Source organism: Nonomuraea sp. NPDC049486, from assembly GCF_040676925.1.
Lineage (GTDB): Bacteria > Actinomycetota > Actinomycetes > Streptosporangiales > Streptosporangiaceae > Nonomuraea > Nonomuraea ferruginea.
The window spans coordinates 340563-398233 of record NZ_JBFAPV010000009.1 but is presented as its reverse complement, the minus strand read 5'-3'; the positions used below and the strand labels follow the sequence as shown (position 1 = coordinate 398233).

Below are 57671 nucleotides of genomic sequence, written 5' to 3'. Positions count from 1 at the left end.
GATCTACGCCGGTGGCGTCAAGGCTGTGAACGGGCTCAACCTTGAGATCAAGGATGGCGAGTTCATGGTGCTGGTCGGCCCCTCCGGTTGCGGCAAGTCGACCGCCCTCCGGATGATCGCCGGCCTCGAGGACATCAGCGGCGGCGAGATCGCCATCGGCGACAAGGTGGTCAACCACCTGCCGCCGAAGGACCGCGACATCGCGATGGTCTTCCAGAACTACGCGCTCTACCCGCACATGACGGTCGAGGAGAACCTCGCCTTCGGCCTCAAGCTGCGCAAGATGCCCAAGGCCGAGATCCAGCAGCGGGTCCAGGACGCGGCCAAGATGCTCGGCCTCGAGACCTACCTCAAGCGCAAGCCGGCCGCCCTGTCCGGTGGTCAGCGCCAGCGTGTCGCCATGGGCCGCGCCATCGTCCGCGAGCCGCAGGCCTTCCTCATGGACGAGCCGCTGTCCAACCTCGACGCCAAGCTCCGCGTCTCCATGCGCGCCTCGCTCAACCAGATGCACGAGCGCCTCGGCGTCACCACCGTCTACGTCACCCACGACCAGGTCGAGGCCATGACCCTCGGCGACCGCGTCTGCGTGCTCCGCGACGGTCTGCTCCAGCAGGTCGACACCCCGCAGAACCTCTTCGACAAGCCGGTCAACCTGTTCGTCGCCGGGTTCATGGGCTCGCCGTCGATGAACTTCGTCAACGCCGAGCTGGTCCGCGACGGCGGCGCCGCCGTGGCCTTCGCCGGCTACAAGCTGCCGATCCCCGAGTCCACGTTCACCGAGAAGCCCGGCCTCGACCAGTACATCGGCAAGAAGCTCATCCTCGGCATCCGCCCGTCCGACTTCGAGGACGCCGCCTCCGCCGGCGCCCACGCCGACAACGGCTGGGCGACGCTGTCCGCCAAGGCGGAGGTCACCGAGGAGCTCGGCTCCGAGATCAACGTGCTGTTCCTGATCGACGCCCCGCCGGTGGAGCACAAGGACACCGTGGCCGCGGCCGACACCGGCGACGACGAGGAGGCCACGCTGCCGCTGGCCGGCGACAAGTCTCTGTGGACCGCCCGGGTCAACGCCCGCAGCCACGTGCGCCACGGCCAGACCATCGACCTGGTCGTCGACACGCACAACCTGCACTTCTTCGACCCGGCCTCCGGCCTGGCCGTCGGCCACCCGGCCAACGTCGGCCGCTGACCGCAGCCGTACTCCGGCTACCGATTCCCGGCCGCGGGCCCGCCCGCGGCCGTCCGGGCCCTCATCGCGACCCCCTCCCGCGAAGAGGGCCCGACCCGTTTCCCGGGGCGTCCGTCAGCGGCGGCCGATGCGGGCGGAGACCTCCGCGACCAGGCGGCGCGGTACGAACCTGCCGACCGCGACGACCGCCTTGTAGCGCAGGCTCGGCACCGAGACCCACTTGCCCAGCGCCAGATCGCGCAGCGCCTCGGCGACGAGCTTGTCGGCGTCCAGCCACATGAACCCCGGCATGCCGGACATGTCGATCGAAGCGCGCTGGTGGAACTCCGTCCGCACGAAACCCGGGCAGAGCGCCATGACCTTGACGCCGGGCTCGCTGATCTCGGCCGCGGCGGACTCGCTGAAATTGGCCACCCAGGCCTTGGACGCGCTGTAGGTGCCGCGGGTGAAGAAGCCCGCCACCGAACCGACGTTGACCACCGCGCCCTTGCCGCGCTTGCGCATCCCCGGCAGCGCCGCCAGGGTCAGCCGCAGCACCGCCTCGCAGTGGACTTTGAGCATCCGCAGTTCGTCCTCCACCGGCGTGTCGAGGAAGTCGTGCCGCTGCGCGAACCCGGCGTTGTTGACCAGCAGATCGACCCCGGCACGGCAGCGCGCCTCCACCAGGGCCAGGCCGTCGTCGGTCGCCAGGTCGGCGGGCAGGACCTCGACCGCGACCCCGTACCTCAGCTCCAGCTGAGCGGCGGCCTCGCCGAGCCGCCGCTCGTCGCGCGCCACCAGGACCAGGGTGAAACCGTCGGCTGCCAGCCGGCGGGCGAAGGCGGCGCCGATGCCGGCCGTGGCGCCGGTGATCAATGCGGTAGGCATGCCAAGAACCCTAACGCGGCGGGGGTGCGCGATCGCTGGAGCCGATCGTTCCGGTTCGTTCGCGGCGGACCGGCGGCGACCGGAGAATGAACATCGACAACCTTTTTCGGGAACCCCCTCGGGCTGGGCGCCGTCATGCGTGCCTTACGGCCCGCTCAGCCCGCCGTAGCTCCGGAAAACGGAGTGGGGAGGGTGCATGTCCGGGTCGCGGAGCCTGACCGGGTTCGGGCTGCTCGCCATGGAGAAGCGGGAGGCCACGTACCCTCCGCACCACGTGGGTAGTGGCGCCGGGTCGCGAAGAGCGCGCGGGGACGGCGCGGCGGTGGCGAAGAGCGCGGTTGGGACGGCGTGGTGGTGAACTACAGGCTGGAACGGCGTGGTGGTGGCAAACTGCGGGTTGGGGCGGGTGGTGGCGTTGGGCGGTGGTGAGGGGGGTTGGGGCGTGCGAGGATGGGCGGCGTGCGCCTCGCTGTGGCCGTGCTCGCCGTCGTCCTGACCGCCTGCTCCGCCGCGCCGCCGGAAGGGGCCCCCGTCCCGCCGTCCGCGTCCGTTCCGGCCGGCACTGAGGCGGTGAGTCCGTCCGCGTCCGTTCCGGCCGACGCTGAGGCGGCGAGTCCGTCCGCGTCCGTTCCGGCCGACGCTGAGGCGGCGAGTCCGTCCGGTTCGCCCGCGGAGAGTACGCCCGCGCAGGGCGGGCTGCGGTTCACGCGGATCGCCGAGCTGGAGCGGCCGGTGGCGTTCGCCGTCCGGAGCGGGGATCGGCGGCTGTACGTGGCCGAGCAGGGCGGCAGGTTGCGCACCACCGACGGTGACACGGTCGTCGACCTGTCCGGAGAGGTGAGCGGCGGCAACGAGCAGGGCCTGCTCGGCGTCGCCTTCCACCCGTCCGGCCGCTGGCTCTACCTCGACTGGACCGACAAGGCCGGCACCACCCACGTCACCGAATGGGCCTACGACGGCGCCCGCGCCACCCGCAGGCGTGACGTGCTGACGCAGGAGCAGCCGTTCGCCAACCACAACGGCGGCCAGCTCGCCTTCGGCCCCGACGGCTACCTCTACATCGCGCTCGGCGACGGCGGCGGCGGTGGCGACCCGGAGGGCAACGGCCAGGACCTGGGCACGCTGCTGGGCAAGATCCTGCGCATCGACCCGCGCGACGGGAAACCCTACGCGGTGCCGGAGGACAACCCGTTCGTCGGCAAGGAGGGCGCGCGGACCGAGATCTGGGCCTACGGGCTGCGCAACCCGTGGCGGTTCGGCTTCGACCGGGCCAACGGCGACCTGTGGATCGGCGACGTCGGCCAGAACGCGTGGGAGGAGGTCGACTACCAGCCGGCCGGCTCCGAAGGCGGCGAGAACTACGGCTGGAACCTGCGTGAGGGCAGGGAGCGCTTCCGCCAGGGCCCGGCCGGGAAGCTGACCGACCCGGTGATCGTCTACCCGCTGAACGAGGGCGGCAACTGCTCGGTGATCGCCGGGTTCGTCTACCACGGCGCGAAGATCCCGTGGCTGCGGGGCCAGTTCCTCTACGGCGACTTCTGCGCGGGGTGGATCAGGGCGGCGCCCGTCGACGAGCCGGCACGCGACCGGCGCGTGGGCGAGGTGGAGCAGCTGTCCTCGTTCGGCGAGGACCACGACGGCGAGCTGTACGCGCTCAGCCTGGCCGGCCCCGTCTACCGGATCGATCCCGCCTGACCAGCTCGATCAGGTCCTCGACCTGCTTGCCGAGCCGGGTCCCCCGCGTCCAGCCCGCGTAGTGGGTGAGGAAGACGACGAGCTCCCGCAGCTCGGCCTCGTCCAGGTCGCCCGTGCGCAGCGCCGCGTCGAGCTGCAGCTCCACCTGGTCGTCGATGCCCTGCCCGACGAGCAGGCCGAGCAGGAGCAGGCGGCGTTCTCTGAGGGTGAGCGTCTCCCGCGACCAGAGGTCGGCGAAGGCGCGCTCCGCCGTCATCCCGTACGAGTCGACGATCTCCGTGGCCGGTCCGGCCGGTTCTGTCATCGTGCGCTCCGGTCGCGTGAGGGGGGTGGCTTCATCTTCGGCCACCCACCGCGCGATGACCAAGAGGCCCGGCCGGAAGTCAGACCTGGACGACAGGAAGACCTGTTGATCTGTAACAAGTGAGACCAACGCACGGCCAAGTTTTGGTCAAGATTTCTCATGCCGCGCACGGCTCAGTCGGGAGAAAACGGGCACAACAACTGCGGTGCCTCGTCATGCGGAGGTAATCCCTGGTGAAGACGACGCGGGCGTGGATCGCGCTCATCGCCGCGGCGGCGACCATGTCCGCTTGCGGGCAGCCCGAGTTCCACTACGTGCGCGACCGGGACGGCACCACCTACTTCAAGGTGCCGTCCTCCTTCTCCCGGCTCGACGCGTCCCCGCTCGAACGGCTGCTGTCGGACGACCACCCGAGCTCGGCGGCGGCGCAGTTGCGCAGGCAACAGGTCTGGTCGACGGCCTACGACCAGGCGGCCCGTCCCGCCGTGGAGCACCTGTTCGGCTCGCGGGACCCGTTCGTGTACGTGACCGTGCGCAAGCTGACCGACGGGCAGCGCAACGAGATCTCGCTCAACCGGATGCGCGACTTCCTCCTGCCGGTGACCGAGCAGACGCGCACGGCGTACCTGATGTCCGTGCTGCGGGCGGGGCGGGCGCCGGCGTTCAGCCACTTCGAGCCGCTCATGGACAGGGAGCTCACCCTCGGCGACGGGGCCAGGGGGGTCCGGGTCCGCTACAACTACCGGATCGGCGGCGAGATCCAGACGTTCGACCAGACGGTCATCCTCGACGGCCAGGGAACGAGCCTGTCGGTGATGTTCCTCGCGTGCGAGGCGACCTGCTTCACCCGGCGCGCCGCCGAGTTCGACCAGATCGCGGGTTCCTTCAACCTGCTCAGGCTGCCCGGATGAGGGAGCACCCCGTGAAGACCACGCCCCACGCAGGGCTGCGCGCCCCCGGAAGCGGGCCCGCCGACCCGGACGCCGCCACGGCTGAGAGGCGGCGGCTCTGGGACCGGAGCAGGGTCCTGGCCGGCCTGACGGCCGTCTATCTGGTGCTCGCCCTGAAGGTGATGGCGGATCACCCGGGCATCGTGCCGTTCTCCGACGCGGTCCGGGTGGTGGCCAGGGACCATCAGTGGATCTTCTGGCTGCTCGGCGCGGAGGCGGCACGGCAGCTCCACCTCCTGGCCGCCGAGCGCCTGCCGGGCTACCGGCGGTTCTGGCGCCGGCGGGTCTTCGGCGGGTGGGAGCGCTGGTCGCACCGGCGTCTCGACGACTGGACCAGGTTCCGCGTGGCCCGCCTGGCGAAGATCGCTGTCTGGGTGGCGCTGCTGGCCCTGGTGCTCGCGGCGGTGCTCGGCACCAGCCCGGCGGTCGCGCTGTTCGAGGCTCCGGCGCTGCTGTCCCGGGCGCTGCCGCTCGTGGTCCAGATCGCCGTTCCGCTCGTCGTGATCATCGTCGTGTTCGCCGGTCTGCTCTGGTTCCTGTCCCGGGGCGGCGTCGAGACGTACTTCCCCGGCGACGTCACGACCCGCTTCGCCGACGTGTGGGGGCAGGACCACGTGGTCGAGCGGATCAGGCAGAGCCTTGTCCTCCTGGAGAGACCCGGGGAGATCGAGCGGCGCGGGGGGTACGTGCCGGGCGGTCTGCTGCTGTGGGGGCCGCCGGGCACCGGCAAGACGCTGATTGCCGAGGCCGTCGCGGGGGAGACCGGCAAGCCGTACGTGGTCGTGGACTCGGGCGCGTTCACCGGCACGTTCGCGGGCGTCGGCGTCCTGAAGGTCAGGACGCTCTTCAGGAAGCTGCGCAGGCTCGCGCTCCGCTACGGAGGCGTGGTCATCCTCTTCGACGACGCCGACGCGCTGGGCGGGCGCGGCCGGCCGGGACCGCCCGCCGAGGGCGGCGGCCTCTCCGGCTGCCACGGACCGGACTACCTGTCGGAGGAGAGCCGCTCGGTGCTCGCCTTCCCCGGCGAGCCCCTCGGCGGAGGCGGCGGCGATGCCCGCACGCAGCGGGCGCTGCTCACCGAGCTGTCCGGGCTGAAGGAGCCGCGCGGGCTCTTCAACCGGACGGTCAGGCGGCTGCTCGGGATGCGGCCCAAGCCGCCGCCCCCGTACCGCGTCCTCGTCATCCTGGCCACCGAGCGGCCGGACGCGCTGGACCGGGCGCTGCTGGGGCCCGGGCGCGTCGACCGCGTCCACCGGGTCGGCCACCCGTCCAGGGCCGGGCGGCTCCGCACCTACCAGGGGTACTTCGCCGAGGTGGCGCACGAGCTGACCGCGGAACAGATCGGCAGGCTCGCCGCCATCACCCCGTACGCGACCGGCGCCACCATCAAGGACCTGGTCAACGAGTCGCTGATCAGCGCCGTGCGCGACGGGCGGGAGACCATCACCTGGCCGGACGTGCTGAGCGCCAGGCGGCAGCGGCTCGGCCCGGACGAGCACGTCGAGCGCGAGCGCCACGCCGTGGCCGTGCACGAGGCCTGTCACGCGGTGGTCGCGTACGTGACGCGCTCCCACCAGGAGATCGGCCTCGCCACCATCGAGAAGGGCGCCGGCGACCTCGGCCCGTCGAACGGGTCCACCCGCTGGAAGTCGGAGTACGAGGCGGACATCATGGTCTCGCTCGCCTCCCTGGCGGGGGAGCGGATGTTCTTCGGCGAGGACAGCTCGTCGGGCGTCCGCGACGACCTGCACGCGGCGACCTGCCTGAGCGCGCTCATGGAGTCGTCCTGGGGGATGGGCTCGGGCGTCACCTCGCTGCCCGCCCTCCGGGAGCTGGGGATCACCGGCGGGCGACCCGGCGTGCTGGGGGAGCGGGTCGAGGACAACCTGGCGCGGCTGCTGGCCAAGACCGGGGACCTGCTCGCGGAGCACCGCCGCGACGTGCTGTGCCTGGCGCACGCCCTGGAGACGCACCGGACGCTGGACGGCGACGACGTGGTGGCGATCCTCCGGCGGCGTCGGGGGCCGGTCGTCGACGGCACGATGTACGCCTCCGACGAGTTCTACCGGGACCTGGAGGAGTACCACGCGGAGGCCGCCCTCGCACACCGCGAACACCGCCCGGTGGCGCGCGACCTGCCCGGCGCGGCGGAGACCATCACCCCCGTCCCACCAGGCGACGGCTCCACGGTGCCGGCCCCGGAAACGGCGACCCCCCTCGCCTTCGCGGCCCCCGGCACGGATCCCGACTGGATCGGCGCCCCCGGCACGGCCCCGGCCTGGCCGGGAGCCCCTGGGACGGCCCCCGCCTGGCCGGGAGCCCTTGGGACGGCCCCCGCCTGGCCCGGCGCCTCCGGCGGCGACACCCCCGGGTCGGATCCCGCCTGGCCCGGCGCCTCCGGCGGCGACACTTCCGGGTCGGATCCGGCCTGGCCCGCGGCGCACGCCGGGGTCGGTGCGTCGCCTCCGGATGCTGGCTGGTCCGGCGCGTCTCCTGTGGTGAGGGGTCCGGCGCCCCTCCCTCTGGCGGCGGGTGAGGGTGACGAGGGGCGGCCCGAGATCGTGCCGTGGGGTTCGGAGCAGCCGCCGCCACCGCCGAGGGCAGTGCCGCTGATCGTGGACGACACGGTCGAGCAGCCGCCGCCGCGGGGTCGTACCGGACGGTTGTGGGTGGTCGCGGCCAGCCTGTTCATGCTCGTCGGGCTGGCGATCATCCTCGCGCTCGCGCTGACCGGCGTGCTGACCGCAGGCCCAGCCTCGGGGACGGAGGCCGGCGCGGCCGCCGCCCCCGCCCCCGCGCCGGGCATCGCCTCGCCGTGGCTGCTGATCGCGCTCTTCGTGGTGGTGGTCGCGGTGGTCGTCGGCGTCGGGCTCACCACCGTGGCCGTCAAAGGCGTCCGGGTGGCCCAGGCCAAGGCGGAACGGGACCGGGACGAGGCGCACGCCCGCGCCCAGCTCCTGGCGGCGGCGCTGGACCCGGACACCGCGATGCGGCTGCTCGGCTACGACGGGAACGGACGGCGCGAGCTCGGCCAGGAATACCGCCTCACGACGGGTGACAAGAAGCGACGGCCTTAACACGGCGTTCACATAAGGGCAAAAACCGGGAAACGGCGGTCCATAAGACTCGGCGTGGCTGATGAACATGGGAAAGGGACCCGCTGTGAGCTACAAGGCTGAGTACATCTGGATCGACGGCACCGAGCCCACCGCTCTGCTGCGCTCGAAGACCAAGATCCTCGCCGACGGGGCCGAGCCTCCGGTCTGGGGCTTCGACGGCTCCAGCACCAACCAGGCGAAGGGCTTCAAGTCGGACCTCGTGCTCCGCCCCGTGCTCACCTGCCCCGACCCGATCCGCGGCGGCGACCACGTGCTCGTGCTGTGCGAGGTCGAGGAGGTCAGCGGCGACCCGCACAAGAGCAACACCCGCGCCCAGCTCCGCCCGGTGGCCGAGCAGTTCGCCGAGCAGGACTCGTGGTTCGGCATCGAGCAGGAGTACACGTTCTTCAAGGGCAGCCGCCCGCTCGGCTTCCCCGAGGGCGGCTTCCCCGCCCCGCAGGGCCACTACTACTGCGGCGTCGGCGCCGAGGCCGTGTTCGGCCGTGAGATCGTCGAACTCCACCTCGACCGCTGCCTCGCCGCCGGGCTGAAGGTGTCCGGCATCAACGCCGAGGTCATGCCCGGCCAGTGGGAGTTCCAGATCGGCCCCGCCGGTCCGCTGGAGGTCGGCGACCACCTGTGGATCGCCCGCTGGCTGCTCTACCGCACCGCCGAGGAGTTCGGCGTGGAGGCCACGCTCGACGCCAAGCCCGCCCGCGGCGACTGGAACGGCGCCGGCGCGCACACCAACTTCTCCACCAAGGCCATGCGCGAGGGCTACGACGCGATCATCACCGCCTGCGAGGCCCTCGGCGACGGCGACAAGCCGATGGAGCACGTCAGGCACTACGGCGCCGACATCGAGAGCCGCCTGACCGGCGCGCACGAGACCGCCCCGTGGAACAGGTACACCTACGGCGTCTCCGACCGCGGCGCGTCCGTCCGCATCCCGTGGCAGGTCGAGGTCGACAAGAAGGGCTACATCGAGGACCGCCGCCCGAACGCCAACGTCGACCCGTACGTGGTCGCCCGCCTCCTGGTCGACACCTGCTGCACCGCCCTGGAGAAGGCCGGCCAGGTCTGACCCGGGTTCGAGGAGGGGAGAGAACGCGGGCACCCCTGAGGCCCGCGTTCTCCTCTTCAGCGCAGCCGGGACTGGTAGACGCGCCGCGCCTCCTCCAGCACCTCCAGGCCGTCCTCGTCGACCCGGTCCCTGATCTGCTTCTCCAGCAGGTCGAGCCAGCGCAGGCAGAACGTCACGTCCTCCTCCCTGGCCACCCGCCGGTGGCACACGTCCAGGTGGACCGGGCTGGTGTGGGCGAGCACCCGCCCGCGGCCCTCGGCGACCGCGACGACGTACGTCGGCCACACCACGGACAGGCGCGCGGCCAGCTCGCCGGGCGGCCCCGACGCCAGCTCGCCGTCGGCCGTCAGCAGCCGCACCCGCTCCGCCCCGTCGCCTAGCACCCGCGCCGACACCCGGACCGTCTCGCCCGGCGCGAGGTCGAGTGTGTCGCCCGGGCCCCGGCCGTCCACCTCCAGCTCCAGGAACGGGCCGGTGGTGACGAACGTGCGGCCCCGCCGCACCGCCTCCGCGTACGCGCCGGCGGTCAGCCGCCCCTCGACGTGCGCGTACGTGCGTTCGCGCCCGATCGGGCCCAGCCGGTGCGTGCGGCCGCCCGTCGCCGCGACCCGGTTGCCCGCGCCGATCAGCCGGCGGTACGCGCAGGGCGAGCCGATCACCGACGGGAAGCCGTCGACCAGCCCCAGCGCCGCGTCCACCACGGCCAGCCGCGCGTCGAACCCCGGATCGCCGCCGCTCATCAGCTGGTCGGCCGTCTCCGCCGGCCCGCAGCAGGAGTTCGCGTAACACACCAGCGTGCCCCGGCGGTGCAGCTCGCTCAGCGCGACGGTGGACAGCGGCCACGAGTCCAGGCCCAGCACCTGGTGGACCAGGTCCACCCGGGCCAGGTGCGCGCCGTCCGACCACGGCAGGTCGCGGCCCGACCACCGCGCCAGCGTGTCGCCGTCGCCGGGCGGCACGTTGACGACGTGCAGGTCCTCGCCGTGCTGGGCGGAGGCCACCCACCGGGGCGGCCGGTTCAGCGGCACGTGCAGGTCGGCGCCGTACCAGCCGCGCGCCGCCGCGTCGTACAGGCGGGGCGGGGCCAGCTCCACCAGCGTCTCTCCTTCGCCCGGCAGCAGCGTGGTCTCCGCGCACCCGTGCTCCACGCCTCGCGCCGCCCGGACCTGGACCGGCTCGCGGGGCACCGGCAGGACGAGATCGTCGCCGTGGAAGTACGGCAGGCCGTCGAGATCGCGCGCCGGGGGCGTGCCGGGCGGGCACCAGCCGCGCCCGTCGAGGGTGCGGACGCTCCAGCGGCATGGGACGCCGGCCCGCAGGCGGAGGACCGGCTGACCAGGTAACGGTCTCGGATAGTCACGCATCGGCTTCTCCCCGTGATCGAAGGCGCCGTCATCGTGACACGGCCATCACCCGCCGGGAAGGGCCCCCTTCTCGGCGGGGTGGCTTCTTTTACACCCGGTATGAAGGAACTAGAGCCGGAACCCGTGATCGGGAGTAATCTCCGCCACGTCCATCTGCGCCTTCTGCAGGCGGCCGGAGTGATCCCAGTTCATCGACTGCCAGCGGGTGAACTGGTCGAGCACCCACATCCCCGACTGGCGGCTGCCGTTGCCCGACTTGCCGTTGCCGCCGAACGGCAGGTGCGCCTCGGCCCCGGAGGTGGAGTTGTTGATGCTGACCATGCCCGCCGAGACGCCCTCGCGGAAGGCGAACGCGTGCTTCGGGTTCGTCGTGTAGATCGAGCTGGACAGGCCGTATCCCGGCCGGTTGGCCAGCTCGACCGCCTCGGCCATGGTCGAGAACGTGGTGACGCCGACGATCGGGCCGAACGTCTCCTCCAGGAAGATCCGGTCGTCCGGCCGGACCCCGTCGACCACCACCGGGTGGTAGTAGAGCCCGCCCTCGCCGGTGAAGCCGTCGCGCGGGTTGTCCTCGGTGATCCGCCCCGTCGGGCCCGAGACGACCCGGTGGTGGGGCTGGATCCAAGTCAGGTACTCCTCGTACCGGTCGGCGAACTTCCGGTCGAGCAGCGGGCCCGCCAGCACGTCCTCGCGCGGGTCGCCGACGCGGGCCGCCTTCAGCGCCCGTACGAAACGGTCGGTGAAGTCCTGGTGGACGCTCTCGTGCACGATGGCCGTGCCCAGGCTCGTGCAGCGCTGGCCGGCCGTGCCGAACCCGGCGAACAGCGCGCCCTCCACCGCCAGGTCCAGGTCGGCGTCCGGCATGATCACCATCGGGTTCTTGCCGCCCAGCTCCAGGCAGGGCGACTGCAGGTGACGTCCCGCCAGCTCGCCGATCTTCCTGCCGACCTCGCTCGAACCGGTGAACCCGATCTTGTCGACCGTGCTCTCGGTGAGCGCCCGCTCCAGGCCCTCGAAGGTCTGCGCGCCGTCGGCGAAGACCACGTTCAGCACGCCGTCGGGGAGCCCGGCGGCCGCGAACAGCCGGTACATCGCGTGCGCCGACGCGGCGGCGTACTCGGCCGGCTTCCACACCACCGCGTTGCCGCACAGCAGGGCCGGCACCAGGTACCACGACGGGACCGCCACCGGGAAGTTGCCCGCCGTGATCACCGTGGCCACGCCGACCGGGTTGCGGAAGGTGAACAGATTCTTGTCCGGCATCTCCGACGGGACCGTCTGGCCGTACAGCCTGCGCCCCTCGCCCAGGAAGAAGTCGCACGTGTCGACGATCTCCCGCACCTCGCCGAGCGCCTCCGCGTACGGCTTGCCGATCTCCTCGGTCACCAGCGCGGCCAGGCTCTCCGCGTTGGCCTCCACCAGCCGGCCGATCGACGCGATCACCCGGCCGCGCACCGGAGCCGGCACCTTCGCCCACTCCCGCTGGGCGTCCTTGGCGGTACGGCAGGCGGCGGCGAACGTGCCGGCGTCGGCCAGCCCCACCCGGGCCACCGCCTCGTCGAGCCGCGCGGGGTTGGCAGACGTGTACGTGTCCGAGCCGGCGGCATCTTTGCCACCCACGACGGAAACAATCTGACGGGTCACGGGTGCCCTCCTCGTAGCTTCTCCGGACAGACAATCATCTCCCCGGAAAATCCCCAACCCACGAGGGACAACCTCCCAAGCGCGGTGTCACCGGTGTGCCGGTTCTGCACCGCCGCGACGGGCGCGATCGCCTGAGCTTCGGCGAACTGCGCGGCGTCAACGTCGCTGACGCCCAGGTGCCGGAGCAGCCCTTCCGCGCGGAGCTCGGCCACTACCGCGAACCGTTCGGCGATCGACTCGCCCATCCCGCCGACCCGCAGATATGCCAGCTCGAGCCGGTCCAGGCCGAGAGAGCGCAGATCCGCCTCGACCGGGCCGCGCAACTGATCAGGCGTCGCCTGCTCGCTCGGCACACCGTTGGGTCCGCGCAGCGGCCCGACCTTCGTGGCGATCACCAGGTCGTCACGGTAGGGGGTCAAGGCCGTACGGATCAGTTCGTTGGCCCGCACCGCGCCCCGGCCGTAGAAGCCCGCCGTGTCGATGTGGTTCACGCCCAGTTCCACGGCGCGACGCAGTGAACAGCCTGCCCGAGCATCTGAGGCAATCGGCTGTTGCGCGAACAGCAGCAGCCGACAAGGCTCGCCGAGCCCGGTGTCTCGTCCTCGGCTGCCGTGAGAGTGCTCTCGCGCAAGCTTGAGGAAGAGCAGAGCATTGGAGGTGGCTCAAGGGGAGAACCTGGAACTGCGCCGCCGCCTTGAGCTTCCTGCGCCGTCGCTGCCGGGATCCGTTGTTCAAATACTCCGGTCGAGCCAGTTCAGTACGTTGGCGTAGGCAGCAGGAGCGCGACGGTGCAGGTTGATCGCGTGGCCGACGTCGTCCAGCACCACGGCATCCACTCGGGGCGCGGCCGGGTAGAGCGGCCGTTCGTCCGCCGCGAGAGCAGCCGGCGAGGTGCAGTCGTTGGCGTCGGCGGCGCAGACCAGCCGGTCCCGGTTGCCGACGACGAACAGCACCGGCACGCGAATCGCCTCTGTCACGCCGGGTGCGCCGGCATCGCCGAGCGAGAAGATCTCGCTCATCGTATTCGTTTCTTTCCTGGCGCTGTCGCGCGCGATGACCTGAGGGTCGGCGCCCGGCACGTAATACATGACCGCGGGCCGCTGCTCGTCCTTGACCGTCACGTAGCCGTCGTCACCCGGAGGAACCTGCGCGGCCAACCGTGGAACCTCGCTCACCGGCTGGCCGTACCGTCCGGCAAGCTCCGCACCGCTCGGCGACACACGGTGCGCGTTGCCCGTCAGGATCAGCGCGTCCGCGGCCTGGAAGCGCGACGCGGCGAACTTCGCCACTTCAGAGCCGAAAGAGTGCCCGACGAGCACCACATCGGCGAACGCCCGAGGGCCCACCTTGCCCGTCCGCAGCGCCGCCACCACCTGTGCGATGGTCAGCGCGTTGGACTGCAACGTCACCTCCTTGCTCGCCGGGTGTGAACTGCGCCCGACTCCGATGCGGTCCAGGTTGAACGTCGCGTAACCGGTCTGGTTCGCCCGCTTGACGTAGGAGTACCGGTGGGCGCGGAAGGGGAAATCCCAGTAGACATGGCTGTAGTTCAGGCCATGGATCAGGACCTGGACCGTTGAGGCGGCACGGCCCGCAGGCGTGCACAGTCGCCCCCAGATGTGATGGCTCCGTGGCTGCCCAGCGGCGATCGACACGGGTACGGTGACGTCCCGGCAGCGCGCGGTGGGCGTGGACGTGTCGGCGCCGGCTGGGGCAGCGGTCACCAGACCAGCCAGCAGGCCGGCCGCGGTGGCCGCGAGAAGGATGCGGTGGAGCACAAGGGTCCCTTTCGTGGGAAGAGGGGTCACGGTCGCAGGACCGTCTTTCCGGTGGTGGCGCGCGATTGCAGAGCGAGGTGCGCGGCGGCGGCGTCCGCCAGGGCGAACCGCCGGCCGATCACAGGGATGAGTCGCTTGCTGATCAGCGCTTCCATGGCGCTGAGCTCCAACGCCCGGGTGCCTCCTGGGCGCTGAAGGATTCGGGCCCCGACGGCGGAGGCGGCGCTGATCCCTCGGGCGAACAGGTCGTGGGCCGACAACTCGGTCAGGGATCCCGAAGCGGAACCGAACATCACCAGGCGTCCGGCCACCTCGAGCAGTTCCAGCGCGTCCCGGCCGATCTGGCTCCCGACTCCGTCGAGGACCAGCGTCACCGGCCTGCCCGCCAACGCCTCGCGCACAGCGTCGGGCCAGCCGGGCCGGTTGTAGTCGATGGCGTAGTCGGCGCCCAGCCCGCGGATGAGCGCCACCTTGTCGGGGCCGCCCGCGACGCCGACGACCGTCGCGCCGACGGCCAACGCTGCCTGGAGCAGCAGGGTTCCGATTCCTCCGGCGGCTGCGGTGACCAGGACGACGTCGCCGGCGACCGGGCTCGCGAGTTCGAGGATCGCCATGGTCGTCCGGCCGGTGCCGATCATGGCCACGGCGGAGTCGGCGTCGACGTCGTCAGGCAGGACGTGGAGGGCCGCCGACGGGGCCAGCGCGAGCTCGGCGTACCCGCCACTGGCCAAGCCGAGGTCGGCGACGACGCGTCGGCCGATGAGGTGCGCGTCCGCGCCGGTGCCTATCTCGTCGACGAGTCCGGCGACCTCCCGGCCCGGGGTCATGGGCAGGCGGGGCGCGACCCGCGGCCCGCCTCCTCCTTGGCGGATCACCGTGTCCAGGAGGTGAACACCGGCCGACTCGACCCGGATCCGCACCTCGCCGTCGGCGGGATGGGGATCGGGCACCTCCTCCAACCGGAGTTCCCCGGGGCCGCCGAACGCGTGCTGCCTGATCGCTCGCATCGTGCTCAGCCCTCGCCGCGCAGGTTGTGCTTGACCAGCCAGGCGAGCAGCGAGGCGGCGATGGCCTCGGGCTGATCCTCGGGGGTGTGATGGCCGGCGGGCCCGTGCATCACGATCTCCAGGGCGGACACGTGGGCGGCGCACCAGTCGATGGTCTCCTTACCCGTCATCGTGCCCGGTCCGGGCTCGAAGGTGAGCAGGAGCTTGGGCACCTCCGCGCTGTCGGCCAGCCACTCGTCGTAGGCGGCGACCCTGGCCACGACGTCGGCCGGCTCCCCCTCCAGGGGCATCGCCCGCGGCCACTGCAGCAGCGGCAGCCGGCTCTGCCTGGTCGGGTAGGGGCGGCGGTAGACCTCGTGGTCCTCCTCGCTCAGCCCGCCGGCGATGGTGGCAGGAAGCGCCTTTTCGATGAACGCGTTCTGGTCCAGGACCATGGCCTCGCCCACACCGGGCGTGCGCATGGACTCGAACAGCGGGCGGGCACCGGTGGGGAAGTCTGCCCAGGACATCGGCCTGATGATCGTCTCAGTGAACGCGATGCCCCGGACCCGTCCGGGATTGCGGGCGGCCCAGTCGAAGGCCAGGGCGCCGCCCCAGTCGTGACCGACCAGCACGACCTGATCGAGACCGAGCGCGTCGAACCACGCGTCGAGGTAGCGGGCGTGATCGTGGAAGGTGTAGGCGATGTCGGGCTTGCCCGACTCGCCCATGCCGATGAGGTCGGGTGCCAGGCACCGGCCGTACTGGCTGACGGTGGGCAAGATGTGCCGCCACAGGTAGGACGAGGTGGGGTTGCCGTGCAGGAAGACCATCGGCGTCCCCGCGCCGGCCTCCCGGTAGAAGATCGTGGAATCAAGAACATGGGCAGCGGGCATGGCAGGTCTCTCTGCGAAGATGGCATACTAGACAGGTACCTGACCATACTAGAACTAGACAGGTGGCTGTCAATATGAGCCGAGATCCGTCCGCCAAGCGCCTGCGGCTCGCCCTCCTCCTGCGCCTCCTCCACCGCGAATACGCCCATGACATCGAGGCGTCCCTCGCAGAGGCGGGCTTCGGCGACATTCGCTCGGGGGATGCCAAGGTCTTCCCGTTCGTCCCGCCCGAGGGAATAGCGATACGCGAGCTCGCCGTCCAGGCCGGCGTGCGCAAGCAGACCATGGCACAGTCGGTCGACCAGCTCGAACGTGCCGGTTATCTGGAACGCCGCACGAATCCCCGCGATGGCCGGTCACGGTTGATCGTCCTCACGGAACGGGGAAGGGCGGTACGGCCGCTGGCGGCGGGCATGGGAGACAGGATCGAACAGCGGTGGGCCGAACTGACCAGTCCCGAGGAGTTCGAGACCCTCCGCGGCCTCCTGCACCGCCTGCTGGACCGCATCGGCCAGGCGGACCCCGACGCGGCCGCCCGCTTGACGTCGCTCGGCGACAGTCATCTCGACTGACCCCCAACCGTGCACGGTACGGCGGGTGTCGTGCGGGCGCAGGGTGCGCGCTGATGTCTGCCCTCGTCAGCGATTTGTTGCTCACGCCTCGGCCAGGAGTTTCAGATCACGTCCGCGTGGCGAGTACAGATACGACATCGTCCACGTACGCCTTGATGTGGCCCGTGAGGTGAGCAGCAGGTGGGGCGGCTCTGTTCGCGCACGCCATGGTCTGGCCGGACCGGCTCCGAACCGCCCCTGTGAGCTCCGGCGGCTGAGCCGGTACGGGCTCGGGTGCTTCAGGTGCAGGTGATGGCGATCGGCGTAGTGGCGACGCGCTGGGAGAAGTCGGGCGCCCCGCCGTCCAGGTTGGCGAAGCCGTAACCCATGACGTGGTAGTTCCCCGGCACGCAGGACACCATGTTGAGCTTGTAGACGTAGGCGAGGTTGTACTGGTAGATCTCGGCGTAGTTCAGGAAGGTGCCGTCCCGGTACAGGGAGAGGTAGCCGCCGATGAACGAGACCTTCTGGTTGCACGAGACCTCGACGTAGGCGTACACGTTCGTCGTGTACAACTGGGTCGGGTTGGTGATGGTGATGGTGCAGCTCAGGGCCGAGGCGCTGGCCGCGTTCGCCGCCTGGGCGGGTGACACGCCGAGCGCCAGGGCGGCTGCCGCGCCGAGTGCGAGGGCGCGCCTTGCATGGTGAGGTTTCAAGAAGTCATCTCTCCCTACTGCCGCTGGGGCGGGGGGTTCTTGGGCGAGAGTCACACGACGACCGCGGGTCCGGACAGGCCCATTTCGGGTGGTGACCGGCGCCCTGGTGGTCGTATCGCGGCTTCCGGGCGGCCCGTATCCGCCCGGCGACCTCGCCCGGCGGATCAACCGGCCGGTCGCGGGCCTCGTGACGGGGAGCGACGGTGTCGTCGCGGTCGCGTCCGCGCGGCGGTGCGGGTGAAACTTTCAGCACCGGCTCTGGCCCGCCGGTTCGCCACGGGCGTGCGCCGGTCGCGCTAGCGTGCTGCTTATGATCATCCGTACCTGGAGAGGCTGGACGCGGGCGGCCGACGCGGCCGACTACGAGGCCTACCTGATGCGCACCGGATACGCCGAGTACACCGCCACCCCCGGCAACAAGGGCGCCTACTTCACCCGCCGCGACGCCGGGGACCGCACCGAGTTCTTCCTGATCACCATGTGGGACTCGTGGGAGGCGGTGAAGGCGTTCGCCGGTGAGGACCCGTCCGTGGCCGTCTTCTACCCCGAGGACGAGCGTTTCCTGGTCGACAAGGAGCTGACCGTGGACCACTACGACATGTTCGCCGGCACGTAGGACGCATGCATGATCACCGAGGCCCCGGCGTTCACCGCTCCTTCCGCAGCCAGCGGGTGATGCCCAGCGTCTCCAGGAACGGCAGGTCGTGGCTGACCACGATGAGCGCCCCCCGGTAGGCCGACAGCGCCTGGGAGAGCTGGCGGACGCTGGACATGTCGAGGTTGTTCGTGGGCTCGTCCAGGAGGAGCAGGTGCGGCGGGGGCTCGGCCGACAGCAGCGCCGCGAGCACCGCGCGGAACCGTTCGCCGCCCGACAGCGTGCCCGCCGCCCGCTCCGCCCGCTCGCCCCTGAACAGGAAGCGCGCCAGCCGCGCCCGCACCTCGTTCACCGGCGCTGACGGCGCGAAGCGGCGGACGTTGCCGAGCACGCTCAGCGAGTCGTCCAGCAGGTCGAGCCGCTGCGGCAGATAGCCGGTCGGGACCGGGTGGTCGCCGTCCGCGACGCTCCGCAGCAGGGTCGTCTTGCCGGACCCGTTCGGGCCGACCAGGGCGATCCGCTCGGGGCCGCGGACGACCAGCTCCGCGATCGGCTCGCCGTCCTCCTCAGGCCCGCCGCGCAGCTCGTACAGGCCCGTCAGGTCCGGCAGGGTGAGCACCGTGCGGCCGGCCGGGACCGCCGTCTCCGGCAGGGTGACCCTGATCTCGTCGTCCTCGCGCAGCGCCTGCTCGGCCTCGGTGAGGCGGTCGCGGGCCTGGTCCAGCTTCTCCGCGTGCATCGTGCGGTGCTTGCCCGCCGAGACCTGCGCCGCCCGCTTGCGGCCGCCCATGACGATCTTGGGCTCGCGTTTGGTCGCGTTCATCTTGTTGCCGTACCGGGCCCTCCTGTCCAGCTTGGTCTGCGCCTCCTCCAGCTCGCGTCTCTGCCGCCGGACGTCGCCCTCGGCCGCGCGGACCGTGCGCTCGGCGGCCTCCTGCTCGGTCTCCAGCGCCTCCTCGTACGCGGTGAGGTTGCCGCCGAACATCCGTACGGCGCCGTCCCGCAGGTCGGCCACCTGGTCCACGAGGTCGAGCAGGGCACGGTCGTGGCTGACGACCACCAGCACCCCGGACCAGGAGCGGACGGCGGCGTAGAGCCGGCGGCGCGCGTCCAGGTCCAGGTTGTTGGTGGGCTCGTCGAGCAGCAGCACCTCGGGGCGGCGTACGAGGAGCGCGGCCAGCCCGGTCATGACCACCTCGCCGCCGGACAGCGTGGCGGCGGTGCGGTCCAGGTCCAGGTGGCCGAGGCCGAGCCGGTCGAGTTCGGCGCGGGCGCGCTCCTCGACGTCCCAGTCGTCGCCGATCACGGTGAAGTGCTCGGCGGCGACGTCCCCGTTCTCGATGGCGTGCAGGGCGGCCCGCTGCGCGGTGATGCCGAGCAGGTCGGCGACCGTGCTACCGGTGGCCAGCGGGAGGTTCTGCGGGAGGTAACCGATCTCGCCGGCCACGCTGATCGTGCCCGAGGACGGGCGCAGTTCGCCGGCGATCAGCCGGAGGAGGGTCGACTTGCCCGACCCGTTGACGCCCATCAGGCCGGTGCGGCCGGGGCCGAAGGCGACGTCGAGGTCCGACAGGACGGGCGTGCCGTCGGTCCACTCGAACGAGATGGCGTCACAGACGATGGAAAAAGACATAAGGGCGGCTCCCTGACGTGTCTAGAAATTTCGGGACACGTGGAGACACCGCGCGCGCAGACCGGGAAGACCGGAAAGGAGATGGCCGAAAGAGAGGCGATCGTCTGAGGTCGGGCATGCGCACAGCGAAATGGCGCGGCGTCTCGGCCTCAGATCTCCAACAGGATCACCTCAGGGGTCGGCGACAAGGACGCCGAAACCATACCCGCTGGACCCTCCGAGATCAAGGGGTGGAGCCATCTCCACCCCCGTCGTGCACCTGAATCCATTCACGGGGCGGGCCGCGATCCCTAGCGTCGTCAGCGAGGGCTTCGACGAGACGGGGGACCGGTCATGAGCGAGATCACGCGGCGGCTGTTCATCGGGGCCGGGGCTGCGGCCGGGGGCGTGGCGGCGGCCGGCGGGGTCGCGCCGCCCGCCCGGGAGGCACCGCTGTCAGGACCCGTCGTGGTGCGGCCGGGGGACCCGCGCTACGAGTACCTGGCGGTCCGCAGGACCAACCTGCGCTTCCGGCACGAGCCCGAGTACTTCCACCTGGCCGGCTCCACCGAGCAGGTCGTCAAGGCGGTGCAGGAGGCGGTGCGGGCCGGCCGCAGGATCGCCGTGCGCAGCGGCGGCCACTGCTACGAGAACTTCGTCGGCGACGGCACCGAGGTCGTCATCGACCTGTGTGAGATGTCCGGCGTGTACTTCGACGCCAGGCGCGGCGCGTTCGTCATCGAGGCCGGAGCCACGCTGATGGACGCGTACCGGACGCTCTACCTGGGCTGGGGCGTCACCATCCCCGGCGGCCAATGCGGGGGCGTGGCCGCCGGGGGGCACATCGCGGGCGGCGGGTACGGGCCGCTGTCCCGCCGCGACGGGCTGACCGTCGACCACCTGCACGCCGTCGAGGTCGTGGTCGTCGACAGGGACGGCCGCGCCCGCGCCGTCGTCGCCACCCGGGACCCCGGCGATCCGCACCACGACCTGTGGTGGGCGCACACCGGCGGCGGCGGAGGCAACTTCGGCGTCGTCACCCGCTACTGGATGCGCGACCCGCGCGCCCGCGGGAACGACCCGGCCGAGTTGCTGCCCAGGCCGCCCCGTACCGTCCTGTCCGGAGTGGCGATCTGGTCGTGGCAGGGGATGGACCGCGCCTCGTTCCGCAGGCTGCTGCGCAACTACGCCGACTGGCACGTCCGCAACAGCGAGCCCGGCAGCCCGAACCTGTCGCTGTGGGGCTCCCTGATGATCCCCGGCAGGCAGGCGGGCGACGACCCGGGCGGGATGATCATGCCCACCCAGATCGACGGCGACCTGCCCGGCGCCGAGAAGCTGCTGCGCGACCACTTCGCGTTCGTCGCCGACGGGGTCGCGCCGCCGCAGTACGTCCCGCCGCTGATCCGCCAGCCCTGGTACGAGGCCGTACGGGAGCTCTCCCTCGGCGCGGACGCCGAACGGGGCCGGTACAAGGGCAAGTCGGCCTACCTGCGGGAGCGGTTCACCGACGAGCAGGCCGACGTGGCCTACGACCATCTCGGCGAACCGGGCGAGATCTCCTCCCAGGGCATGCTCTGGCTGCTGTCGTACGGCGGGAAGGTCAACACCGTGCCGCCGGAGGCCACCGCCACCGCGGAACGCCGGTCGGTGCTCAAGGCGCTGCACCTCGTCACCTGGGAGGAGGGCCAGGACGGCGACGCCCGCGTGGCGTGGGTGCGCGGCCTGCACAGGGACACGTTCGCGCGCACCGGCGGTGTCCCGGTCCCCGGCGGCAACTGCGGCGGCGCCTACATCAACTACCCCGACAGCGACCACGCCGACCCGGCCTGGAACACCTCCGGCGTCCCCTGGTCCACGATCTACTACGACGGGAACTACGCCCGCCTCCAGCGGGTCAAGCGCCGCTACGACCCCCGCGACGTCTTCCGCCACGCCCTTTCGGTGCGGCCGTAGCCGGCGGCGGGTCAGCCGCCGCCCCGGCGCTTGGCCCGGGCGCCGCAGTTGCCGTAGCCGTCGGAGCCGCCGGTGGCCCGGTCGTCGAAGAACACGTGCCGGCCGGTCTTGCCGGTCCGCGTCGTCCCCTCGAAGGCGACGCACTTGTCCTTGGCGTAGGCCTTCACCGGTCCCGCGTAGTACTTGTAGTCACTCTTGTCCTGGTAGGTCCGGTCGGGGGTCTCGACCCAGAGGGTGGCGGTGGTCCAGGTGGGCACTCCCACGTGCCTCGACTTGATGGTGACGACGCAGTTCTCTCCCGTACGCGCGCTGTAGAGCAGGTGGACGTGGGCCCAGACGACGCCCTCGCGGTCGGTCACCGGCCGGGTGCCGTTCGCCACCTTCCCGAAGCCGGGACCGCACACCTGCTCGGGGGTGTGCCCGCCGTGCGCGGCGGCCGGTGAGGCGGTCAGGGCGGTGGCGAGCAGGGCCGCCGAGACGAGTCCTGCCGTGGTTCTGCTCATCATGAGATGTCCTCCCGAGTCGTGGACGGTGATCACGAGAGTGCGGGGCGGAGCGATTGTCCGGAACCGTCCGGCGTGAAGTGCGGACAACGAGTTGTCCGTGGACAAACCGGTTCTCGTCAGATGATCATCGGAGAGGGGGTGGGAAGGGGGCGGTCGCGATGGAACGCAGGGCGGGCAGACCCCAGGGCCGGCCGAGAGGAAGCACGGAGCAGGCCAACGCGCTGGCGGAGTTCCTGCTCGGGCTCACCGGCGGGACGACTCTCCGCGAGCTGGCCGGGCGTTACCACGTGAGCAAGACGCTCTGGGGTGAGTACCGTTCCGGTGAGAAGATCATCCCGCTGGAGTTGCTGCGGCGGCTGGTACGCGACCGCACTCCAGACGAGCGCACCCGCCGGACGCGCCTGGAGACCGCCGAGCGCCTGCACGCGGCAGCCCTCGCCACAACTCCCCAGCCCTCCACCGCCCTCACAGAACCGCCCCCCGCCTCTCCCTCGTCCGTCGAGGCGGCCCTGTCCGCCGGCCATCCCACGTCTGCCGAGCCAGCCCTGCCCGCCGGCCCTCCCACATCCGCCGAACTGGCTCCGCCCCCCGCCTCACCCGCGCCCGTCGAACCGATCGGTCCCGCGGCGGGTGGGGTGCCGGTGGGACGGCGTAGGCGGCGTCCTCTGCTGTTCATCGGCGTCGCCGGGATCGTGGTGCTCGCCGTGCTCGTCGCCCTGGCCGGGTGGGAGCCGCCGAGCGCGCCCGGCGTCCCGGCGAGCGGCGTCGTGACGGCCCAGCCTGCCTCGGGCGCCGGGGTGTTCTCCGTCGGGCCGGGCGGCCGGGGCGTCTTCCGGTGGGACGGCGGCGAGGAGTGGACGAAGATCGGGGACGCCGCGAAACGCCTCTGGGCCGGTCCCGCCGGCCTGTTCGCGACGGGCATGGACGACCGGCTCTACGTGTACGGCGGCAGTCCCGGCGTCTGGTCACCCATCAGCGAGCCGGGCGCCGACTTCGCCGTAGCCGGTCCACGGTTGCACCGGCTGGCCGCGGACCGCCAGTCCGTCCACGTCTGGGACGGGAAGGGCACCTCCTGGACCTGGATCGGCGCGCCGGCGACACGCCTGTACGGCGGCACGCGAGGCCTGTTCGCCGTCGCCCCAGGCACCGGCTGGATCTGGTTCTACCGGGACAGACCCGGCCACTGGGACTTCGCCGGCACCGAGGGCGCCTCGTTCGCGGTCACCGGCCAGGGCCTGTACGGCCTCACCCCGGATCGCGGCGCGGTGAACCGCTGGACCGAGGGGGAGCCGCCGGCGTCACGGCGGCGATGGGTCCACGCGGCGGGCCCCGCGGGCGAGCTGTACGGAGGCGCCGCGGGCCTGTTCTCCACCGACCCGCCGGGCGCGAGGCTGCGCGTCCTGCCGGAGCCGGGACCGGGGGCCTGGCAGGACATCGGCCCGGCAGGCGCGGAGACGCGGGTGGGCGGCCGGGCGGTGTACGTCCTGGCCCGGGATCGTTCGCGGATCCTCCGCTGGACCCGCGACACCGGCGCCTGGCAGCGCATAGGCGGACCCGCCCAGACCCTGGCGGTCTGGGAGGACCCGGAAGGTCAGGCCGAACCTCACAGGGCGGGTTAACCGGGGGTTCACCGGTCACCCGTACGTTGACGGGCCATGAGCTGGAAGTACAGGGCCAACGCGACGCTAGAAGGACTGACCGGTTACACGATCACCCGCGCCGGGAGGCGGCGGGCGGCCAAGGCGCCCGAGCCGAGGCCCGCGCCCAGGCCGGCGCCGGAGACGCAGCGGCTGCCCGACGACGTGGTGCGCGAGCCGGTGGACCCGGCGCACGACCGGCTGCTCCGCGAGCCCGTCTTCCTGCTGTCGTCGGTCCGGTCCGGCTCGACCCTGCTGCGGGTGATCCTGAACTCCCACAGCCGGATCCACTCGCCCATCGAGACGCACTTCCGCCGCATGACCGTGGCGTTCGGCACCGACCCCGTACGGCAGGCGATGCGTCTGCTCGGCCACACGCACGCGGACGTCGAGCACCTCGTCTGGGACCGGCTGCTGCACCGGGAGCTGTCGCGCAGCGGCAAGCCGATCCTGGTGGAGAAGACGCCGAGCAACGTGTTCGTGTGGAAGCGCCTCAGGACGTGCTGGCCGGACGCCAGGTTCATCTTCCTGCTGCGGCACCCGATGTCGATCGTGCAGTCCTGGCACGAGGCCGACCCCGTCAAGCGGCCCATGGCGGAGGCCGTGCCGCGGACTCTCGCGTACATGAACCACCTCCAGGAGGCCCGCACCCAGGTGGAGGGCCACACCCTGCGCTACGAGGACCTGGTAGCAGAGCCGGAAGGGACGCTGAAGGACCTCTGCGCCTTCCTCGGCGTGTCCTGGGAGCCCGGAATGCTCAACTATGGAGACAAGGATCACGGGACGTTCCAGAAAGGGGTGGGCGACTGGCGCGACAAGATCAAGAGCGGTACGGTCGTCGCTGGCCGCCCGTTGCCCCCAAACGACGAGCTGCCTCCCGAGCTCGAGGAGATCTGCAGGCTCTGGGACTACTGCTGACGAGCGCGGCCCTTTCGTTATCCGGCTCCGGCAGAGTTCGCTTGCCGTTCTCCCGTGGTTCGCACCCCGATCTCACACTGCACCAAAGGTGTCCTGCATGATCCCCGCTCCCTCACGTCGCACCCTCCTGGCGGGTGCGCTGGCCGGCCTGTCCGTCCCCGCCGCCGCGTCGCCGGCGCAGGCCGCGCTCGTCTCCCGGCCCAACTTCCTGGTCATCCTCGCCGACGACCTGGGGTGGGGTGAGATCGGCATCAACGGGCAGAAGAAGATCGTCACGCCGAACATCGACCGGCTGGCGGCCGACGGGGTGCGGTTCGAGGCCGCCTACGCGGGGGCGCCGCTGTGCGCGCCGTCGCGCTGCTCCCTGCTCACCGGTCTGCACGCCGGCCACTCCACCGTACGGGAGAACCCGGAGGGCGGCCCCCAGCGCGCGCTGCGGGAGGGCGACCTGACCTTCGCCGAGCTGCTCCAGCTGGCCGGCTACCGCACGGCGTGCATCGGCAAGTGGGGGTTCGGCCCCGAGCTGCCCGGCCAGCCGTCGCATCCGAACGAGCGCGGCTTCGACGAGTTCTTCGGCTACATCAGTCACCGCCACGCCCACCAGTACTTCCCCAGCTACCTGTGGCGCAACGGCGGCAAGGTGGCGATCACCGGGAAGAAGTACGCGCCCGACCTGTTCCTGCGGCAGGCCGTCGACTTCATCAAGAAGCCGTCCGACCGGCCGTTCCTGCTCTTCTTCCCGACGAACCTGCCGCACTCGCCGAGCGAGGTCCCCGGCAACGCCGGCCGCTACAAGGACAAGCCGTGGAGCCGCGCCAACCGGCGCCACGCCGCCCAGGTCACGCTGCTCGACTCGTACGTGGGCGAGCTCGTGGGCGCGCTGCGCGAGGCCGGGGTCGCCGACGACACGATCGTGCTGTTCATGAGCGACAACGGCCCGCACCGCGAGAAGGGCGTGACGCCCCGGCTGTTCGACTCCAACGGCCCGTTCCGCGCCGACAAGCGCGATCTGTACGAGGGCGGCATCCGGGTGCCGCTGATCGCCTGGTCGCCGAAGATGCGCTCCCGGGTGGAGACGCGGCCGGTGGCCTACTGGGACCTGATGCCGACGCTGGCCGACCTGGCAGAGGTGCCGGTGCCCGACGGGATCGACGGCCGCTCGTTCCGCGGCATGCTCAGCGGCGGCTCCGGGCCCGACCACGACCACCTGATCTGGAACCGGCCGCGCAAGGCGCAGGCGATCCGCCGCGGCCGCTGGAAGGCGATCAGGTTCGCGCCCGGCGTCGAGGGCGCGGGCCCCGACGGCAGGATTGAGCTGTACGACCTCGACGAAGACCTCGGAGAGCGGAAGGACCTGGCCGCCATCAGGCCGGACGTGGTCTCCGAGCTGATGGACCTGCTCGACCGGTCGATCGGCCCCGACCCGCGCCGCCCGTACGGGCTCAGGGTGACGGCCTCGGGCGACCGCGTCACCGTGACGCTCGTCAACGGCTCGGCCGTCACGTGGCGCAAGGTGCGGCTCGGGCTGACCCTGCCGCGCGGGGGCAAGGTGACGGCCCGCAGGGAGGTGGCCGAGCTGCTGCCGGGCGAGGAGACCAGCGCGACCTTCCGGGTTCCCGGGCGCGGCCTGGTCACCGGGTCGGCGGCCTTCCGCTCGGGGAAGAAGCGGCACACGTTCCGCAGGACCTACCGCCACCAGCGCAGCCTTGTGTGAAATATCGCATCATTCGGCAGCCCGTGATGTGAAGCGTGTACAAAGAGGGCTATGCCAGAGCGGGCGGACGATCTCTCCGCGGTGATCTCGGCGGTGCTGACGGGCACCCGCCTGCTCGTCGGCATCGCCGCCCGCTCGCTCGGCGCGGTGGCGGACCGGGTCACGCTGTCGCAGTTCAGGATGCTGGTGGTGCTGGCCACCCAGGGGGAGACCAAGCTCGTCACGATGGCCGACCTGCTGAACGTCAACCCCTCCACGGCCATGCGGATGGCCGACCGGCTGGCCGCCGCCGACCTGATCGTGCGCGAGGTCAACCCGCTCAACCGCAGGGAGAGCCTGATGCGGCTCACCCCGGAAGGCCTGCACGTCGTGGACGAGGTGACCGCCCGCCGCCGCGCCGAGATCGGCACGATCGTGGCGCGCATGTCGCCGGAGCAGTGCCGCGCGCTGGTCGCGGCCATGAACGCCTTCAACACGGCGGCCGGTGAGCCTCCCGGGGAGGGCCCGCACCCGCTGGGCTGGCCCGAGGGCTAGGACGTGATCGGTTTGGGCAGGGCGGCGATCGCCTCCTGGACCGTGCCGTACGACCTGAACCGCTTGGTCAGGCCCGTGACGTCGAGCACCCGCTGGACCCGGGGATGGAGCTCGCAGAGGACCAGGACGCCGCCGGACGCCTCGGCCCCGCTCGCCGCCGCGATCAGGACGCTGAGCCCCGACGAGTCGCAGAACTCGACGCCTTTCATGTCGACGACGACCTTCGCGGGCTCGGTGCTCGCGATGGCCTCGGCCATGCAGCGGCCGCACTCGGCGGCCGTAGCGATGTCGAGCTCACCCGACAGGCTGAGGACGGCGGCGCCGCCGTTGGGGGTGATGATCCAGGAGAAGCCGGGCTGCATGTCTCCGCCCTCCTAAAGTGTGACATTTCACCCTTGAGCTCACCATTGCACAATGCAATGAATCCAGGCAGTACCCAAGAAACAACGCCAACATGCGCCGAGTCCCGTTAATCTCGCCGCTGCGCGTCAACGATGTGACTCAGCGCTACTGGAGCGTACGTCCTGCAAGCCACGATTGCCAGCCCCGGCATCGTACGGGCACATTGAGCGCATGGATCCGGTCAACCTGCGCGAGTACGAGCAAGCGGCCAAGGACAGATTAGACCCCGATCTCTACGACTATTTCGCCGGCGGAGCCCAGGACGAGGTGACGCTGCGTGCCAACGAGGCGGCGTTCCGGCGGCTGATGCTGGTGCCCCGGGTGCTGACCGGCGCCGGCGAGCCCGCGCTGGACGTCACGATCCTGGGGCGGACGGCGTCGATGCCGGTGCTGGTGGCGCCCACCGCCTTCCACCGGCTGGCGCACCCGGAAGGGGAGCTGGCCACCGGGCGGGCGGTCGCCGCGGCCGGGGGCATCATGATCACCGCGATGCTGTCGACGGTGGCGATGGAGGAGGTGGCGGCCACCGGCGCCGAGCTCTGGTTCCAGTTCTACCTGCAGCCGGACCCCGGCTACACCGAGCACCTGGTGCGGCGGGCGGAGGCGGCGGGATGCCGGGCGCTGGTGATCACCGTCGACTCACCGGCGCTGCGGACAGGGGAGCGGGCCAGGAGCGCGCTGCTGGAACTGCCGGCGGGACTGTCGTGCCCCAACCTGGGCGGCGACGGTGACATCCGGCAGGTGACGCTCTCACCGGAGATCTCGTGGGAGCACGTGGACCGGCTGCGCAGGACCACCTCGTTGCCGATCGTCCTGAAAGGCATCCTGCACCCGGCCGACGCTGCCCTGGCGGTCGCGCACGGCGCCGACGCGATCATCGTGTCCAACCACGGCGGACGCCAGCTCGACTCCGCCGCCGCCACCATCGACCGCCTCCCGGCGGTCGCCGACGCGGTGGACGGCCGCGTGCCCGTCCTGCTGGACGGCGGCGTGCGGCGCGGCACCGACGTCGTCAAGGCGCTCGCCCTGGGCGCCCGCGCCGTCGCGATCGGCCGGCCCGTGGTGTGGGGGCTGTCGGTGGCGGGCGCCGACGGCGTCGCTCACGTGCTGGCGCTGCTCCGCGCCGAACTGGCCAACGCGCTCACCCTGTGCGGCCTCGGCTCGGCCGGCCAGGTGCCGCGCGACCTGGTGGTCACCGACGGCCCGGCGGCAGCGCCGTGAAGTCGGCGAAGTCGAACCCCGGCGACACCACGCAACTGACCAGGACCTCCTGGCCTTCCGCGGGCCTGGCCGACTGCCACACGCCGCCGGGCACCACGGCCTGCGGCACCTGCCCGCGCTCGACGTCCGGCCCCAGGATCACGCTCTCGTCGCCGATCGTCAGCCGCAGCGGACCGCCCCGGTGCCACAGCCACACCTCGTCGGAGCGCACCATGTGCGGCACCGACTCCTCGCCCGGCCGCAACAGGAAGTAGATTCCGGTCGCGGAGGCGCGGGCGCCCTCGTACCCGTCGGGCCGGAACGTCACCCCGGCCCGCCACGTCTCCCTGAACCACCCGCCCTCAGGATGCGGCAGCAGGTCGAGCGCCCGCGCGACCGGCGGCCGCGGCTCGAACCCCACCGGCGCCCCGGTCACGTCCCGCCGCAGGAACCGCGTCCCGTCGAGCACGAGCTGCCCCTCCAGCCCCCGCGCCAGCGCGTCCTCCTCGCCGGCCACCTCGAACACCGGCCCGTCCGGATAGATCATCAGCTCCATCCGGCAGATTTTACGGGGGCGCGGTCGATCGTCTTCGCACGGTCGCGGAATGTCGGTCGGCGTGGCTAATGTGCGGCGAGTGATCGAACGGTGGAGCCGTGATCAGGTCCTCTCCCTCGCCCCCGACGCGTCCTCACGGAAGGCCGCCCAGGGGGTCGCCGCGCCGGGCAGGTGGCCGGTGCGCGGCCTGACGGGCGAGGTGCTGTTCGGCGAGTGCGAGGGCAGCGGCGCCACGCCCTACCAGGCCTGCGTCGACCTGGGCGAGCCCGCCTACCGGTGCAGCTGCCCGAGCCGCAAGTTCCCCTGCAAGCACGCCTTGGGGCTGCTGCTCCTGTGGTCCTCTGACGGCGTCCCGCATGCGGACGGGCTGCCCGCGTGGGCGGGGGAGTGGCTGGCCCAGCGCGAGGCCCGCGCCGCCCGCTCGGCCGCCCGCCTCGAAGCCGCGCCGTCCCCGCCGCCCCGCAACGGCGAGTCGTTGCGGCACGGGCGGGTCGCGGCCGGGCTGGCGGAGCTGGAGCGGTGGCTGGCCGACCAGATCCGCCAGGGCCTGGCCACGGCCGCGCCGCACGACTGGGAAGGTCTGGCCAAACGGCTCATCGACGCCCAGGCGCCGGGGGCGGCGGGCATGGTGACCAGGCTCGCCCGGGTCAGGGACGAGGACGAGTGGCCGGGCCGGCTGCTGGAGGAGCACGCCCTGCTCCACCTCCTCGCGGTCGCCTACCGCAGGCGTGCCGAGCTGCCCCCGGAGCTGGCCGAGACGGTGCTGATGCGGGTCGGGTTCCCGGTGACCCGGGAGGAGGTGCTGGCCCGTCCGGTGGTGCGCGACCGGTGGGACGTCCTCGGCCGGCGCGACGAGGAGCAGGACCGCCTCACGGCCCGCCGCGTCTGGCTGCGCGGCCGCTCGACCGGCCGCGCCGCGCTCATCCTGTCCTTCGCCCCCTCCGGCCAGCCCCTCGACGCCTCCCTGGTGACGGGCACCACCATCGACGCCGACCTCGCCTTCTACCCCGGCGCCGCCCCCCTCCGCGCCCTCGTCGCCCACCGCCACCCACCCGCCCTTCGGGAAGCCGTCGCAGAACACGCGCCGCAGCCCTCGGCTCCTTCGGGAACGCTCGCGGGGCATGCGTCGCCGTCCCTTTCGGGAGCCGGCTCTCCTCGTACGGGCGTGCGCGCCGACGCCTCAGAGGCGCCTCTGATGGGCGGATCGGGCGCCGAGACGGGGTCGTCTGCGGGGGATGCGCACGGGGCTTCTTCGGAAGCGGGCGGGGTCGTGCCGGGGATGAGTGCCGACGACGCGATGGGGGAGGTCGCCGCGGCGCTGGCCGCCGACCCGTGGACCGAGTCGTGGCCGCTGGTGCTGACCGGTGTGGTGCCGGGGGAGGCCACGCTGGCCGGGTTCCCGCTGCTGGCCTCGTGGCGCGGGGTGTGGCGGCTGCTCGCCGTGTCCGGCGGGCGGCCGGTGACGGTGGCCGCCGAGTGGACGCCGCGCGGCCTGCGCCCCCTGACGACCTGGGACGAGGACGGGACGGTGGTGATCCTGTGAAGACCGGCGACCCTTCGGCGGCACTCCGGGCGACGGCGAACGACTGGGAGGAGCTGGCCTCGACGGCCCTCGTCGGGACCGACCGCAGACCGTACCCCGGAGACCTGCTCGGCGCCGCCGCCGTCGAGACGGTGCGGCGGCGCGCCGGGCGGCGGCCCGTGGAGCCCGAGGGCGAGGAGGCCGCGCCCGGGGAGGAGCAGGAGCCGGTCGGCAGGCGCGCCGCCGAGCGGCTGGCGCGCATCGTGGGCGGCGAGCACGAGAGGCTGCTGCCCGAATGGCTGGCCGTCGCCGCCGCGACGGGCCGCAGGGTGCCGCCTTACGTGCTGCCCGAGCTGCTCGAACGCGGCCGGTGGGACCGATCCGTGCGCGCCCACCTCGGGGTGATCGCCGGACGGCGCGGCCGGTGGCTCGCCGCGCGCAACCCCGCGTGGGCCTACCTCCTGGACGAGCCGACCGGCGAGACGTGGGAGCTGGGCAGCGCCGCGGACCGGCGCGCCCACCTGCGGCGGCTCAGGAAGCAGGACCCCGCCGGGGCGCGGCGGCTGCTGGAGACCACGTGGGAGCGCGAGACGCCCGACGACCGGGCCGCGTTCACGGAGATGCTGGCCGACGGGCTGTCCATGGACGACGAGCCGTTCCTGGAGTCGGCGCTCGACGACCGGCGGCGCGAGGTGCGCCAGGAGGCCGCCAACCTGCTCACCCGCCTGCCGGGGTCCCGGCTGTCGCGGCGGATGGCCGAACGGGCCCGCGCCTGCCTGACCGTCACGCCCGCCGCGATCCTCGTCGAGCCGCCCGCGGGTTGCGACGGCGTGATGGAGCGCGACGGCATCAGGGCCAAGCCGCCGCGCGGGTTCGGCGAGCGGGCCTGGTGGCTGCAGCAGGTGATCGCCCGCGCGCCGCTGACGATGTGGGGCGAGCCGCCGGAGAGCCTGCTCGCCCGCCGCATCCCCGAGTGGGACGGCGAGGTGAAGGCCGGCTGGGTGCGCGCCGCGGTGTTGCAGCGCGACCCGGCGTGGGCGCGGGCGATGTTCGCCTGGGATCCGATCGCCGACCTGCTGGAAGCGCTCGGCCCTGACGAGCAGCAGGAGCTCGCCGCCGGGTTCACCCTGGGCCACGACCTCGACAGCCAGCTGATCATGGTGCTCGGCGGGGTGTCGCCCTACTGGCGGGAGCCGCTCGCCTCGGCCGTCCTGCACAAGATCGTCAAAGTGGCCGCCAGCCAGCCGTGGAACCTCGACGAGCTGGTCCGGCTGGCCGGCGAACGCCTCGACCCCGGCCTGGCCCCGCTGGCCGAGAGCTACTCGCCCGCGCCGGCCGTCCAGCGGGTGGCCGCCTCGCTGCGCTTCCGCGCCGACATGTTCAAGGAGTTGTCATGACCGTTCTGCGTCCCCACGCGGAAGACCAGTACGCCGACGAGCTGGCCCTGCTCGCCAAGGAGGACGACCGGGCGCGCCCGCCCGGCTGGAAGCTCTCGCCGTGGGCGGTCACCACCTACATCCTCGGCGACGGCGACCGCGTCACCCCCAAGTACGTCGGCGCCCGCCGCATCGTCGAGGTCGCCGTCGCCACCCTGGCGACCGACCGGGCGCTGCTGCTGCTCGGCGTGCCCGGCACGGCCAAGACCTGGCTGTCGGAGCACCTCGCCGCCGCCGTCAGCGGCGACTCGACGCTGCTCGTCCAGGGCACCGCCGGCACCGCAGAGGAGGCCATCCGGTACGGGTGGAACTACGCGCGGCTGCTGGCCGAGGGCCCGTCCCTGGACGCGCTGACGCCGTCCCCGGTGATGCGGGCGATGGCCGAGGGGCGGGTGGCCAGGGTCGAGGAGCTCACCCGCATGCCGTCCGACGTGCAGGACGCGCTGATCACCGTGCTGTCGGAGAAGACGCTGCCGATCCCGGAGCTCAACCGCGAGGTGCAGGCCGAGCGCGGCTTCAACGTCATCGCCACCGCCAACGACCGCGACCGCGGCGTCAACGAGCTGTCCAGCGCGCTGCGCCGCCGCTTCAACACGGTCGTGCTGCCGGTGCCCGCCACGGCCGAGGAGGAGGTCGACATCGTCGCCCGCCGCGTCGCCCAGCTCGGCCGCTCGCTGGAGCTGCCCGAGACGGCGACCGCGCTGTCGGAGATCCGCCGCGTCGTGACCGTCTTCCGCGAGCTGCGCGCCGGCCTGACCGAGGACGGCCGCACCAAGGTCAAGTCGCCCAGCGCCACGCTGTCCACCGCCGAGGCGATCTCGGTGCTGACCAGCGGCATCGCCCTGGCCGCCCACTTCGGCGACGGCGTGCTGCGGCCCGCCGACGTGGCCGCCGGCATCGTCGGCGCGGTGGTGCAGGAGCCGGTGTCCGACCGGGTGGTGTGGCGCGAGTACCTGGAGACGGTCGTGCGCGAGCGGTCCGACTGGCGCGACTTCTACCGCGCCTGCCGCGAGGTCTCATGAGCGGCGTCTCCGTCCTGGGCGTCCGCCACCACGGCCCCGGCTCGGCCCGCGCCGTCCGGGCCGAGCTCGAACGCCTGCGCCCCGACGTCATCCTCGTCGAGGGCCCGCCGGAGGCCGACTCCCTCGTCCGCCTCGCCCCTGACCTGGAGCCGCCGGTCGCGCTGCTGGCCCACGTCCCCGGCAGCGCGTCCAGCGCCGCCTTCTGGCCGTTCGCCCGCTTCTCCCCGGAATGGCAGGCGATCCTGTACGGGGTCGGGGCGGGCGTCCCGGTCCGCTTCTGCGACCTTCCCGCCGCCCACACCCTCGCGGAGCCCTCGGAGCCCGCCGAGCCCGCTCCGGAGTCCGCGGAGGAGTCGACGCGGCTCGATCCCATCGGGGCGCTGGCCCACGCCGCCGGATACGACGACCCGGAGCGGTGGTGGGAGGACGTGGTCGAGCACCGGGGCGACACGCCGTTCGAGGTGATCGCCGAGGCCGTGGCCGCCGTCCGGGAAGGGTACGTGCCGGCCGGGCGGGAGGCCAGGCGCGAGGCGTACATGCGCAAGACCCTGCGTGCGGCGATCAAGGAAGGGCACGGGCGGATCGCCGTGATCTGCGGGGCCTGGCACGTCCCCGCGCTGTCCGGGCCGCTGCCGCCGGTCAAGGACGACAACGCGGTGCTGCGCGGGATGCCCAGGGTGAAGGCGGAGCTGACCTGGGTGCCGTGGACGTACGGGCGGCTGGCCTGGTGGAGCGGCTACGGGGCGGGCATCACCTCGCCCGGCTGGTACGACCACCTGTTCACGGCCCCCGACCGGCCGATCGAGCGGTGGCTGACCGGGGCGGCGGGGGTGCTGCGCGACGAAGGGCTGGCGGTGTCGCCGGCGCACGTGATCGAGGCGTCGCGGCTCGCCCACGGGCTGGCGGCGCTGCGCGGCCGGCCGCTGGCGGGGCTGGGCGAGGTGACCGAGGCGGCCCGGGCGGTGCTGTGCGAGGGCGACGACCTGGCCGTCGAGCTGATCCACCGGCGGCTGGTCGTCGGCGACCGGCTGGGGCTGGTCACCGACGGCACGCCGATGGTGCCGCTCCAGCGTGACCTGCGCGACCAGCAGCGCAAGGTGCGGCTCAAGCCCGAGGCCCTCGACCGTGAGCTCGATCTCGACCTGCGCAAGCCGCTCGACCTGGCGCGCAGCCATCTGCTGCACCGGCTGCGGCTGCTCGGGGTCGGCTGGGGGGAGCCGGGGGAGGCACGGGGCAAGGGCACGTTCAGGGAGACGTGGCGGCTGCGGTGGGAGCCGGAGTTCGACCTGGCGCTGATCGAGCGGGCGGCTCTCGGCACCACGGTCGAGACCGCCGCCACCCGCCACGCCCGCGACCGCGCCACCGGCACGCCAGTTCCCGGACCGATGCCCGGTGGCTCGCCGGGGCCCGGCGGGACGGCAGGGGGTTCTCCCGGGTCCGGTGGTGGGCCGGGCGGGGCGTCGCAGGGCGGTGGGTCCGGCGGGGTGTCGCAGGGCGGTGGGTCCGGCGGGGTGTCGCAGGGCGGTGGGTCCGGCGGGGTGTCGCTGGCGGAGCTGACCGGGCTGGTGGAGCAGTGCCTGCTGGCCGACCTGCCCGAGGCGCTGCCCGACGTGCTGGCCGCGCTGTCCGCCAAGGCGGCGCTCGACACCGACGTCACCCGGCTGATGGCGGCGCTGCCGGCGATGGTGCGCGCGCATCGGTACGGCGACGTACGCGGGACCTCGGCCGAAGGGCTGACGGTGATCGTGCGGTCGATGCTCGACCGGATCTGCGTGGGCCTGCCCGTCGCGGTGACCCGGCTGGACGACGAGGCGGCGGCCGGGCTGCTCGGCCACGTCGACGCCGTGCACACGGCCATGGGCCTGCTGGACGAGGGTGCGGGCGGGCCGGATCGTCCCCTGGACGAGAGTGCGGGCGGGCTGGATCAGCCCCCGAACGCGGGGGAGTCCGAGCAGCCCGGCGGCGGCACGGCGTCGCCGCGTGAGCGGTGGCTCGCCACGTTGCTCGGGCTGTGCGGGCGTCAGGATCTGCACGGCCTGGTCGAGGGACGGCTGACCCGGATCCTGCTCGACGCCGGGGAGATCGACGACGCCGGCGACCGGATGGCCAGGGCCGCGTCGCGCGGCGAGTCGCCCGCCAGGACGGCCGCCTGGGTCGAGGGGTTCCTGTCCGGCGGCGGCCTGCTGCTGGTGCACGATCCGCGCCTGTTCGGGCTGGTCGACGAGTGGCTCACCGGGCTCGGCGCCGAGCAGTTCGTCGAGGTGCTGCCCCTGCTGCGGCGTACCTTCGGCAGCTTCGCCGTACCCGAGAGGAGAGCGGTGGGGGAGCGCGTGCGGCAGGGCGGGCGCGCGGCGGAGGCCGCGGAGCCGGAGCTGGACGAGCGGCGCGCGGGAGCGGCCGCGCGCACCGTGCTGGAGATCTTGGGGAGTGCGCATGGCTGACCAGGACGAGCGGCTGCGCAGGTGGCGGCTGGTGCTCGGCGGCGGCGACGCCGACGGCACCGGCCACGGCCTGCGGGGCGCCGACGCGGGGATGGACGCGGCGCTGGCCGCCCTCTACGGGCAGGGCGGCGGGGGCGGCAAGGCGGGCGGGCGCGAAGGCGGGCTGGGCGCGTCGGCGCCACGGGTGGCCCGCTGGCTGGGCGACATCAGGACCTACTTCCCCGCCACGGTCGTCCAGGTGATGCAGAAGGACGCGATCGAGCGGCTCGACCTCACCCGCCTGCTCCTGGAGCCGGAGATGCTGGACGCCGTCGAGCCCGACGTCCACCTGGTGGGCACGCTGCTGTCGCTCAATAGGGTGATGCCCGACCAGGCCCGCGAGTCCGCCAGGGCGGTGGTCCGCGCGGTGGTGGCCGAGCTGGAGAGACGGCTCGCCCAGAAGACCAGGGCGGCCGTCACCGGCGCGCTCGACCGCAGCGCCAGGAACCACCGCCCCAGACGCGCGGCCGACATCGACTGGGACCGCACGATCCGCGCCAACCTGAAGAACTACCTGCCGGAGCGCGAGACCGTCGTCCCGTCGCGGCTCGTCGGCTACGCGCGCAGGCAGCGGGCGGTCCAGCGTGAGGTGGTGCTGGCCATCGACCAGAGCGGGTCGATGGCGGCCTCGGTGGTCTACTCCAGCGTGTTCGGCGCCGTCCTGGCCTCGATGCGCTCGCTCAAGACGTCGCTGGTGGTCTTCGACACGTCCGTGGCCGACCTGACCGACCAGCTGCACGACCCGGTGGAGCTGCTGTTCGGCACCCAGCTCGGCGGCGGCACCGACATCAACAGGGCCATCGCCTACTGCCAGGGCCTCATCACCCGGCCGGCCGACTCGATCTTCGTGCTGATCAGCGACCTGTACGAGGGCGGCATCCGGCGGGAGATGCTGCGCCGGGTGGCCGCGATGACCCAGGCCGGCGTCCAGGTGATCGTGCTGCTGGCCCTGTCCGACGAGGGCGCGCCGTTCTACGACCACGAGAACGCGGCGGCGCTGGCGGCGATGGGCGTGCCCGCGTTCGCCTGCACCCCCGACGCCTTCCCCGATCTGATGGCCGCGGCGATCGAGCGCCGCGACATCGGCCGGTGGGCCGAACGCAACCTCGGCGGCCCCGGCCAGGCAGGTCCCTAGGGCGGACGGCCTACGCCCTGCGCCCGATGTGCCGGCCCGCCGGTTCGCGTAGCTTGACGGATCATGACGATGACTGCGGAGCGCGCCCCCGGCGTGCTCTCCTCCCGATACCGCGGGCTCAGCGTGGGGCTGGTCGCGCTGATCATGCTGGTGGCCTTCGAGGCGATGGCGGTGACCACCGCGATGCCGGTCGTGGCCCGCGAGCTCGGCGGCCTGCACCTGTACAACCTGGCCTTCAGCGCCACGCTGGCGGCGAGCGTGATCGCCACCGTGCTCGGCGGGCGGTGGAGCGACAGGAGCGGGCCGATGCCGCCCATCGCCGCAGGGGTGGCCGCCTTCGTCGCGGGCCTGCTGCTCGCGGGCGCGGCGCCGACCATGGAGGTCCTCGTCGCGGGCCGGTTCGTGCAAGGGCTCGGGGCCGGGCTGATCCAGGTGGCGCTGTACGTGTTCGTGGCCCGGGTCTACCCGCCGGAGCTGCACCCGAAGGTGTTCGCCCTGTTCTCGGCCGCGTGGGTGGTGCCCTCGATGGTGGGGCCGACGATCGCCGGGCTGGTGGCCGAGCACGCCGGCTGGCGGTGGATCTTCTACGGCGTGTCCCTGATCGTGGTGCCCGCGGCGCTGCTGCTCTGGCGGGGCGGCGGCGACCGGGCCACGGGCGGGGCCGGCGCGGCGGACGCCCCGGCGATCGGCGGCAAGCTCGCCTGGGCCGCGCTCACCGCCGTCGCCGCCGCGCTCATCCAGTACGGCAGCGCGCTCGGGCTGGGCGGCGTGCCGCTGCTGGCCGCGGGCGGCGCGCTGCTGGCCGTCGCGCTGCCCCGGCTGCTGCCCGCCGGGTCGCTCAGGGCCGCCCGCGGCCTGCCGAGCGGGCCCGTGCTGCGCGGTCTCGCCTACGGCTCGCTCATGGCCGCCCAGGTCCTCATCCCGCTCATGCTCACCCAGGAGCGCGGCCTGTCGCTGGCCGCCGCGGGCGTGGTGCTGACGGTCGGCGCGCTCGGCTGGTCCGCCGGTTCCTGGATCAAGGGCCGCGGCACGATCGGGAACATGACCGCCCTGCGCGGCGGCGCCCTCATGATCGCGGCCGGCATCTCGCTGGTCTCGCTCGTCCTCGTCGACGCGGTCCCGATCGGGCTCGCGCACGTCGCGATGGCGATCTCCGGGCTGGGCATCGGCATGCTCCACCCCACGGTGTCGGTGCTGGTCCTGGAGATGTCGGCGAAGGGCGAGGAGGGCGGCAACGCGGCGGCGCTCGGGGTCGGCGAGTCGGTGTTCACCGTGGTCGCGGTCGCCGTGAGCGGCGCCCTGTTCACCGCCACCGGGCAGGGCTACCTCGTGGGACTCGCCTTCACCGTCGTGCTCGCTCTCGGCGCCGCGTGGGTGGCCCCCCGTTTCGTCCACCCCGCCGGGGCAGGCACACTGGAGGAGGCCGCGTCATAAGAGGGGGGCTCATGCCGCGAGTGCGGGAGCTGGAGGTGCTTCGTGTCGTGCTGCCCTACGGCAGGCGCACGGAGTGCCTGCTGGTGAAGCTGACCGACTACGGCGGCATGACCGGCTGGGGCGAGGCCGTCAGCCCTGCGCCCAAGTCCTGGTCCAGGCTGGAGGAGACGCTCGGGGCGGTGCTCATCGGCGTCGACTGGGAACACCCCGACAGCGTGCCCAGCGGTGACCCGGCCGTCGACATGGCCTGCTGGGACCTGTGGACCCGGATGCGCGGGGTGCCGCTCGCCGACGCGATCGGCGGCACCCGCACCTCGCTGATGGCGACCGTGCGGCTCACCCCCGACCTGTCGATAGAGAGCCTGGTGACGCGGGTCAACCAGCAGGTGTGCGCCGGCTACGGCCACGTGACGCTCGACGTGCGGCCCGGCTGGGACGTCGAGCCGGTCCGGGCCGTGCGCGCCGCCTACCCCGCGCTCACGCTCGCCGTCGACTGCGGCAACGCCTACACCGACGGCGGCCAGCTCGTCGCGCTCGACGCCTACGGGCTGGAGGTGATCGAGCGCCCCTTCCCGGCCGGCGACGTGTACGCGCACGCCGACCTGCAGGACCAGGTGAGCGCCTCGGTCGCGGTCGAGGTCCACCGCACCGCCGACCTCGACGACTACCTGACGCTGCGCGCGGCCAGGGTGCTGCTGCTGCGGCCGTCCGCCTTCCCGTCGATCAGCGAGACCCGCCGCGCCCACGACCGCGCGGTCGCGGCCGGGTGGGACATCCAGTGCGCGGGCGGTCAGGGCGCCGGGCTGGCCAGGGCGGCCACCGTCGCCGTCGGCAGCCTGCCGGGCTGCACGCTGCCGTGCGACGTGACGCAACCGCCGCGCAACAACCAGATCGTCACCCCGATCGTCGGCGCGAACGCGGGCGTCATCGCCGTCCCGTTCACCCAGCCCGGCCTCGGCCACACCGTCGACGAGACCCGGCTGCGCCGCCTGGCGAAGGACTACTTCACCTTCACCGGCTGAGCCGGATTCGGGGAGCGGGCGCTAGGCCTTGCCGCAGCCCGCCGAGAGGTCCGTGGCGGAGCTCTCGTCAGGGTCCGCGGTCTTCTTCGGCGTCTTCGAGGGCGACGGCGTGGCGGTGGCCGCGAGGGTGGCCGCAGAGGTGGCCTCGGGGGTGGCGTCCGGGGTGGCCTCGGGGGTGGCCTCGGAACTGGCCTCGGGGGTGGCCGAGGCCGCGACCGGCGCGGAGCCGGTGGACTCGCGGAGCGCCTTGCGGACGAGCTTGCGGATCTCCCGCCAGTCGGGGTCGTACGTCTTGATGAGCGGCGGCACGAACTGGACGCTGGTCGCCTTCGCGTCCTGCGCCTTCAGCGCGAGCGGCACCAGATGGGTCAGCATGTCGCGGGGGATGTCGGTCTCGACCAGGTCCTCGGTCGCCCCGGCGATCGCGGTGAACCTGGACAGCACCGTCGCCGGGTCCGCCTGGTGGAGCAGCGCGCTGATCACGCATCGCTGGCGGCCCATCCGGGTGTAGTCGTCGCTGTTGGTGCGGGAGCGGGCGTACCACATGGCGTCCGCGCCCTTCAGCCTGCGCGTGCCGGCCTTCACCAGGCCCTCGTTGTACTTGCCGAAGACCACGTCCTGCTCGACGGTGATGGTGACGCCGCCGATCGCGTCGATCAGCCGGGCGAACCCCCACATGTTGACCAGCGCGTACCAGTCGACCTCCAGCCCCAGCGTGTGGCCGATGGTCTCCATCAGCACCCCGGGGCCCTGGTCGCGCTTGCCGCCGAAGATCTCCGGGTGCGCGTCGGAGTACTCCCAGACGCTGTTGAGCAGGTCGCTGCGGCCGCCGGCGGCGTCGGCCGGCAGGCGGAAGCCGTCGGGGAAGCGCTCGGCCATCGGCGTGCCCGGCTTGAACCGCACGTTCTCCAGGTTGCGCGGCAGGCTGAACAGGACCGTGTTGCCCGTCTTCACGTCCACGCTGGCCAGGTGCATGCTGTCGGTGCGCACGCCCGGCCGGTGGTCGTCGGCGTCGCCGCCCAGCAGCAGGATGTTCACCCGCTCCCGGCCGGCCCACGGGTCCTCGGCCGGCACCGGCCGGTCGCCGTCGGCCTGCGGGTCCGTCCCGGGGTTCTTGAAGATGTGGTTGATCGTCTCCCGGCCCGTCCATGCGTACTGCGTGACCAGCGCGAACGGCGTGAGCACCGCGACGGCGAGCAGCCCGGCGAGCGCGCCGGTGACGATCTGCTCGGCCTGGCGCAGCAGGCCGGGCCGCAGCACCGTGAACGAGTGCACGATCAGGGTGAACCACGCGATGCCCAGCAGGCCCGCCGCGAAGGTGCCCAGCACCAGCGAGGTGTCGTCGACGAGCACCCCGGCCAGGGAGCCCAGGTCGGTGGTCAGCCAGAGGGCGAGGAGCCCGAGCAGGGCGGCGGCGTACACGCTGAGCAGCGTCAGGCCCGTCCTGCGCCACCCCGCCTTCAGGTGGGCGGCGCCGGGCGCCAGCGCAGCGAGCACCAGCCAGCCGACGAGCCGTAGCGCACCCACCCGAATCCTCCCCTGGAACACCAGATCACCGCTTCCCCGAAGTTCATCACATAGGCCCGAATCGAGGCGGCAGCCTACGGACAAAATACGAAATCCATGTTTATGAATGGATGAACATCTGTCACCGAATAAGATTCGGTCCATGGCGTTCACCGAGATCCAGTACGGCGTGGCCGACCAGGTCGCGACCATCACCCTGTATCGCCCCGACCGGCTCAACGCGTTCACGCTGACCATGCGCGCCGAGCTGATCGAGGCCTTCGACCTGGCCGACGCCGACGACGAGGTGCGCGCGGTGGTCGTCACCGGCGCGGGCCGGGCCTTCTGCGCGGGCGCCGACCTGAGCGGCGGCGGTGGCACGTTCGGCCGGGCCGGGCGCGAAGCCGAGCTGGTGAACGGCTATCCGCGTGATGGCGGCGGCACCGTCGCGCTGCGCGTCGCCCGATCGCTCAAGCCCGTCATCGCCGCGATCAACGGCGCCGCCGTCGGCGTCGGCCTCACGATGACGCTGCCGATGGACATCCGGCTGGCCGCCGACACCGCCAAGCTCGGGTTCGTCTTCGCCCGCCGCGGCATCGTGCCCGAGGCCGCCTCCAGCTGGTTCCTGCCCAGGATCGTCGGCATCGCGCAGGCCATGGAGTGGGCCGCCACCGGCAGGGTCTTCGGCGCCGCCGAAGCGCTGGAGGGCCGGCTGGTGTCACGCGTCTACCCGGGAGAGGAACTGCTGCCCGCCGCGTACGCGCTCGCCCGCGAGATCGCCGAGAACACCTCCGCGGTGTCGGTGGCCGCCGTGCGCAGGCTGATGTGGTCGGGGCTGTCGGCGTCCTCGCCGTGGGAGGCGCACGCGGCCGACTCCCGGCTGATGGCCGAGCTGGGCCCCGCCGCCGACGCGGCCGAGGGCGTCACCGCGTTCCTGGAGAAGCGGCCGCCCGCCTTCCCGATGTCCGTCGGCGAGGACCTCCCCCCGGGAGTGCCGTCGTGGCCGTGATCCGTATGGTGGCTGACATGTACGAGACGACCGTGCTCGCCATGCCGCCCGACTACGAGGGCGAGGTCGTGGCGACCCTGATCTCCAAGCGGACCGGATCGCGCCGGGCGGTGCTCTACATCCACGGCTTCACCGACTACTTCTTCCAGGACCACCTGGCCGACCACTACGTCGGGCACGGCATCGACTTCTACGCGCTCGACCTGCGCAAGTACGGCCGCTCGCTGCTGCCGCACCAGACCCGCGGCCTGGTGCGCAGCGTCACCGAGTACTTCCCGGAGATCGACGAGGCCGTCCGCCTGATCCGGCGCGACCACGACGAGCTGACCATCAACGCCCACTCCACCGGCGGGCTCATCGCCCCGCTCTGGGCCGACCGGGTCCGCGGCCGCGGCCTGGTGCAGGGGCTCGTGCTCAACAGCCCCTTCTTCGACCTCAACGTCTCCCGCCCGCTCCGCCTGGCCGCCGACCTGCTCAAGACCCCGCTCTCGTACGTGCTCAGGCCGCTCCCGCTCGGCTCCAGCCACGCCTACGGCCACAGCCTCCACCGCGACCACGGCGGCGAATGGCACTACGACCTGGAGCTGAAGCCGCTCGGCGGGTTCCCGGTGCACGCCACCTGGCTGGCCGCCATCCGGCGCGCCCAGCGCCGCCTGCAGTGCGGGCTGAAGGTGGACGTGCCCGTGCTCGTCCTCGCCGCCGGCAAGGGCCTCCGGGTACGGGACTTCGTACCGGAAGCACGCTCGGCCGACATCGTGCTCGACCCCGAGCACATGGCCCGCTGGGCGACCTCGCTCGGCCCGCACGTCACGTGCGTGCGCGTCGACGGCGGCGTGCACGACCTGGTGCTGTCGGCCGAGCCGGTGCGCAAGCAGGTGTTCGCCGAGCTCGACCGCTGGATGGCCACCTATGTCGAGTCGCGTCCAGCGGCCGGGCTGACGTAGTCCGCGCCGATGCGGTCCCCTACCAGGGGAACGAGAACAGCCCGTAGTAGGCCGCCGCGACCAGCAGCAGGCCGGTGCCGCCCAGCACGCCCGCGATCGCCACGTGCTGCCAGCGGCTCGGCCGCATGCCCTCGCGCAGGCCCGACACCACCGCGGCCACCGCGGTGACCTCCTGGATGAGCATCAGCACCGCCAGCACCCGCACCACGAGCCAGCCCGCCAGCACCGCCGGCCAGGCCCCCGCCTGGTTGATGCTGAACAGCACCAGCAGCATGATGAACGCCACCACCGACAGCAGCAGGCCGAGACCGGTCCACACCATCTTGGCCAGCCTGCGCCTGATCGGCGGCCACAGCCCGGCGTTCAGCTCCGGGATGTGATGCCGGCCGCGCAGCCGTACCACCATCGCCGCGACCGGGCCCGCCACGTAGCCGACGGCGGCCAGGCAGATCGTCAGCCCCAGCATCGTGCCGCCCGCGTACCACGGCGCGGCCGGCACGTCGGCCGCCTGGAACCGCTGCACCGGCGTCGCCCCCGCGACGTGCGCCGCGGGCCGGGCGGTGGCCGGCAGGCCGAGGATCCAGTTGGCGAGCGTGTCGAGGTAACCGGCGGTGAAGTCGCCGCCGCGCACCCGCATCGCGTGGTCGCCCTCGGCCATGAAGCGGATCGTGTAGCGGTCGTTCCCGGCCGCCTTCATGCCGCGCAGCAGGGCGTCCGTCGACTCCACGAACGGGATCGACGGGTCGGTGGTGCCGTAGAAGGCCAGCACCGGCTGCTCGATCCGGTCCAGCGCGGGCTGCGCGTCGTAGCGCAGGAAGTCGAAGCCGACCGCGCCCATCGCCCTGGTCAGCAGGTCGCGCACACCCACCGGGGCGCGCAGCCGCAGCAACTGCTCGTTCAGAGCCCAGGCGACCTGCCGCAGCGGCGAGACGTTCGGCGACGAGACCAGCACCACGAACCCGACGCTCGCGCTCTTGGCCGCGGCGATCGGCACCACCCAGCCGCCCTCGCTGACGCCCCAGACGCCGACCCGGACCGGGTCGACGTCGGAGCGGGTGCGCAGATACTCGACCATGCGCAGCGCGTCGTCCGCGAGCAGCGAGAAGTCGCGGTCGCGGAAGTTGTAGCCGACCGTCCGCTTGTCGAACGCCAGTGTCACCACGCCCGACCGGGACAGGAACTCCGCCTGCGGCGTGAACTCCGTCCGCGACCCGTTGCCGGAGCCCGACACGAACACCATCGCCGGGTAGCGGCCCGGCTTCACCGGAAATCGGACCGTTCCGTGGAGCGTCTGCCCTTCGGCCCGGACCGAGATCTCCTCCTCCCGGAAGTCGGAGACCCTCGCCACCGGGCGCAGCTCCGCGGGGGGCTGGGGAGGCAGCGATTGTAATGCGACATCGGCCTTGAGCGGCGGCGGGTCGAACGCGGGCGGCAGAATGTACCCGACGGACGCCAGAGCCACCAGCAACAGACCGGCGGCAACGCTCAGAATGCCACGGCCAGTCCGCATCGGCCTCCCCATGTGCGTTGGTTTGCCCGTCGATCTTTCAGCTTACTCCCAGCTCATGTGGCGCAGGGGGCCGCATTTGTCAGCGGGACCTGTTAGCTTCCTGCGAATGCGGATCCTGCACACCTCCGACTGGCACCTGGGCCGCTCGTTCCACCGCGAGAGCCTGCTCGACGGGCAGGCGGCGTTCGTCGACCACCTGGTGGAGACCGTGCGGGCCGAGCGGGTCGACGTCGTGCTCGTCGCCGGTGACGTCTACGACCGGGCGCTGCCGCCGGTCGACGCCGTCGCGCTGTGCAACGAGGCGCTGCGCCGCCTGCGGGAGGCGGGCGCGCGCACGATCCTGATCAGCGGCAACCACGACTCGGCGCGCCGGCTCGGCTTCGGCGCCGCCCTGATCGAGGCGTCGGGCGTCCACCTCCGCACCGACCCCGCCCAGGCGTGGGAGCCCGTGGTGATCGACGACGTCGCCTTCTACGGCATCCCCTACCTGGAGCCCGAGCTGGTCCGCCGCCCCTGGGAGCTGACCGAGCGCAGCCACACCGCCGCGCTCACCCACGCCATGGACCGCGTCCGCGCCGACGCCGCCCGCCACCCCCGCTCGGTGGTGCTCGCGCACGCGTTCGTGACCGGGGGAGCGGCCAGCGACAGCGAGCGCGACATCAGCGTCGGCGGGGTCGCCCACGTCCCGCTGGCGGCCTTCGCCGGGGTCGACTACGTCGCGCTCGGCCATCTCCACGGCCGCCAGCGCATGTCCGAGACGGTCCGCTACTCCGGCTCCCCGCTGGCCTACTCGTTCTCCGAGGCGGGGCAGCTCAAGGGGTCCTGGCTGGTGACGCTCGGCCCGGGGAAGGAGGCCGCGGCGGAGTTCGTGCCCGCGCCGGTGCCGCGCCCCGTCGGCCGCCTCTCGGGCCGGCTCGACGACCTGCTCACCTCGCCCCGGTACGAGAACGTCGAGGATCACTGGCTGCAGGTCGTCCTCACCGACCCCGTACGGCCGCGCGCCGCCATGGACCGGTTACGCGCCCGCTTCCCCCACACGCTGGCCCTGTCCTTCGAGCCGGAAGGCGAGCGGGCCGCGCCCGCGCCGGCCAGGCTGCACGGGCGGCCGGAGGCGGAGGTCGCGCTCGACTTCGTCCGCGAGGTGCGCGGCGAGCCTGCCACACGCGAAGAGCAAGAGCTGCTAAGACGGGCCATCGAGGAGTCGAGGGTGAAGGAGACGATGGCGTAGATGCGGCCGCACCGGCTCTCGCTGACGGCGTTCGGGTCCTTTCCCCGGCCCGAGACGGTCGACTTCGACGCCTTGACCGAATCGGGGCTGTTCCTCGTGCACGGGCCGACGGGGGCGGGCAAGACCACCGTCCTCGACGCCCTCTGCTTCGCCCTCTACGGGCAGGTGCCCGGCCAGCGCAACAGCGCCCGCAGCCTGCGCTGCGACCACGCCCCGCCCGGGGCGGGGCCGTCCGTGACGCTCGAGGTGAGCATCCGGGGCCGCTTACTCCGCATCCACCGCTCCCCGGCCTGGCAGCGGCCCAAGCTCCGCGGCACCGGCTACACCGAGGAGAAGGCCAAGGTCATCGTCGAGGAGCGGCGCGGCTCCGGCTGGGTCGGGCTGACCACCCGCGCCGACGAGGCGGGCGACCTGGTGGGCGGGCTGCTGGGGATGAACGCCGACCAGTTCTGCCAGGTGGCGATGCTGCCGCAGGGCGACTTCGCGCGCTTCCTGCGCGCCGACGGGCTGGAGCGCCGCAAACTGCTGGAACGGCTGTTCACCGTCAAGATCTTCACCCAGGCCGAGGCGTGGCTGGCCGAGCACCGCAAGCAGGCGTTCCGGTCTCAGCAGGAGCTGCGCCAGCAGGTGGAGTACGCCGTCCACCGAGTCGCCGAAGCCGCCGGCCCCGCCCTCCTCCACCCCACCCCTCCGGAGCCCACCCCCGCCCCTGCCGGCCTTCAGCCCACCTCGACAGGGACCACTTCCACCCAGAACCCGGTCGGCCTCCCGTCCGTCCCGACGGAGACCACTCCTGTCGCTGACTCCGCCGACTTTCACTCCATCCCGACGGAGACCGACCCCGCCGGGTTCCACCTCACCTCGGCGGAGAACGCGACCGGTTCCACTCCGCCGGGCGTCAGGTCCGTTCCGACGGAGAGGGCCGCTTCGCCGGAGGCCGGTGCCGCTCCTGAGCCGCCTGCTCCGGAGGAAGACCCCGTGTCCTGGGCGGGTCTTCTGCTGAAGGCCGCCGAGGCCGCCGTCTCCCGCGGCGCCGACGACCAGGCCGAGGCCGAGGAGGCGTGGCGCGCCGCGACCGGGCGGTTCGACCGGGCGTCCGCTCTCGCCGAACGGCAGCGCCGCCACGCCGAGGCCCTGACCCTGCGCCGCACCCTCGACGAGCGGGCCGAGGAACGCGCCGAGCTTCAGGCCATCCTCGACGACGCCCACCGCGCCGGCTCCGTCGTCCCGCTCATCGCCGCCGCCCGCCAGCGCACGGAAGCCGCGGCCAAGGCCCGCGCCCTCGCCGCCGACGCCCTGGCCCGCGCGCGGCCGATCCTCCTCCGTACCCCCGGGGGCCTCGACGAGCCGTCGGAAAGGGACGTCGCCGTGGCCGGGTGGGTGGCTCCCGAGCGGCTCGCCGTCCTCGAAAGGGAACGCCGGAGCGAGATCGCCCGCCTGTCCGAGCTGCTCACCGAGGAAGCACGGCTGCTCGTCGTACGGCGGGACCTCGGCCGGGTGGAGGAGGAGCTGACCGCTCTCGGACGCGAGGACGAGCAGGTGGGTGAGCGGCTGGCCGCCCTGCCGGCGCTCATCGAGGAGGGCGAGCGGAGGCTGGCCGGGGCGCGCGCCGCCGCCGCCCGGATCCCGGCGGTCGAGGCCGTACGAGAGGTCGCGGCCCGCCTGATCGAGACCGATCGGGAGCTCGCCCGGCTGGCCACCGAGCTGGAGGCGCTGGGGGAGCAGGAGGCGGAGGTCGCGGCCGCCGAGGCGGAGCTGCCCGAGCGGGTCGCCGAGGCCGCCGCCCGGCTGGCGGAGGTACGCGCCGAGGCGGCGGGCATCCCGGCGGCGGCCGCCGCCCTGGACTCGGCCCGCATGACGCTCGACCAGGCCCGCCGCCGCGACGCGCTCGCCGCCGAGCTGGAAGACGCCCGGGCCGTGCACCAGGAGGTCGTCGACCGGGCACAGAACCTGCGCGAGCGCTGGCTCGACATCCGCCAGGCCCGCATCGACGGGATGGCCGCCGAGCTGGCCCGCGACCTCGCCGACGGGCGGCCGTGCACGGTCTGCGGCTCCGACCACCACCCGCACCCGGCGTCCCCGGCGCCCAGCGCGCCCTCACCGGACGACGAACTCGACGCCGAGCGCGAGCACGAGGCGGCGGTCGCCGAGCGCGAGTCCGCCGAGCGGGTGCTCGCTTCCCTGGACTCCCGCCACGCCGACGCCGCGGCCGCCACGGCGGGGCTGACCGTCGAGGACGCCGAGGCCGGGGTGGAGGAAGCCGAACGGGAGCTGACCCGCCTCCGCGAGGTCGCCGACCGCGAGCCGCGCCTGGCGGCCGAACTGGAGCGGGCGGAGGCGGAGCGCGAACAGGTCCGCGACCGCGCCCGCGAACTGGGCGAGACCCTGGCCGCCCACCGCACCCACACCGCCCACCTGCGAGCCGAACGCGCCCGCCTCCACACCCGCCTCACCCTGCGCGACGTCATCGAGAACGCCGCCCCACGTCACCTTGAGAACGCCACACAGCACCCGGACACCTCCGACGAGGCAAGAGGCCTCGATCAGGAGGACGTACGTGGGTTGGCGGACGGTGAGGAGGTCCGGCCGGAGGATGTGTGTGAGGCGTTGCGCCTGCTGGATCGGGAGGTCGCCCGGCTGCGGGAGGTCGCAGGGGAGGAAGGCGCGCTGGTCGCGGAGGTGACGCGGCGCGGGCGTGAGAGGGAGGCACTCCAGGAGGAGGCGCGGCGGGTGGCCACGAGGCTGGCCGCCGGCCGGACCCGCCAGGAGGAGCTGAGCGCCGATGCCGCCCGGCTGGGCGCCAGGCTGGACGAGGCGCGCGGCGACGACCCCACGATCACGGCCCGGCTGACCAGGCTCACCGACGAGGCCGAACTGCTGGGGGAGGCGCTGGAGGCGACCAGGGCGGCCGTGGCCGCGGAAGGCGAGCGGGTCACGGCACACGACGCCGCTCAGGAGGCGGCGCGTGAGGCCGGGTTCGCCGACACCGCCGACGCCTCGGCCGCCGCCAGGAGCGCCGCCGAGCTGGAGAGCAAGGCCGAGACGCTGCGCAGGCTGGACGACCAGCTCGCCGCCGTCACCGCCGTACTCGAGGACCCGGAGCTGATAGCGGCGGCCGCGGAGCCGGCGCCTGACCTGGCGCGGCTCTCTGCCGAGAGGGACGAGGCCGAGCGGGCCCGCACCGCCCTGGCCTCCGCCCGTGACCGGGCCGCCGCCAGGGCCGACCGGCTGGCCGAGCTGCGCGAGGAGCTGGCCGGATGCGTGGCCCGGTGGCGGCCCGCCGCCGAGCGCCACAAGCTGGCCGAGCAACTGGCCGCGCTGGCCGCCGGCACGTCCGGCGACAACCAGTGGAGCATGAGCCTGTCCTCCTACGTGCTCGGCGAACGCCTCCGCCAGGTCGTGGACGCCGCCAACGACCGCCTCGACCACATGTCCGGCGGGCGCTACCTGCTCCGCCACGACCTGGCCAAGACCGCCGGGTCCCGGTCGCGCTCCGGCGGCGGCCTGGGTCTCCGGGTGTTCGACGGGTGGACCGGGGTCGAGCGTGATCCGGCCACGCTGTCCGGCGGGGAGAGCTTCATCACCTCTCTGGCGCTGGCTCTCGGCCTGGCCGACGTGGTGACGGCCGAGGCGGGCGGCGCCGAGATCGGCACGCTCTTCGTCGACGAGGGGTTCGGCACCTTGGACGAGGACACCCTCGACGGCGTGCTCGACATCCTCGACGGCCTGCGTGACGGCGGCCGCGCGGTGGGCATCGTCAGCCACGTGGCCGAGCTGCGCTCGCGCATCCCCGCCCAGCTCAAGGTGACCAAGACCCGCACCGGCTCCACCCTGGCGGCGACCACCGGTTAGGCCCCGTTTCCGCGGATCACCGTACTCGCTGATCTGCGACGATGTGGCACGTGCGGAAACGCGGCAGGCCAGGTGGGGCGGCCTGGACCCCGCGAATACCGCCGAATGCGACGTAACGGCCCAGGCGGCTCCGTATACTCCCGCACGTCGTCGATCGGGAGGTCTGATCGTATGCGTGGCGCCGGGTTGACAGCCGTGCTCCTGGTCACCGCGGTCGCGGGATGCGGCGGTGCCCCCGAGCGGGCCGGCCCGCCGTCGCCCTCTCCCGCCGCCGCGTCGCCCACTGCGGTGTCGCCCTCCGCCGCGCCTTCGGCCTCCGTTTCCGGAGCCGGTTACGTGCGCGAGGGCCTGGTCGGGTTCCACGCGTCCAACCCGTTCCGGGTCGAGGTCCGTGCGGTCGAACGGCACGAGGAGCTGACCGTGCTGAGGATGGAGATCTCGACCACGGAGGACACCAAGACGCCAGGCGGGTTCGGGTACGACGGGCTCCCCGGACAGAGCGTCACCTTCGGCAGGTTCCGGCTGCTCGACCCCGTGGGCGGGAAGATGTACCTCACGCTGCGGGAGAAGTCCGGGGAGCGGGCGTTCGGCACCCGCCACGGCGACGGGTATCCCGAGGATTTCCAGCCGGGCGTGCGCTATCCGGTCGAGGTGTACTTCCCGCCGCTGCCCGGCGGCGTGAAGAGCGTCTCGCTCGTACCCGATCTGGCGATGGCCCCCACCACCGGCATCCCCGTCACCGACGGAGCCCCGCCGCCCGTGGCCAGGAAGCGCGGCGAGGGCGGGGAACACCAGTGGCCGGTGGTGCTCCCCGAGGGCGACCACTGGTCCGGGGTGTCCGGGCTGAACGAGCTGGTCGAGACCCCGGAGAAGACCACGTTCCAGGAAGGCGGCCAGGAGACCGTGGCGCTCCGTACCGACGTGCTCTTCGCCTTCGACAAGGCGACGCTGTCGGACAAGGCCGCGGCCATCCTGGACGAGGCCGTCGCGGAGACCCGCGAGCGCGCCGACCCGGACAAGCCGCCCATCCTCATCGAAGGGCACACGGACAGCAAGGGCGGCGGCACCTACAACCAGCGGCTGTCGGTCGAGCGTGCCGAGGCCGTCCGCGACTACCTGGTGGCCGAGCTCGGCGGTGACTACACGTACAAGGCCGAAGGCAAGGGCGAGAACGAGCCGATCGCCAGGAACGAGAAGCGGGACGGCGGCGACGACCCCGAGGGCCGGGCCCGCAACCGGCGGGTCGAGATCTCGTACACGATCAAGCGGGATCGGCCCGACGTCGCGGTCACCACGGGGACGGCGACGGACGTCAGGGGCTCCACCCGCGAGCCCGCCCCTTACCGGGCCGAGGCGGGGCCGGTCGTCGGTTCGCTGGAGTGGCCGCGCTCCGAGGGCCGGTTGCGGGTGGACTTCCACCCCTTCTACCGTGACGGGGCCTATCTGGTGGCGGTGTTCGACGTGGTGTCGGTGAAGGACCACTACATCCCGATACCCGACCCGTTCAAGGGGTTCGCCCACAACTTCTCGGCCGCGTCCGACTACGGCGCGTTCATCCTGGTGGATCCGGAGACCCAGGCGCGCTACCACCCGCTCAAGATGCACACCGAGTTCGTCGAGAACTCCTTGCTCGCCCTGGAGAAGGGTGAGGTCAACCGCTCGTACGCGTACTATCCGGCGCCCGCCGACGACGTCACGTCCATCACCCTGGAGGCGGCCGACCTGGGCGAGGTGAAGGACATCCCCGTGTCGTGACCGTCACAACTGGCCGGGGAAGAGCAGGGACAGCTCGCGCGGGTAGGCCGCGATCAGGCGCAGCTCGTCGTCCGTGAGCGGCCTGCCCGTCATCGCGTTGCAGAGCTGCACCAGCTTGAAGCTCAGGTCCTCGTCCGCCACCTCCGCCCCGAGCCCGTCCATCACGTGCCGGAACCCGGCCTTCCCGCCGTACTCGCCCGTCAGCACCACCCGGCCGTCGCGCGCGTGCCAGTCCTCCGGGAACGGGCCCAGCGTCGCCTCGTCGTACAGCTCGTAGTTGCCGTGGTCCTTCAGCGCCCCGTCGGCGTGGATGCCGCTCTCGTGCGCGAACGCGTTCCGCCCCACCCCCACCTGGTTGTACGGGAGAGGCTGGCCGAAGGCGTGGGCCGCCCACAGCCCGAACCTCCTGGCCCACGTCAGGTCCAGCGCGTCGCCGATCTCCGCGGCAAGCCCGAAGCCGTGCCGGAACGCCAGGATCGTCGACAGCAGGTCGGCGTTGCCGGAGCGCTCGCCGATGCCGTTGACGCAGGTGTTGATCCACGCGTCCTGGCCCGCGTCGAGGTCGCCGAGCGCGCCCGACACCGAGTTGGCCACCGCCATGCCGAGGTCGTTGTGGCAGTGCGTCTCCACCGGCAGCGCCACCGCCGAGGCCAGCTTGGCGAACCGCTCCCTGATCCGGTCGGGCGTGTCGCCGCCGATCGTGTCGCAGTAGCGGATCCGGTCCGCGCCCGCCTCCTTCGCCGCCAGCGCGAACTCCACCAGGAACCCGTCGTCGGTCCGCGACCCGTCCTCGGCGTTCACCCCCACGGTCCGCGCGCCCGCCGTCTTGGCGGCGCGCACCGCGGCGGTCATCTCCCGGATGATCGCGCCCCGGTCGAGCCGGCCGCGGAACTTGTTCTGGATCATGTAGTCGCTGGTGGAGATCGACAGGTTGTAGTGCCTGAGACCGAGCGGCGCCGCCTTCTCCACGTCCGCGGCCACGCCCCGGCACCACCCGGACAGCCGCAGCTCGCCGAACGCCCCCGCCTCGGCCAGCGCCACCTGCGCCCGCACGTACGGGACCTCGTGGAACAGGAAGGGGAACCCGATCTCGGACTGCGCCACGCCGAGCCTGGCCAGATAGAAGTTGACCATGGTCTTGCCGAACTTCGACAGGCCGGTGCGCGCGGTCTGCACGCCGTCCCGGTTCGTCACGTCAAGGAAGTGAACTTTGGGCATGCAGCAACGTTGACATGTTCCTTCAATGTGTATCAATATTGATTTTCATCAACATGTGGAGCTGGGTGTGGAGTGGATCGACGCGGCCACGGCCGCCGACCGGCTGGGCGTCAAACCGGCCACCCTGTACGCGTACGTGAGCCGCGGGGTGCTCAAGCGGCGCCACGAGGGCCGCCGCAGCCTCTTCGACGCCGCCGAGATCGAGACCCTGGCCCGGCGGGGCAGGCCCCGCGGCCAGCAGCCCGAGCTGGTCATCGAGTCCGCCGTCACCGCTCTGGGGGCCGACCGGCCCTACTACCGTGGCCACGACGCCCTCACCCTAGCCCGCACCGCCGGCTTCGAGGCGACGGCCGAATGGCTCTGGACCGAGCACGCCTCCTCGGCCGGCCCAGAAAGCCCCCCCGGCCCCTCGGCCGACAGCCCCGGCACGGTCACGAAGGATCGTTCCGGGGTCGGAAGGGACGACCACCCCGACCAGGAGCCCGGGACGGCGCACCCCTGGCAGGCCGACGCGGCTGCCGTCCAGGCCGCCGTCGCCGCGCAACGCGACCTCCCCGAGTCACTCCTCCCGCTCGACCGCCTCCAGGTCATCACCACCGTCCTCGGCGCCACCGACCTGCTCCGCTTCCAGCTCGACCCGGCCTCGGTCGCCGCCACCGCCCGCCGCCTCATCACCGGCCTCGTCGACGCCCTCCCGGTACTGGGCCCACCAGACGCCCATGACCCATCCAGGCCAGAGCCCGACGATGAGTTCAGCCGGCCCGCACCGGGATGGGCAGATGAGCCGGGACGGCCCGCACCGAGGTCGGGAGACGCGCCGGGACGGCTCAGACCCGGGTCGGGCGATGAGTCCGGCGGGTTCGGACCGGGACGCCGTGACGAGGGCGGGCGGCTCAGACCCGAGGTCGAGTGGCTCGGTGACGACGCCGGGCAGGCCGTGCCGGAACGCGGGCGGGGGGCCGGGCAGCGAGAGCCGGAAGCAGGCACTGCCGCGGAGAGCAGCAGTCCCGTGCCTCGCTCGATCGCCGAGCGGCTGTGGCCCCGCCTGACGCCGCACCCTCCGAGCTCGTCCCTGCTCCGGGCACTGGAAGCCGCGCTGGTGCTGCTCGCCGACCATGAGCTGGCCGCCTCCACGCTGGCCGCGCGGGTCGCCGCCTCCGCCAAGGCCGACCCGTACGCCGTCGTCATCACCGGTCTGGGCGTGCTGGGCGGCCCCCTGCACGGTGGCGCCTCCTACGCCGCAGAACGCCTCCTCGCCGAGGTCGCCCGCCCCTCCGACGCGCCCCGCGTGATCGCCGACCGGATCCGCCGCGGCGAGCGCATCCCCGGCTTCGGCCACACCGTCTACAAGAACGGCGACGCCCGCGCCACCACGCTCCTCGACCTGGTGACGGAGGCCGCCCCCGGCCATGACCGGCTCGCCGCCGCCCGAGCCGTCCTGGCCGAGGCGCGCCGGCGACGGCTCCCCGAGCCCAACATCGACTTCGGCCTCGCCACCCTCGCCGCCGTCGCCGGCATGACCCCCGGCGCGGGCGAGGCCATCTTCGCCGTCGCCAGGACCGCCGGCTGGCTCGCCCACGCCATGGAGGAATACGCCCGAGGTTCCCTCCTGCGGCTGCGCGCCTCCTACACCGGCCCGCCGATCCCCAGACCCTGAATCCGGCGCTCAGCCGGGCTGTTCGCCGGACCTGTCGACGTAGGCCGCCAGGGCCTTGACCCGGTCAGCGTGCTGGTCGTGGCCGACGATCACCGGGGGCTCGTTGTAGGGCATCGCGTCGGAGGAACGGCGCAGCTTGACGTACTGGCCGCAGGCGTCGATGGCGTACGGCTCCATGTCGTCCTGCAGCGCCCCGATCACCGTGATGCCGTAGGTCTCGCCGATCCGCCGGAACAGCGCCACCGCCTCCCGCCGGTGCTCCTTGCCCAGGTTGCGGCCCAGCTCGTCGAGCACCAGGCACAGGTGGCCGCCTCCGGACGAGGCGATGGCCGCCGCGCACACCAGCTTGACCGCCTTCTCGTCCATCAGGGCGGTGTTGGCCCGCCGGTTGTAGGGCACGAAGCCCTGGCCCTCGCCGCGCCGCCACTTCGGCGTCACCCGCCACTGCCAGCGCTGCTCCGGGTCCGCGGGCGCGGGCGGCACCGGGAACTCCAGCGTCGCCCCGTAGCCGCCGTACGAGACGTCGAGCTTCTCGAACTCCTCGGCCACCCGCTCCAGCCTGGCCTTGATGGCGGCCGAGAGCGCCGCCCGGTGCACGGCCGTCGACTGCGCCGCCTCCTCCGCCCCCTTGTCGGCCGCCGCGAGGTCGCGCTGCCGCGACACCAGCTGCGCCTCGATCTGCCTGCGCTGGTGCTTCTCGTACTCCTCCTGGCCGCGCAGGTAGGAGGCGAGCGCGCCGCACACGCCCGCGAACGTCGCCTGCTCCCGCGCCGCGCTGCCACCCCGCTCGGCCAGCAGGAACCGCAGCTCCTCCGGCACCTCCGCGTCCTCCTCGGGGAAAGTGTCGCGCAGGGCCTGGTCGAGCCGGCGCTCGGCGACCCGCCACCACTCGTCGGCGGTGCGCGGGCGCTCCTCCTCGGGCAGTTCGCCCAGCCACTCGGCGGCCGACTCGGCGGTGCCGCCCCATTCGGCGGCCAGCGCGCCGAGCTTCAGCGCCTCCCGTTCGGCCGTGACCCGCGTCTCCTGCTCGCGGGCGCGCGCCCGCTCGCCGTCGAGCTGCCGGCGGCGGCTCTCCAGCCGCTCGATCTCCAGGTCTCTGGTGCGGGCGCGGAAGTCGAGCGCGGCGGTCTCCCGCTCGGCCTCCGCGACCCTCGGGGTCAGCTCCTCCAGGGCGGCGGCCAGCTCGCCGAGCCTGGCGCGCTGCCCGGTCAGCCGCCGCTCCAGCTCCTCCAGCCGCACGCCCGCCTTGGCCCCGTCGAGCCTGCGCTGGGCCAGCGTCACCGTCTCCTCGGCGTCGCGCACGGCCTCGGCGGCGGTGTCCTGAGAGTCGACGGCGCGGTTGAGGCGCTGCTCGGCGGCCTTGATGCGGGCCTCCCTGCCGGTCGCCACCCCCTCGAACGCCCCCACCACGCTCACCCCGGCCGCGCTGACCAGCACGGACCCGGGCAGCTCACGCAGCGCCTCGGCCGCCTCCGCCAGCCGGCCGGCGTCGACGATCACGGCGTGCTCACCGGGCCAGTTGCGCAGCTCGTCCAGCGCCAGCCCGCCTCCCGTCACGCCGCCGGTGACGCCGGCGGCATCCGCCAGGCTGCCGGTCCTGCCGCCGGCGGACGCACGGCCGGAGGTCGAAGGCGGGGCGCTCGTGGCGTGGTCGCGGGCCTGTTCGGCGACGTCGAGGGCGTCCAGCAGGCCGGACGCCGGGACACCCGCCCCGGCGAGTGCGTCGAGCTGGGCGGCGGCAGGGCCGCCCTCGGCGTCGTCCAGCGCCGCGCGGGCCGAGGCCACCTCCTGGTCGGCCACGCCCAGCGCCTTGAGCGCCTCGTTGAGCCGCAGCCGGGACTCGCGCAGCTCGCCCTCCGCCGCGGGCACGTCGCGCCCGTCGGCGAACCTGCGTGTCTCCTCCAGCGCCGGGATCCGGCCGCGCAGCTCGTCGGCGGAGTTCTCCGCGACCGCACGGTCGGCGTCGAGCTTGGCCGCCCGCGCCTGGAGGGCGGCCAGCTCCTTGCGCGCCTCGGTGACGCGCCGGTCGAGCGTGTCGTCCTTGAGCGTGGCGATCTCCGCCTTGACCTCGGCGATCGCCTCGGCCGCCGTCTCTCCCGCCGCTTGGTGCCCGGCCAGCTCGGCGGCCAGCGCGGAGTCCTTGGCCGCCGCGTCGGCCAGCTTGCGCGCCTGGCGCCCCTGCCAGCACCGCAACGCCCCGGCCAGGCCCACCCTCGCCTGGTCGCGCCGGTCGAACGTGGACAGCAGCGCCCGCGACTCGGTCTCGAACTCGGCCAGCCGCTCCGCCGCCTGCGCCGCCCGCACCCGCTTGGCGTGCTCGTCGCGCCGCGCCTCCCGCTCCTGCTCCAGCTCCGCGTCGAGCCCGGTCAGCGCCGCGATCGCCTCGAACACCCGCTCCGGCGAGATCTCGTTGAGCGGCTGGGACAGGAGGTTGGTGGCCACCTTGCTGCGCACGCTCGTCGACAGGAACGACACGCACCGCACCCGGTCGCCGTAGAGGACCTTGGTGAGGTCGCGGGCCACGACGTCGCGCCGGCCCGCCGATCGGGGCAGCGACGCCCAGATGTCGTCGGCCCGCGCCACGCGTTCGGCCTCCGACGGCGCCGCCGCCAGCCGGACCCCCTCCCGCCAGCGGATCTCCAGATGCGGAGCCTCCTGGTTGACCCGCAGCCAGACGGTCAGTGGCGCGTCGGGCCGCCCGGCCGCCCCGAACAGCTCGCCGTCGTCGTCGCCCGGATCGACCGTGTAGGCGTCGAGGCTCTCGCTGCCGGCGGCGGGCGCGAACACGCCCACGATGTAGCCGTGGCCGGCGCTCGCCCACTGGCGCGCGCCCGCCCCGCTGGCCAGCTCCGCGTTGAACAGCAGCTCCGACACCGTCTTGGCGCCCGAGGCGAACCGCCACTGCTCGTCGCCGAGCAGCGCGGTGATCGACGCGATGAACGACGACTTGCCGGCGCCGTTGGAGTCCTTGGGGCCCGCTCCCGCCACGACGATCAGCGTGCCGGGCACGACGGGCACCGGATGGGTGGACAGCCGGGAGATGTTGACCGCCTGCACGGCGACCAGCACCCGATCTCCCACGACGTTCTCCACCTGCGCCACCACTACCCCCGTTTCCTTCGGTCGGCCGCCCCGGTCATCGGGCTGCCCTGCGTGCTCGTACGGCCACCGCCAGCGGCGTGTCGGGACCCGCCGCGAGGATCAGCTCCTCCTGCAGCCGCCTGCGCGCCTCCGGCGTGAGGCGGTGGAACTGCGGGCCGGGGACGTAACCCCCGGCCTCCTCGCCCGCCTTGACCTGGGTCACCAGCCCCGCGTGGCGCAGCGCGCGCAGCGCCGACTCCAGCTCGCCTATCGGGAGCTGGGTATGGCGGCGCAACTCGTCGACCGGTGCCGGGTGCGGCGACAGCCACGAGTCTTCGGGCAGGAGGCCCTCGGCGCGGGGGATGGCCACCGAGTGGACCAGCACCAGGGTCAGCACCGCCCGCTCGCTCTCGCCCGGCCCTCCTCCCGGCGGCTCGTCGCGTACGAGCTCGTCGGCGTAACCCGAGATCCAGCGCTCGCGCTGCTGGACGAGCGTGCGCCCGCGGCGGGCGAGCATCTCGGCGAGGGTGCGCCGCAGCGCCGGGTCGCGCAGCGCGGCGAACCTCGCCTCCTGCACGGGCTCGGCGGCGTGCTCCACCACCATGAAGGCGGACACCAGCTCGGCCCTGCGACGCTCGTCGTAGCCGCTCAGCAGGTCGTCGAACTCGGCCACGCCCGGCTCCGCCCGGCTCCCCGCGCCTTGGTCGGGAGCGGCGGGCTCCGGAAGGGCGGCGGCGACCAGGCCCGCGTCGGGGACCACCGGCACGGCGCGGCGCTCCGGCTCGGGGATGCGGCGCACCAGGTCTTTCAGCACCGCGTGGGACTCCACGGGCCACAGCGCGCACCGCGGGCCGAGCGAGACGATGCCGCCGGCCACCACCACCCACGCCGAGTCGTGCAGCCGGCGCAGCGCCCCGATGGCCCAGTTGCGCATGAGGTCGTCGGTGCGGCCGATCAGCGCGCGGTAGGTGTCGAGCACCCGCTCCAGCGGCGCCGGCTCGCCCGGCCACGGGTCGGCCGACTGGTCGGCCCAGCAGCACTTGAGCACCGCCGCCAGCACCCGCCGGGTCTCGCCGGCCCGCTCCACCGGCATGGGCGGCACCTGGTG

Annotated in this window: 45 protein-coding genes (2 of these 45 cut by a window edge); 27 read left to right on the top strand and 18 right to left on the bottom strand. The window is 73.0% G+C overall.

The features are described 5' to 3' along the window. On the top strand, positions 1–1189 hold the 3' portion of the coding sequence (gene ugpC, locus AB0K05_RS26940) for a sn-glycerol-3-phosphate ABC transporter ATP-binding protein UgpC (protein ID WP_271274889.1). 32 nt of this gene lie to the left of the window's left edge; 1189 of the gene's 1221 nt are visible here — the last part of the coding sequence; its start codon lies beyond the left edge, outside the window; it ends in the stop codon at positions 1187–1189. 114 nt (positions 1190–1303) lie between these two features. Here the strand turns inward: ugpC and AB0K05_RS26935 are convergent, their stop codons facing one another. Further along, the gene (locus AB0K05_RS26935) at positions 1304–2056 is read right to left on the bottom strand and encodes an SDR family oxidoreductase (protein WP_219545359.1); all 753 of its coding nucleotides are present in this window, start codon (positions 2054–2056) and stop codon (positions 1304–1306) included. A gap of 196 nt (positions 2057–2252) precedes the next feature. Here AB0K05_RS26935 and AB0K05_RS26930 point away from each other — a divergent pair, with 196 nt between their 5' ends. Together AB0K05_RS26930 and AB0K05_RS26925 are read left to right on the top strand one after the other, a co-directional pair. Beyond that, on the top strand, positions 2253–2414 hold the full coding sequence (locus AB0K05_RS26930; RefSeq protein ID WP_364232623.1) for a hypothetical protein: 162 nt from the start codon (positions 2253–2255) through the stop codon (positions 2412–2414). 101 nt (positions 2415–2515) lie between these two features. Beyond that, positions 2516–3751 carry a PQQ-dependent sugar dehydrogenase gene (locus AB0K05_RS26925; RefSeq protein ID WP_271274888.1) on the top strand — a complete coding sequence of 412 codons (1236 nt, stop codon included), beginning with the start codon at positions 2516–2518 and terminating at the stop codon, positions 3749–3751. On the opposite strand, the gene AB0K05_RS26920 is transcribed toward AB0K05_RS26925, so the two are convergent. Further along, positions 3711–4055: a carboxymuconolactone decarboxylase family protein gene (locus AB0K05_RS26920; RefSeq protein ID WP_148030513.1), complete on the bottom strand. Its 345-nt coding sequence runs from the start codon at positions 4053–4055 to the stop codon at positions 3711–3713. The two genes, AB0K05_RS26925 and AB0K05_RS26920, sit on opposite strands and share 41 nt — an antisense overlap. Before the next feature lie 233 nt (positions 4056–4288). Between AB0K05_RS26920 and AB0K05_RS26915 the strand changes: the two genes are divergently transcribed. The 3 genes from AB0K05_RS26915 (at position 4289) to glnII (ending at position 9187) form a co-directional block, all read left to right on the top strand. Then, positions 4289–4966: a hypothetical protein gene (locus tag AB0K05_RS26915; RefSeq protein ID WP_271274887.1), complete on the top strand. Its 678-nt coding sequence runs from the start codon at positions 4289–4291 to the stop codon at positions 4964–4966. Positions 4967–4977: 11 nt separating this feature from the next. Further along, positions 4978–8082, top strand: coding sequence for an AAA family ATPase (locus AB0K05_RS26910; protein ID WP_364232620.1), 3105 nt, complete (start codon positions 4978–4980; stop codon positions 8080–8082). An 85-nt stretch (positions 8083–8167) separates the two neighbouring features. Further along, entirely contained in the window at positions 8168–9187 is a 1020-nt protein-coding gene (gene glnII / locus AB0K05_RS26905) for a glutamine synthetase (protein WP_148030515.1), read from the top strand. Positions 9188–9243: 56 nt separating this feature from the next. Here glnII and AB0K05_RS26900 read toward each other — a convergent pair whose 3' ends face one another. The 6 genes from AB0K05_RS26900 to AB0K05_RS26875 form a co-directional block, all read right to left on the bottom strand. Next, the gene (locus AB0K05_RS26900) at positions 9244–10551 is read right to left on the bottom strand and encodes a CehA/McbA family metallohydrolase (protein WP_271274885.1); all 1308 of its coding nucleotides are present in this window, start codon (positions 10549–10551) and stop codon (positions 9244–9246) included. A gap of 108 nt (positions 10552–10659) precedes the next feature. Then, positions 10660–12171 carry an aldehyde dehydrogenase family protein gene (locus tag AB0K05_RS26895; protein ID WP_271274884.1) on the bottom strand — a complete coding sequence of 504 codons (1512 nt, stop codon included), beginning with the start codon at positions 12169–12171 and terminating at the stop codon, positions 10660–10662. A 20-nt stretch (positions 12172–12191) separates the two neighbouring features. After that, positions 12192–12698: an aldo/keto reductase gene (locus AB0K05_RS26890; RefSeq protein WP_364232616.1), complete on the bottom strand. Its 507-nt coding sequence runs from the start codon at positions 12696–12698 to the stop codon at positions 12192–12194. A 228-nt stretch (positions 12699–12926) separates the two neighbouring features. Further along, complete coding sequence (locus AB0K05_RS26885; RefSeq protein WP_364232613.1) at positions 12927–13973, bottom strand: alpha/beta hydrolase; 1047 nt, start codon at positions 13971–13973, stop codon at positions 12927–12929. Between the two features lie 26 nt (positions 13974–13999). After that, complete coding sequence (locus AB0K05_RS26880) at positions 14000–14980, bottom strand: zinc-binding dehydrogenase (RefSeq protein WP_219545366.1); 981 nt, start codon at positions 14978–14980, stop codon at positions 14000–14002. Between the two features lie 5 nt (positions 14981–14985). Further along, positions 14986–15855, bottom strand: a complete 870-nt coding sequence (locus AB0K05_RS26875; RefSeq protein ID WP_364232611.1) for a haloalkane dehalogenase — start codon at positions 15853–15855, stop codon at positions 14986–14988. 74 nt (positions 15856–15929) lie between these two features. Between AB0K05_RS26875 and AB0K05_RS26870 the strand changes: the two genes are divergently transcribed. Continuing rightward, positions 15930–16427, top strand: coding sequence for a MarR family transcriptional regulator (locus AB0K05_RS26870; RefSeq protein WP_271274879.1), 498 nt, complete (start codon positions 15930–15932; stop codon positions 16425–16427). A 278-nt stretch (positions 16428–16705) separates the two neighbouring features. On the opposite strand, the gene AB0K05_RS26865 is transcribed toward AB0K05_RS26870, so the two are convergent. Further along, positions 16706–17122 carry a hypothetical protein gene (locus AB0K05_RS26865; protein ID WP_271274878.1) on the bottom strand — a complete coding sequence of 139 codons (417 nt, stop codon included), beginning with the start codon at positions 17120–17122 and terminating at the stop codon, positions 16706–16708. A gap of 310 nt (positions 17123–17432) precedes the next feature. Between AB0K05_RS26865 and AB0K05_RS26860 the strand changes: the two genes are divergently transcribed. Next, positions 17433–17738 (top strand): hypothetical protein, encoded by a 306-nt coding sequence (locus AB0K05_RS26860; RefSeq protein WP_148030523.1) that lies wholly within the window; start codon positions 17433–17435, stop codon positions 17736–17738. Positions 17739–17769: 31 nt separating this feature from the next. Here AB0K05_RS26860 and AB0K05_RS26855 read toward each other — a convergent pair whose 3' ends face one another. Then, positions 17770–19350: an ABC-F family ATP-binding cassette domain-containing protein gene (locus AB0K05_RS26855; RefSeq protein WP_271274877.1), complete on the bottom strand. Its 1581-nt coding sequence runs from the start codon at positions 19348–19350 to the stop codon at positions 17770–17772. 333 nt (positions 19351–19683) lie between these two features. Here AB0K05_RS26855 and AB0K05_RS26850 point away from each other — a divergent pair, with 333 nt between their 5' ends. Then, positions 19684–21285: an FAD-binding protein gene (locus tag AB0K05_RS26850; protein WP_364232607.1), complete on the top strand. Its 1602-nt coding sequence runs from the start codon at positions 19684–19686 to the stop codon at positions 21283–21285. A gap of 11 nt (positions 21286–21296) precedes the next feature. On the opposite strand, the gene AB0K05_RS26845 is transcribed toward AB0K05_RS26850, so the two are convergent. After that, on the bottom strand, positions 21297–21791 hold the full coding sequence (locus tag AB0K05_RS26845; RefSeq protein WP_364232605.1) for a hypothetical protein: 495 nt from the start codon (positions 21789–21791) through the stop codon (positions 21297–21299). Positions 21792–21949: 158 nt separating this feature from the next. Between AB0K05_RS26845 and AB0K05_RS26840 the strand changes: the two genes are divergently transcribed. From AB0K05_RS26840 to AB0K05_RS26825, 4 genes are all read left to right on the top strand, one after another. After that, entirely contained in the window at positions 21950–23410 is a 1461-nt protein-coding gene (locus AB0K05_RS26840) for a hypothetical protein (RefSeq protein WP_364232603.1), read from the top strand. Positions 23411–23446: 36 nt separating this feature from the next. After that, positions 23447–24346 (top strand): sulfotransferase, encoded by a 900-nt coding sequence (locus AB0K05_RS26835; RefSeq protein WP_364232601.1) that lies wholly within the window; start codon positions 23447–23449, stop codon positions 24344–24346. A gap of 97 nt (positions 24347–24443) precedes the next feature. Continuing rightward, positions 24444–26060, top strand: a complete 1617-nt coding sequence (locus AB0K05_RS26830; RefSeq protein ID WP_364232599.1) for a sulfatase-like hydrolase/transferase — start codon at positions 24444–24446, stop codon at positions 26058–26060. Positions 26061–26111: 51 nt separating this feature from the next. Then, complete coding sequence (locus tag AB0K05_RS26825; protein ID WP_148030530.1) at positions 26112–26594, top strand: MarR family transcriptional regulator; 483 nt, start codon at positions 26112–26114, stop codon at positions 26592–26594. On the opposite strand, the gene AB0K05_RS26820 is transcribed toward AB0K05_RS26825, so the two are convergent. Further along, on the bottom strand, positions 26591–26956 hold the full coding sequence (locus AB0K05_RS26820; protein ID WP_148030531.1) for an anti-sigma factor antagonist: 366 nt from the start codon (positions 26954–26956) through the stop codon (positions 26591–26593). The genes AB0K05_RS26825 and AB0K05_RS26820 overlap by 4 nt on opposite strands. Positions 26957–27167: 211 nt before the next feature. On the opposite strand from AB0K05_RS26820, the gene AB0K05_RS26815 reads away from it, so the two are divergent. Further along, the gene (locus AB0K05_RS26815) at positions 27168–28217 is read left to right on the top strand and encodes an alpha-hydroxy acid oxidase (RefSeq protein ID WP_345482527.1); all 1050 of its coding nucleotides are present in this window, start codon (positions 27168–27170) and stop codon (positions 28215–28217) included. Here AB0K05_RS26815 and AB0K05_RS26810 read toward each other — a convergent pair. Further along, a complete protein-coding gene (locus AB0K05_RS26810) occupies positions 28189–28752 on the bottom strand; it encodes a cupin domain-containing protein (RefSeq protein ID WP_364232596.1) in 564 nt (187 codons plus the stop codon). The genes AB0K05_RS26815 and AB0K05_RS26810 overlap by 29 nt on opposite strands. Before the next feature lie 79 nt (positions 28753–28831). Here AB0K05_RS26810 and AB0K05_RS26805 point away from each other — a divergent pair, with 79 nt between their 5' ends. The 7 genes from AB0K05_RS26805 (at position 28832) to AB0K05_RS26775 (ending at position 38803) form a co-directional block, all read left to right on the top strand. Beyond that, positions 28832–30295, top strand: a complete 1464-nt coding sequence (locus AB0K05_RS26805) for an SWIM zinc finger family protein (RefSeq protein WP_364232593.1) — start codon at positions 28832–28834, stop codon at positions 30293–30295. Next, positions 30292–31671, top strand: coding sequence for a DUF5691 domain-containing protein (locus AB0K05_RS26800; protein WP_261808429.1), 1380 nt, complete (start codon positions 30292–30294; stop codon positions 31669–31671). The genes AB0K05_RS26805 and AB0K05_RS26800 overlap by 4 nt, the downstream gene beginning before the upstream one ends. Next, positions 31668–32732 carry an AAA family ATPase gene (locus AB0K05_RS26795; protein WP_148030534.1) on the top strand — a complete coding sequence of 355 codons (1065 nt, stop codon included), beginning with the start codon at positions 31668–31670 and terminating at the stop codon, positions 32730–32732. The genes AB0K05_RS26800 and AB0K05_RS26795 overlap by 4 nt, the downstream gene beginning before the upstream one ends. Beyond that, positions 32729–35173 (top strand): DUF5682 family protein, encoded by a 2445-nt coding sequence (locus tag AB0K05_RS26790; protein ID WP_364232590.1) that lies wholly within the window; start codon positions 32729–32731, stop codon positions 35171–35173. The genes AB0K05_RS26795 and AB0K05_RS26790 overlap by 4 nt, the downstream gene beginning before the upstream one ends. Next, complete coding sequence (locus AB0K05_RS26785) at positions 35166–36347, top strand: VWA domain-containing protein (RefSeq protein ID WP_148030536.1); 1182 nt, start codon at positions 35166–35168, stop codon at positions 36345–36347. The genes AB0K05_RS26790 and AB0K05_RS26785 overlap by 8 nt, the downstream gene beginning before the upstream one ends. 63 nt (positions 36348–36410) lie before the next feature. Further along, positions 36411–37781 carry an MFS transporter gene (locus tag AB0K05_RS26780; protein ID WP_261808430.1) on the top strand — a complete coding sequence of 457 codons (1371 nt, stop codon included), beginning with the start codon at positions 36411–36413 and terminating at the stop codon, positions 37779–37781. 11 nt (positions 37782–37792) lie between these two features. Continuing rightward, positions 37793–38803: an enolase C-terminal domain-like protein gene (locus tag AB0K05_RS26775; RefSeq protein ID WP_219545380.1), complete on the top strand. Its 1011-nt coding sequence runs from the start codon at positions 37793–37795 to the stop codon at positions 38801–38803. Positions 38804–38824: 21 nt separating this feature from the next. Here the strand turns inward: AB0K05_RS26775 and AB0K05_RS26770 are convergent, their stop codons facing one another. Further along, positions 38825–40330, bottom strand: coding sequence for an LCP family protein (locus AB0K05_RS26770; RefSeq protein WP_364232587.1), 1506 nt, complete (start codon positions 40328–40330; stop codon positions 38825–38827). Between the two features lie 142 nt (positions 40331–40472). Here AB0K05_RS26770 and AB0K05_RS26765 point away from each other — a divergent pair, with 142 nt between their 5' ends. Further along, positions 40473–41318 (top strand): enoyl-CoA hydratase-related protein, encoded by an 846-nt coding sequence (locus tag AB0K05_RS26765; protein WP_364232585.1) that lies wholly within the window; start codon positions 40473–40475, stop codon positions 41316–41318. Between the two features lie 17 nt (positions 41319–41335). After that, on the top strand, positions 41336–42262 hold the full coding sequence (locus AB0K05_RS26760; protein WP_364232583.1) for an alpha/beta hydrolase: 927 nt from the start codon (positions 41336–41338) through the stop codon (positions 42260–42262). Positions 42263–42281: 19 nt separating this feature from the next. Here the strand turns inward: AB0K05_RS26760 and AB0K05_RS26755 are convergent, their stop codons facing one another. Further along, positions 42282–43772, bottom strand: coding sequence for a prolyl oligopeptidase family serine peptidase (locus AB0K05_RS26755; RefSeq protein ID WP_364232581.1), 1491 nt, complete (start codon positions 43770–43772; stop codon positions 42282–42284). 106 nt (positions 43773–43878) lie between these two features. Here AB0K05_RS26755 and AB0K05_RS26750 point away from each other — a divergent pair, with 106 nt between their 5' ends. The 3 genes from AB0K05_RS26750 to AB0K05_RS26740 all read left to right on the top strand — a co-directional run bounded on the left by AB0K05_RS26750 (position 43879) and on the right by AB0K05_RS26740 (position 50607). Continuing rightward, positions 43879–45000, top strand: coding sequence for an exonuclease SbcCD subunit D (locus AB0K05_RS26750; RefSeq protein ID WP_148030540.1), 1122 nt, complete (start codon positions 43879–43881; stop codon positions 44998–45000). After that, the gene (locus AB0K05_RS26745) at positions 45001–48852 is read left to right on the top strand and encodes an SMC family ATPase (RefSeq protein WP_364232577.1); all 3852 of its coding nucleotides are present in this window, start codon (positions 45001–45003) and stop codon (positions 48850–48852) included. A 195-nt stretch (positions 48853–49047) separates the two neighbouring features. Then, on the top strand, positions 49048–50607 hold the full coding sequence (locus AB0K05_RS26740) for an OmpA family protein (RefSeq protein ID WP_364232650.1): 1560 nt from the start codon (positions 49048–49050) through the stop codon (positions 50605–50607). 3 nt (positions 50608–50610) lie between these two features. Here the strand turns inward: AB0K05_RS26740 and AB0K05_RS26735 are convergent, their stop codons facing one another. Further along, positions 50611–51825 carry a hypothetical protein gene (locus AB0K05_RS26735; protein WP_364232574.1) on the bottom strand — a complete coding sequence of 405 codons (1215 nt, stop codon included), beginning with the start codon at positions 51823–51825 and terminating at the stop codon, positions 50611–50613. A gap of 55 nt (positions 51826–51880) precedes the next feature. Between AB0K05_RS26735 and AB0K05_RS26730 the strand changes: the two genes are divergently transcribed. Continuing rightward, positions 51881–53482 carry a citrate synthase gene (locus AB0K05_RS26730; protein WP_364232571.1) on the top strand — a complete coding sequence of 534 codons (1602 nt, stop codon included), beginning with the start codon at positions 51881–51883 and terminating at the stop codon, positions 53480–53482. A 9-nt stretch (positions 53483–53491) separates the two neighbouring features. Here the strand turns inward: AB0K05_RS26730 and AB0K05_RS26725 are convergent, their stop codons facing one another. Then, a complete protein-coding gene (locus AB0K05_RS26725) occupies positions 53492–56575 on the bottom strand; it encodes a chromosome partitioning protein ParA (protein ID WP_364232569.1) in 3084 nt (1027 codons plus the stop codon). Between the two features lie 43 nt (positions 56576–56618). Next, positions 56619–57671, bottom strand: the 3' portion of a protein-coding gene (locus AB0K05_RS26720; protein ID WP_364232566.1) for a helix-turn-helix domain-containing protein. 168 nt of this gene lie beyond the right edge of the window; the window shows 1053 of its 1221 coding nt (coding positions 169–1221); the start codon falls outside the window, past its right edge; the stop codon is at positions 56619–56621.

What these genes read in the sequence shown, in the direction of transcription:
- AB0K05_RS26815 (WP_345482527.1), top strand. Translation starts at nt 27,168, where the DNA reads ATGGATCCGGTCAACCTGCGCGAGTACGAGCAAGCGGCCAAGGACAGA.
- AB0K05_RS26760 (WP_364232583.1), top strand. Translation starts at nt 41,336, where the DNA reads ATGTACGAGACGACCGTGCTCGCCATGCCGCCCGACTACGAGGGCGAG.
- AB0K05_RS26765 (WP_364232585.1), top strand. Translation starts at nt 40,473, where the DNA reads ATGGCGTTCACCGAGATCCAGTACGGCGTGGCCGACCAGGTCGCGACC.
- AB0K05_RS26795 (WP_148030534.1), top strand. Translation starts at nt 31,668, where the DNA reads ATGACCGTTCTGCGTCCCCACGCGGAAGACCAGTACGCCGACGAGCTG.
- AB0K05_RS26935 (WP_219545359.1), bottom strand. Translation starts at nt 2,056, where the DNA reads ATGCCTACCGCATTGATCACCGGCGCCACGGCCGGCATCGGCGCCGCC.
- AB0K05_RS26780 (WP_261808430.1), top strand. Translation starts at nt 36,411, where the DNA reads ATGACGATGACTGCGGAGCGCGCCCCCGGCGTGCTCTCCTCCCGATAC.
- AB0K05_RS26880 (WP_219545366.1), bottom strand. Translation starts at nt 14,980, where the DNA reads ATGCGAGCGATCAGGCAGCACGCGTTCGGCGGCCCCGGGGAACTCCGG.
- AB0K05_RS26930 (WP_364232623.1), top strand. Translation starts at nt 2,253, where the DNA reads ATGTCCGGGTCGCGGAGCCTGACCGGGTTCGGGCTGCTCGCCATGGAG.
- AB0K05_RS26825 (WP_148030530.1), top strand. Translation starts at nt 26,112, where the DNA reads ATGCCAGAGCGGGCGGACGATCTCTCCGCGGTGATCTCGGCGGTGCTG.
- AB0K05_RS26810 (WP_364232596.1), bottom strand. Translation starts at nt 28,752, where the DNA reads ATGGAGCTGATGATCTATCCGGACGGGCCGGTGTTCGAGGTGGCCGGC.
- AB0K05_RS26860 (WP_148030523.1), top strand. Translation starts at nt 17,433, where the DNA reads ATGATCATCCGTACCTGGAGAGGCTGGACGCGGGCGGCCGACGCGGCC.
- AB0K05_RS26920 (WP_148030513.1), bottom strand. Translation starts at nt 4,055, where the DNA reads ATGACAGAACCGGCCGGACCGGCCACGGAGATCGTCGACTCGTACGGG.
- AB0K05_RS26820 (WP_148030531.1), bottom strand. Translation starts at nt 26,956, where the DNA reads ATGCAGCCCGGCTTCTCCTGGATCATCACCCCCAACGGCGGCGCCGCC.
- AB0K05_RS26855 (WP_271274877.1), bottom strand. Translation starts at nt 19,350, where the DNA reads ATGTCTTTTTCCATCGTCTGTGACGCCATCTCGTTCGAGTGGACCGAC.
- AB0K05_RS26900 (WP_271274885.1), bottom strand. Translation starts at nt 10,551, where the DNA reads ATGCGTGACTATCCGAGACCGTTACCTGGTCAGCCGGTCCTCCGCCTG.
- AB0K05_RS26835 (WP_364232601.1), top strand. Translation starts at nt 23,447, where the DNA reads ATGAGCTGGAAGTACAGGGCCAACGCGACGCTAGAAGGACTGACCGGT.
- AB0K05_RS26755 (WP_364232581.1), bottom strand. Translation starts at nt 43,772, where the DNA reads ATGCGGACTGGCCGTGGCATTCTGAGCGTTGCCGCCGGTCTGTTGCTG.
- AB0K05_RS26745 (WP_364232577.1), top strand. Translation starts at nt 45,001, where the DNA reads ATGCGGCCGCACCGGCTCTCGCTGACGGCGTTCGGGTCCTTTCCCCGG.
- AB0K05_RS26750 (WP_148030540.1), top strand. Translation starts at nt 43,879, where the DNA reads ATGCGGATCCTGCACACCTCCGACTGGCACCTGGGCCGCTCGTTCCAC.
- AB0K05_RS26775 (WP_219545380.1), top strand. Translation starts at nt 37,793, where the DNA reads ATGCCGCGAGTGCGGGAGCTGGAGGTGCTTCGTGTCGTGCTGCCCTAC.
- AB0K05_RS26735 (WP_364232574.1), bottom strand. Translation starts at nt 51,825, where the DNA reads ATGCCCAAAGTTCACTTCCTTGACGTGACGAACCGGGACGGCGTGCAG.
- AB0K05_RS26830 (WP_364232599.1), top strand. Translation starts at nt 24,444, where the DNA reads ATGATCCCCGCTCCCTCACGTCGCACCCTCCTGGCGGGTGCGCTGGCC.
- AB0K05_RS26850 (WP_364232607.1), top strand. Translation starts at nt 19,684, where the DNA reads ATGAGCGAGATCACGCGGCGGCTGTTCATCGGGGCCGGGGCTGCGGCC.
- AB0K05_RS26790 (WP_364232590.1), top strand. Translation starts at nt 32,729, where the DNA reads ATGAGCGGCGTCTCCGTCCTGGGCGTCCGCCACCACGGCCCCGGCTCG.
- AB0K05_RS26870 (WP_271274879.1), top strand. Translation starts at nt 15,930, where the DNA reads ATGAGCCGAGATCCGTCCGCCAAGCGCCTGCGGCTCGCCCTCCTCCTG.
- AB0K05_RS26840 (WP_364232603.1), top strand. Translation starts at nt 21,950, where the DNA reads ATGGAACGCAGGGCGGGCAGACCCCAGGGCCGGCCGAGAGGAAGCACG.
- AB0K05_RS26845 (WP_364232605.1), bottom strand. Translation starts at nt 21,791, where the DNA reads ATGATGAGCAGAACCACGGCAGGACTCGTCTCGGCGGCCCTGCTCGCC.
- AB0K05_RS26875 (WP_364232611.1), bottom strand. Translation starts at nt 15,855, where the DNA reads ATGCCCGCTGCCCATGTTCTTGATTCCACGATCTTCTACCGGGAGGCC.
- AB0K05_RS26785 (WP_148030536.1), top strand. Translation starts at nt 35,166, where the DNA reads ATGGCTGACCAGGACGAGCGGCTGCGCAGGTGGCGGCTGGTGCTCGGC.